Below are 57671 nucleotides of genomic sequence, written 5' to 3'. Positions count from 1 at the left end.
CGGCACGCCCGCGCCCACGGTGGAAAACTGGCAGGGTGTCTACCTGCCGTCGCCCAGTCCCATGGCCAGCATGGCCTGGGTCGATGCCGTCTTCGGCTTTACGCGCCTCAAATGGGATGGCGAATCGCTGTTCCTGATCCCGTTCCAGGGCGAGCCGAAGGAGCTGGAACCGGTGGGCGGCTTGCTGTTCCGCGCCAGCGACCGCAGCACGCCGTCGCATGTGCTGATGCAGGAGGATGGCAAGCATGTGCTCAGCGACGGCTTGCGCAGCTATGAGCGCGCGTCGATGCTGCGCATGCTGGTGCTGTGGGGCAGCCTGGCCCTGGGCGCGGCGGGCTTGCTGTATGTGCTGGTGGTGGGCGTCTGGCGCGCCGCGCTGCGCAGCCTGGGGCGGGGCGACCACCTGTTCGCGCCCTTGCTGTCGCTGCTGGCGCTGCTCCTGCCGCTGCCGTTCTTTTATTTCCAGTCCTACCTGCGCCTGGGCGACGTCACCATCGCCAGCGTGCTGCTGGCGCTGACGACGGGCGCGCTGCCGCTGGCGACGGCGTTCGGCCTGGCGCGCTGCTGGCGCAGCCGCGGCACGGCGGCCGAGGCGGGTTCGTGGGCAAAATGGGATTGGGTGGCCTTGCTGGCGGCCTTGCAACTGCTGCTGGTGCTGGCCTGGTGGGGATTGCTGCCGCTGCGCCTGTGGCACCTGTAGCCGGCGCTCAGCGCCAGGCGTGCAGCAGCCGGCGCCACCAGCGTTGCGCTGGCCTGGGCTGGCTGCCATGCCCGGCGCGCCCGGCCCGCTTGGCGCGATAGCTGGCGGCCGCCATCTGCAGGCCGATGCGGTCCATCGCCGCCATCGCGTCCGCCTCCTGCGGCGACAAGCCATGCCGCAACGCTTGCGCACGGGGTTCGCGCAGGAAGGCGGCACGCAGGGCGTCATCCGTGTACAGCCTCGCCAGATAGGTTTCCAGTGCGGGGGAACTCATGCGTTTCGCCCCGCGCGCAAGGCCGTGCGCGCCAGCTCCAGCTGGTCCAGCACGTGCTCGAACGACGGGTAATTGCCGTCGCGTTCGACGATCACCGTCAACGGTTGCGGCGCCTGGCGCGCCAGCACGGTCAACAGGGCGAAGACGGCGGGCGGCACGTCGTGCAGATGGTCGTCCAACAGGCGCTGGCCGCCGCCAGGCGCGTCGATCCAGTGGCCGCCGCTCAGGTGCACGGCGCCGACCCGGGCCAGGGGCAGGCGCAGCAGCAGTTGCTCCGGGTCATGCCCGAAATTGACGGCGTTCGCATACAGATTATGCAGGTCCAGCAGCAGCGGCACTTGCGCGCCGTCAAGGATGTGCGTCAGCCACCCGGCTTCGTCCAGCGTGCTGGCGGGCGGCTGGACCAGGGTGGCGATGTTTTCCATCAGCGGCGCGCTGCCGACGATGCGCGTGGCCAGCGCGATATTGGCGATGGCGCCGGCGGCGCTGTGCGGCGTGCGCGGCGGCGCCGCCAGGTGGCCGATTTCCACGCCGCCGGCGCGCACGAAACTCAGGTGCTCGGACCACGATTCCGCTTGCACCTCCTTCATCAGGCGCGCCATCGCATGCAGGCGGCGCGGGTCGGCGGGTATCGTCGACGCCAAGCCCATGCCCACGCCGTGCAGGCTGACGGGCACCTGGCGCGCCAGGCTGCGCAAGGCGGCGATGCCGGCGCGCGCGGCGTGGTAATAGTCGTCGGCGATCACTTCCAGCACGTCGATGTGCGCCAGGTTGGACAGGATGCCGGCTGCCAGTTCGCCGCGCCAGCCCAGGCCGACGCGGTCGCGCGCGCTCCCCTGGCTAGCTGCCACAGCCGCCGCCACCGCCGCAACCGCCACAGCCGCTGCCGCAGGAAGAACCGTCGCCGCCGCCCGACGAGCCGCCGCCGGAGTCGCCCGAGCTGCCGGACGAGGAGTCGCCGCCGCCGTTTTGCCGCGGCACCGGGTACAGCTGGGCGAGATACGCGTACACCGACGGCGGCAGGGCGCCGAGGCCGAAGATGGCCGCCAGCAGGGCCATGTCGGCGCTGCTGCTGCCCGCCTGCAGGCGCGATGAACGCATGTTCAGCCGGCCAAACAGCATGCGCAGGTCGGTCAGCAGCCGCTGCGCGCTCCAGCTGGTCGCCTGGGTGCGCAAGCCGCGCAGCATGAGCAGGAAGATCGCCAGCAGCAGCGCCAGGAACAGCAGGTTGTAGTGCTGGCGGCTGATGGCGATGACGGCCTTGACGGCGGCCACCGTCAGCAGCAGCCAGTGCGCCGTCCAGGTGATGCGTTCGCGCCGGCGCAGCAGCGGCGGGCCGACCAGCAATTGCTGCTGCGTCAAGGTTTCCAGGTAGGCGCGGCACGAGGGCAGCATCTCGGCTTGCACGGCCAGTTCCTTGCTGTGGCCCTGACGGCCCAGGTACAGCTGCAGCACGTCGCGTTCGATGTCATGGCTGGCGAAGCGCAGGCTGTCGGCGCTGGCCGTTTCCAGCAGCGGGCCGTCGGCGCGCAGCAAGCCGCGGTCGACCAGCACGACGGCGGCGACTTTCACGGCTTCGAGGGCGCCGCCGCGCAGGAAGGCGATGCGGTAGGGGTCATCGGCCAGCGACAGCTGGGCGTGCGGATTGCGCAATTCCATGCGTATCAGCAGCTCGCGCGCGAGGTAGTACACGAGCATGCCAAAGACCAGGTAGGCGAGCAGGAACCAGGGGCCGCTCCAGTCGAACGGATTGGCGCCGTTCACCGCATCTGCTCCGCGTGTTCGCGCAAGTGTCCGGTAATCGTCATCAAGCCCGCAAAGGCGGGCAAGGCCTGCCCCGGCGCCAGGCGCGCCGTTTCGCGCGCCGCCGACATGGCTTGCAGGGCCGCGTGCAGGGCAGGCTCGCCCAGCTGGTCGACAAATGCTTCGAGCGCCTGCTTGCCGGACAGCCCGGACTTGCCCTCCAGCTGCGCCAGCGACGCCGCGGACGAGCGCAGGGGGCCGGCTGCGTCGGCGATGGCGCCGGCCAGCTGTTCTTCATTCAGGCTCAATAGCAGATACCGTTCGCGCATGCGCACCTGCTGGTTCAGCAGCACTTGCCGCAAGCGCCGCAGCACGGCGTCGCGGTTCGTGCGCAGGCTGGCGAAAGGGTCGGCGCCATGCAGCACCTGGTGGCGCGCGATGATGTCGGCGAACTTGACGGCGAAGGCGTCGGCGGCCTGCGTCAATTCGCCCTCGAGCAGGAACATCACCTGCAAATCGATGGCGGCGTGCGCCAGGCGCAAGGGCCCGCGCAGCGCATCGGCCGCCTGCGGCGCAAAGCGCTTGAGCAGCAACAGCAGGTTGACGTCGGAGGTGGCGCGCACCTGGCCATCGGCGGCCGAGCCAAACAGCACGGCGGCGGCAAGGTCGTCACCAAAGGTGTTTTGCGCGGCGGCGACAAACACATCCAGGTGGCGTTGTATCTCTTCTGGCAGCGGTGGCGGCATGCGGTGTTCTTTCACGATGGGTTGGCAGGATGCGCATAAGTTTGCAATATAGCAAACTTATGCCATCGTGCGCGCACCGTCCGCCAGATGGCGCCGACTCAGGTCAATACGTTGAGCAAGCCATCGAGTCCCACGAAGTTCAGCGCCACGTCCGCCTGCGAGCGCACCACGGGCTTGGCGCGGAAGGCCACGGACAGGCCGGCGATGCCCATCATTTTCAAGTCGTTGGCGCCGTCGCCCATGACGATGGCCTCGGACGGGGAAATGCCCAGCTCCGCGCAGACTCTTTCCACCGTGCGCTGCTTTTCCTCGGCGTCGACGATGCCCCCTAACACCTTGCCCGTCAGCTTGCCGTCGACGATTTCCAGTTCGTTCGCATGCGTGTAATCGAGGCCCAGGCGTTCCTTCAGGCGTTCGGTGAAGAAGGTGAAGCCGCCCGACACCAGCAGGGTTTTCAGGCCCGCCTTCTGCACGGCCGCCAGCATGGCTTCCGCTCCCGGCGACAGTTTTAAGCGTTCATCGTAGACGCGCTGCAGGGCCGACGCGTCGAGGCCTTCGAGCAGGGCCACGCGCTGTTTCAGGCTGGAGCTGAAATCGAGTTCGCCCCGCATGGCCGCTTCCGTGATGGCCGCCACCTGCGGTTTCAAGCCCTGCATGTCGGCGATTTCATCGATGCACTCGATGGTGATCAGGGTCGAATCCATGTCCATCGCCACCAGCTTGAATTCGCCGAGCTCGCGCTGGCCCATCATGTAGGTGGCGTCCAGTTGCGCCGCCTGGGCCGCCACTTCGATGGTGGGGCGCAGCGCGGGCGAGTAGGCGATCTGCTCGCAGCGCACGGCGTTCGGTCCCAGGCGCGTGATGGACGTGGGCGCCGCCAGCGCGGCGATGCGCTCGAGGCGGGCGCTATCGCCGTCCAGGCCCTGCAGGATCAGATTCATGGTGATGGTCTTGGTATTGGTCATGGGTCAGCCCTGCATAAATGATAGGAATAGTCTAAACCGTCAATTGCTTGATGGTGGTCTTGATCTGCGTCACGCGCGCGGCCAGGTCCGGCATGGCGGCCGTGATTTTCAGCTTGTCCTGGCCATGCAGCTTGATATGGCGGTTCTTCTGGATCAAGTCGATGATGCGCATCGGGTCGATGGGCGGCTTGGCCATGAATTGCAGGGTGGCCGCTTCGCCATGCACGTCGATCTTGACGATGCCCACGGTTTTCGCGGCGATGCGCAGGCGGTGCGTCTCGACCAGGGCCTTGACGGCGTCGGGCAGCTTGCCGAAGCGGTCGATCAGCTCTTCCTGGATATCGTCGATCTTCTCCTGCGTGGCGCAGTTGGCCAGGCGCTTGTAGATCGACAGGCGCTCGTGCACGTCGCCGCAGAAGTCGGCCGGCAGCAGGGCCGGCACGTGCAGGTTGATTTCCGTCGTTGACGCCAGCGGCGCGGCCAGGTCCGGCTCCTTGCCGGCTTTCAGCGAGCGCACAGCTTCGTTGAGCATGTCCGAATACAGCTGGAAGCCGATTTCCGTCATCTCGCCGGACTGGCTCTCGCCCAGCACCTCGCCGGCGCCGCGGATTTCCAGGTCGTGCATGGCCAGGTAAAAGCCGCTGCCCAGTTCTTCCATCTGCTGGATGGCGTCCAGGCGGCGCTGCGCCAGTTTGGTGAGTCCCTGCACGTCGTGCACCAGCAGGTAGGCGTAGGCCTGGTGGTGCGAGCGTCCGACCCGGCCGCGCAGCTGGTGCAGCTGCGCCAGGCCGAACTTGTCGGCGCGGTGCATGATGATGGTGTTCGCCGTCGGCACGTCGATGCCCGTTTCGATGATCGTCGTGCACAGCAGGATGTTGAAACGCTGGGCGACGAAGTCGCGCATGACTTTTTCCAGGTCGCGCTCGTGCATCTGGCCGTGCGCCACGGCGATGCGCGCCTCGGGCAGCAATTCCGTCAGCATGGCCAGGCGGTTCTGGATGGTTTCCACCTCGTTGTGCAGGAAGTAGATCTGGCCGCCCCGTTTGAGTTCGCGCAAACACGCTTCGCGGATGATGGCTTCGCCTTCGCTGCGCACGAACGTCTTGATGGCCAGGCGCTTTTGCGGCGCCGTGGCGATGATGGAAAAGTCGCGCAAGCCTTCCAGCGCCATGCCCAAGGTGCGCGGGATCGGCGTGGCCGTCAGGGTCAGCACGTCCACTTCCGCGCGCAGGGCTTTCAAGGCTTCCTTCTGGCGCACGCCGAACCTGTGTTCTTCGTCAATGATGACCAGGCCCAAACGGGTAAACTTCACGTCGTCGGACAGCAGTTTGTGCGTGCCGATGACGATGTCGATGGTGCCGTCGGCCATGCCCTTGAACGCTTGCGTGATCTCCTTGCCGCTGCGGAAGCGCGACAATTCCGCGATGCGCACGGGCCAGTCGGCGAAGCGGTCGGCGAAGGTTTGCGCATGCTGCTCCGCCAGCAGGGTGGTGGGCGCCAGGATGGCCACCTGCTTGCCGCCCATGACGGCGATGAAGGCGGCGCGCAGCGCCACTTCCGTCTTGCCGAAGCCGACGTCGCCGCACACGAGGCGGTCCATCGGTTTGCCGGAAGTCATGTCCTTGATGACGTTGTGGATGGCTTCGGCCTGGTCCGGCGTTTCGTCGAAGCCGAAGCTGTCGGCGAAGCGCTGGTAGTCGTGCGACGAGAATTCGAACGAGTGGCCCTGGCGCAGCGCGCGCCGGGCGTACAGGTTGAGCAGCTCGGCGGCCGTGTCGCGCACCTGTTCGGCCGCGCGCTTTTTCGCCTTTTCCCACTGGCCCGAACCGAGCGAGTGCAAGGGCGCGTCTTCCGGCGACGCGCCCGAATAGCGGGAAATGACGTGCAGCTGCGATACGGGCACGTACAGCTTGGTGTCCTTCGCGTATTCGAGGTGCAGAAATTCCGTCTCGCCTTCGCCCAGGTCCATGCTGGTCAGGCCCATGTAGCGCCCGATGCCGTGGTTGATGTGCACGACGGGGTCGCCGATCTTCAGCTCCGACAGGTCGCGCACCATCGATTCGACCTGCGTCACGCCTTCCTGCTTCTTGGTGCCGACGCGGCGGCCGGAACCGGCGTACAGTTCCGTCTCCGTGATGAAGGATAAATGACCTTCCGGCGTAAACAGTTCGAAGCCCGCATGCAGCGGCGCCACGCCCAGCATCAGCTTGGCGTCGGATTGCAGAAAACCGTCGCTGCCTTCCACGGGCGTCAGGTGCAGGTCGTATTCGGTGAAGTACTGCTGCAGGGTTTCTCGGCGGCCGTTCGATTCGGCGCAGATCATCACGCGGCGGCCCGCTTGCAGCAAATAGCTGCGCAGGTTGGCCAGCGGATCGTCGGCGCGGCGGTTGACGGCGATGTTCGGCACGGGGGCCGACAGTTCGGACGCCAGCGCATCGTTCGATTTGGCGATCGCCAGGCGCGGATACGGCTTGGCCAGGCCGAAGAACTGTTCGTCCGACAGGAACAGCGATTCGGGCGGCAGGATCGGCCGCTCGCGGTCGGCTTTTAAGAAGCGGTAGCGCGACTGCGTATCGGTCCAGAAGCGGCCGATGGCAGAGTCGATTTCGCCCACCAGGGCCAGCGAGGCGTCGGGCGGCAGGTAGTCGAACAGGGTGGCCGTCTGTTCGAAGAACAGGGGCAGATAATATTCGATGCCGGCCGAGGCGATGCCGCTGCTGATGTCCTTGTAGACGACCGAGCGCGATGGGTCGCCCTCGAACTGTTCGCGCCAGCGGTTGCGGAAGGTGGTGCGCGCCGCTTCATCCATGGGAAATTCGCGCCCCGGCAGCAGCCGCACTTCATGCACGGGGTACAGCGAGCGCTGGGTGTCGGCGTCAAACGTGCGGATGGTCTCGATGGTGTCGCCGAACAGGTCCAGCCGGTAGGGCAGGGCGGAACCCATGGGGAACAGGTCGAGCAGGCCGCCGCGCACCGAGTATTCGCCGGGCGACATCACTTGCGAGACATGGCTGTAGCCGGCCAGGGTCAGCTGCGACTTCAATCGCGCTTCGTCGAGCTTTTCGCCCTTCTTGAAGAAGAAGGTGTAGGCGGCTAGGAAGGACGGCGGCGCCAGGCGCACCAGCGCCGTGGTGGCCGGCACGATCAGCACGTCGCACTGGCGCGTCTGGATTTCGTGCAGGGTGGCCAGGCGCTCGGAGACCAGGTCCTGGTGCGGCGAAAAGGCGTCGTAGGGCAGGGTTTCCCAGTCCGGCAGCAGGTGGCAGCGCAGTTCCTTGCCGCCAAACCACGGGATTTCATCGAGCAGGCGCTGGCCGTCGCTGGCCTGCGCCACCACCACGGCCAGCATCTGGCCCCGCGCTTTTAATTCCAGCGCGGCGAGCGCCAGGGCATAGGCGTCGGATGAACCATACAGGGCGGGCAGCGCGTAGCGGTTGCCGGGCTTGGGGAGGGCTTTTGTTAAGTCTAAGGACATGCAGGCGATGACACTAGTGGCAGAGGCAGTTGAGTGGGACAGCTGTGGTGCGCGCAGCGCCGCCAGTGACGGCGCTGACAGGCGAGATTATAGACCATCACTTATATCTCCGCGCTTGAGAAAACCGTCGCGAGCGGCAGTGATTTGTGGCTAAGAAGCGCAACCGTACTTTAGTACGGTGAGCATCGCAGGCCGCAAAGCACGACGCGCAGCAGGTTTTATCCTGCGCGGACATTCGCGATGCCGAACGGGACATGCACCATCGGGATGGTGCCGCCCGCCGATTTGAGGTGGCTCAATTGATCGTCGAAGAAGATATGCGGCTTGAACACGGCCAGCACGCGCGATTTGTCCATGCCGCCGAGGAAAAATGTCTCGTCGGCCGCCACGCCCCAGCTTTTCAGGGTCGTCACGACGCGCTCGTGCGAGGGCGCGTTGCGCGCCGTGATGATGGCGATGCGCAGGATCTTTTTATAGCCGGGGTCGCGCCGCTGGGCCCTTTCTTCCAGGCGCTGCATGGTGGCCAGCTTCTGGAACAGGCCGGCCAGCGGTCCGGGGCGGTGCGGCGTGCCCACGTTCAGGGTTTCATGGGCGTGGAATTCGTCGACGTCATTGTTGCGCTTGAAGACGGTTTCCGCTTCGTCGTCGGCGATCACGCCGTCGAAATCGAAGGCCACGCGCAATTCTTCGTCGTTTTCGTCGTCTTCCGTGCGCGACGGCAGCACCAGGCCGGCCGGATAGTCGCAGGCCAGAGCGCTGCGCACGTCGCCTTCATTCGCGCTGAGGAACAGCGAGGCATTGAAGGCGGGCAGGTAGGGATACGGCGACTTGCCCGTCATGAAGGCGGCACGCGAAATGTCCAGGCCGTAGTGGGCGATCGAATGCATCACGCGCAAGCCCGTTTCCGGCGAATTGCGCGAAAACAGCACCACTTCCACGGGCGACTGGCGCGGGTAGTGCTTGTTGATGTTCAGGAAGCGGCGGATGAAGGGGAAGGCCACGCCGCGCGGCAGGACCGTGTCGATATGCGTCTCCTGGTACTTGCGGTATTCCTCGGGGCCGTTGTCGAGGTAGATCTGGTGCGATTCGGCCAGGTCGAACAGGGCGCTGGAAGCGACCCCGATCACCAGTTTGTGTTCGATAGGATAAGCCATGCTGTGCCTGTGGTGTGCGTGTTGACCATCTTATACGACTATTAACTGCGTAGCCAATAGCGGCGCGCGGGGATTTTTTGCACCAAAGCAGGGCATCGGATGGCTTTTCGATGCCACTGTGCAAGGCGCGCCACAGTCAGGAAATAAATATTGATTTGTATCAAGTATGTAGCAGTCAGCGTCCCCGTTTTCCACTATGCTCCTATTATCAAATCTCGCCAATTGTAACGAAGCGTACGCCCCATCCCCGCCACCTTTATACAAGTGTCAGCTGTTTTACTCGAACATGCCAGCCTCAACCTCGCCAGCAAAAATCGTGATTATATAAAGGGCCTAGCCATGTTTAAGAATTTACTGATCAAATGGAAGTTGGCGACGCTCGTCGCCGTGATGATGGCGGCCTTGCTGGTGGTGGGCATCAGCGGTTACACGGGCATCGCCACCGTCGGCCGCGCCGTCAATGAAATCGGCGTCGTGCGCCTGCCGTCGATTCAGGGTTTGATGATGATCAGCGAAGGCCAGACGGCCGTCGCCGCCGCCACCCTGACGGCCGCCATCTATGAAAACAATTATCAGGCACAGGACAAGTTCGCGGAAGCGCTGCAGCTGCGCACGCGCGCCTGGAACAACATCGAGGCCGGCCGCAAGCTGTACGAACCGCTGCCGCAAACGCCAGAGGAAGCCGTGCTGTGGCAGCGCTTCCAGGGCGAATGGACGGCCTGGAAGGCGGACGACGACAAGGTGCGCGCCATCCTGCGCCAGCTGGCCGACAACCGCGACGAAGCGCGCCAGAAAGAGCTGTTCGTGGGCTTTTACAAGCAGTACCAGGATTCGCGCGCGCTGTTCGGCAAGGCCGAAGGCACGCTCAACGACATCATCAAGCTCAATAACGGCGTGGCCGATGCCAGCGTCAAGGACGGCAGCGCGGCCGTGATCCGCTCGGAAAGCCTGATGGTCATCCTCGGCTTGCTGGCCTCCGCACTGGGCATCGGCTGCGCCGCCTACATCACGCGCGCCATCACGCAGCCGATCAATTCGGCCGTGAAAGTGGCGCAGACGGTGGCCTCGGGCGACCTGACGAGCCAGATCGAGGTGCACACGACGGAAGAAACGGGCCAGCTGCTGCAGGCGCTGAAGGACATGAATTCCAGCCTGGTCAGCATCGTCGGCCAGGTGCGCAGCGGCACGGAGACCATCGCCACGGCGTCGTCGCAGATTGCCAGCGGCAACCTGGACCTGTCTTCGCGCACGGAAGAGCAAGCCAGCTCGCTGGAAGAGACGGCGTCGTCGATGGAAGAGCTGACGTCCACCGTGCGGCAGAACGCCGACAATGCCCAGCAAGCCAACCAGCTGGCGCTGAGCGCCTCGGGCGTGGCCGTGAAGGGCGGCGCCGTGGTGGGCAAGGTGGTCGAGACCATGGACGCCATCAATGATTCGTCGCGCAAGATCGTCGACATCATTTCCGTCATCGACGGCATCGCCTTCCAGACGAATATCCTAGCGCTGAACGCGGCCGTGGAGGCGGCGCGCGCGGGCGAGCAGGGACGCGGTTTCGCCGTGGTGGCGACGGAAGTGCGTAATCTGGCCCAACGATCGGCTGGCGCAGCGAAAGAAATCAAGACCCTGATCGGCGACTCCGTGGTGGCCGTCGACGCGGGCAGCAAGCTGGTGGCCGAGGCGGGCAGCACGATGGCCGAAATCGTCTCCAGCGTGCAGCGCGTGACGGACATCATGGCGGAAATCAGCCTGGCCACGCAGGAGCAAAGCTCGGGCATCGACCAGATCAACCAGGCCATCGGCCAGATGGACCAGGTGACGCAGCAAAACGCGGCCCTGGTGGAAGAGGCGGCCGCCGCGGCCGAATCGCTGCAGGAGCAATCGGGCCAGCTGGCCGAGGTGGTCAGCGTCTTCAAGCTCGATGGCGCCCAGGCGCCTGCCGCGCGCGCAAACGCGAACGCAAAGCCTGCCGCCCCGCGCGCCGCGGTGGCCAGCGCGGCGCCGAAGCGTCCCGCATCGCGTCCGGCTTCCCGTCCCGCCGCGGGCCGTCCGGCCTTGCACGCCGTGCCGTCCCAGCGCCAGAGCGCGCCGCGCGACGACGAGTGGGAAGTGTTCTGATGGCTTGACGGCGCCAGCATGCGCTAACGGACGGCCGCCTTGCGCGGCCGTTTCTACATGCGCGCACAGGTTCGCACTGCGGTTACTACTTACTAAAAAAACAGCGTTATAAAAATAGCTGTTTTGCCATCTAAGCAAATCTTTTCAAAACTTAACGCGACATTGCTTGTGAGATAACTCACACTGCCTGCCGTACCACCCTTGTTCCCGCCTCGGCCACATCCCGGCTGACCCCTCCGCCTGCTGCGTCCAGCCATTCGTGGCAGGCGGCAGCCATTGCCGTCAGCCTTGCATGCGAGCCCGGCGCAATGACCGATGCACCACACTGAAGGATGCGAATGAAGATGGCAAATATGAAAATCGGCACGCGCCTGCGCTGCTCCTTTGCGTTGTTGACCTTGCTGCTGCTGGCGACCGCCGTGCTGGGCATGCTGCGCCTGTCCAGCCTGGAACTGCGCATGCGCGATGTGATCGACGACAAATATCCGAAAACCGTGCTGGCCAACGACATCATCAAGAATGTCAACATCATCGCGCGCTCCTCGCGCAACCTGCTGCTGATGACGGAGCCGCAGCAGCTGGCGCAGGAACGGGCCACCATCGCCAGGGCGGGCGGCGAAACGGAAAAGGGCCTGGCGCAGCTGGACAAGGTGGTGCTGTCGCCGCAGGGACGCCAGCAGATGGCGGCCGTGACGCAGGCGCGCGCCACCTTCAACGGCGGGCGCGACAAGGTGCTGGCCCTGCTGGAACAGGGGGCGCGCGAGGAAGCGACGAGTTTGCTGCTCGGCACGGTGCGCGGCGACCAGCTGCGCTACATGGCGGCGCTGGAAAGCCTGATCGCGCTCCAGCATGACCTGATGGAGGAGGCGGGCGCCCAGGTCAGCCACGAATACGCGACGGCGCGCAACATGATGCTGGCGCTGAGCGCGCTGGCCGTGCTGTTTTCGCTCGTCACCGCCTGGCTGGTCACGCGCAGCATCGTCAACCCGCTGCGCCATGCCTTGACGGTGGCGCAGACCGTGGCCGCCGGCGACCTGACGTCGACCTTCGGCCGCCACGCGGGCGATGAAACGGGCAAGCTGCTCGATGCGCTGTGCATCATGAACGGCAACCTGCTCGACATCGTGCAGCGGGTGCGCAGCGGCACCGACACCATCGCCACGGCGTCGTCGCAGATCGCGGCCGGCAATATCGATCTGTCGTCGCGCACCGAGGAGCAGGCCAGCTCGCTCGAACAGACTGCGTCGGCCATGGAGGAACTCAGCTCCACCGTGCAGCAGAACGCGGACAATGCCCGCCATGCCAGCGTGCTGGCCGTCGAGGCGGCGAACATCGCCGGCGCCGGCGGGCAAGCCGTGGGACAGGTGATCCATACGATGGACGCCATCAGCGCGTCGTCGGCGCAGATCGCCGACATCATCGGCGTGATCGACATGCTGGCGTTCCAGACGAATATCCTGGCCCTGAACGCGGCCGTGGAAGCGGCGCGCGCGGGCGAGCAGGGGCGCGGCTTTGCCGTCGTGGCGACGGAAGTGCGCAACCTGGCGCAGCGCAGCGCGGCGGCGGCGCGCGATATCCGCGCCCTGATCGCCAATTCCACGCAGCAGGTGGACGCGGGCGCGGCCCTCGTCGCGCAGGCTGGCGCCACGATGCGGGACGTGGTGGCGGCCGTGGGACGCGTGAGCCAGATGGTGGCCGACATCACGGCCGCCAGCGCCGAGCAAAGCACGGGCATCGGCCAGGTCAGCCAGGCCGTCGTGCAGATGGATGAAGTGACGCAGCAGAACGCCGCCCTGGTGGAAGAGGCGGCGGCCGCGTCGCAATCGCTGGAAGGCGAGGCGGCGAAGCTGCTGCAGGTGGTCAGCGTGTTCCGCCTGCAGCAGGGGCCGGCGCACACCTTGCCGCGCCGCAGCGCGCCGGCCGTGCCGCGCCTGCTGGCCTAGTGGCGCGCCTGGCAAGGTTCTGGCGCGGCTGCGTCGTGCTGTGGCGGGCGCGGCGCCAGGCGCGGGAGGGGCAGGGCGGCAAGCCGAGGGCGTCGGCGCGCAGCCGGGAGTTGCTGGCGCGCCTGGACGGCGCCATCGGCGCCGGCGAATTCCGCTTTCACTACCAGGGCAAGTTCGACACGGCGCAGCTGCGCCTGGTCGGCCTGGAAGCGTTGCTGCGCTGGGACCATCCGCGCCACGGCCTGGTCTACCCGAACGAATTCATCGGCCTGGCCGAGCAGACGCACGCCATCGCAGCGCTGGGCAACTGGGGCATCGATGCGGCTTGCCGCCAGCTGGCGCAGTGGCGCGCGGCGGGCCTGCCTCTGGTGCCGGTCGCGGTGAATGTCTCGGCGCGCCAGCTGTGCCAGCCGCAGTTGCCCGACTTCGTGCTGGATTGCCTGCGGCGCCATGCGATTCCTCCCGGTCTGCTGGAGCTGGAAGTGACGGAAAGCTGCCGCATCGACGACATGGCGCAGGCGGCGCAGGGCTTGCGCCGCCTGCGCGCGTTGGGGCTGGCCCTTTCGCTCGACGATTACGGCACCGGTTATTCAGGCTTGAGCCATGTCCGGATGCTGCCGATTCACACCATCAAGATCGACCGCTCCTTCATCCGCGACGTGGATAGCTGCGGCAGCGACGCCGTGATCGTCGCCTCGACCCTTGCGCTGGCGCGCGGCCTGGGCTTGCTGGCGCTGGCCGAGGGCGTGGAAAACGGTGCACAGCTGGCGCAGCTGCGGCGGCTGGGCTGCCCGCAGGTACAGGGCTTCTATCTGCACCGCCCGGCGCCCGCGGCCGAGGTGGCCGCGCTGCTGTCCGCCGGCCTTGTAACGGTGCCGCAAGATGGCGCCATGCGGCATGGCGCGGATGCTCAGTAGAATATGGCCACTGCAAGCCGCGTGCTTTAACACCTACACCCCCACGCAAGAATGATAAACAGTCCCGTCCCGGCCTATGTCTTCGGCCCGTTTCGCCTTTTGCCGCTAGAACGCCTGTTGTTCGAGGGCGACCGCGCGCTGCGCCTGGGCAGCAGGGCCATGGACTTGCTGCTGGCACTGCTGGAGCGCGCCGGCGACATCGTCGACAAGCATGAACTGGTGGCCATCGTCTGGCCCAATGCCGTGGTCGACGACGCGACCTTGCGCGTGCACCTGGCGGCGTTGCGCAAGGCGCTCGGCGATGGCCGCGACGGCCAGCGCTACATCACCACCATTCCCGGGCGCGGCTACGGCTTCCTGGCGCCGCTGGCGCACACGGGCCGGCCGGCGTCCGGTGCGGCGGGCGCCGAGCCGCGGCATAACCTGCCCGTCATGCTGACGCGCATGCTGGGCCGCGCCGAGGTGCTGCAAACGATGGCCAACCAGCTGCTGCAATTGCGCCTGCTGTGCATTGCAGGCCCGGGCGGCATCGGCAAGACCACCCTGGCCGTCGGCCTGGCCACGCGCGTGCTGCGCCGCTATGCCGACGGCGTGTGTTTCGTCGACCTGTCGCCGCTGGACGAGGGCCGCCTGGTGCCGCTGGCGCTGGCCACGGCGCTGGGGGTGGCTGTGCCGGCCGGCGACGCCATGCCGGTCCTGCTGGCCTACCTGCGCCCGCGCCACATGCTGCTCGTGCTCGATAACTGCGAGCACGTGATCGGCGCGGCCGCCACGCTGGCCGACGCCTTGCTCAAGGGCGCGCCGCTGCTGCACGTGCTGGCCACCAGCCGCGAGCCGCTGCGCCTCACCAGCGAACAGCTGCAGCGCCTGCCCGCGCTGGAATTGCCGCCTGCCGATGCCGTGCCCGATGCGGCGGCGGCCCGGCATTTCTCCGCGGTGCAGCTGTTTTGCGAACGCTGCGCGGCCGTCGACGATGCCTTCGTGCTGGCCGACGCCGACGTGCCCGTGGTGGTGGACATCTGCCGGCGCCTCGACGGCATCCCGCTGGCGCTGGAGCTGGCGGCCGGACGCATCGGCCATTTCGGTCTGCACGAATTGCGCCGCCAGCTCGACGACCGCTTTCGCCTGCTCACGCGCGGCGCGCGCAACATGCCCTTGCGCCACCAGACCCTGCGCGCCACGCTGGACTGGAGCTACGGCTTGCTCGACGCGCGCGAGCGCCAGGCGCTGCAGGCGCTGAGCGTGTTCAGGAGCCGCTTCCGCCTGGAGTCGGCCAGCGCCGTGGCGGGATGCGACGTGTTCGACACGCTGGCCGACCTGGCGGCCAAGTCCCTCGTCAGCATCGAGTTTTGCCGCCAGCACGTGTATTACCGGCTGCTCGACACCACGCGCGCCTATGCTGGCACGCAGCTGTCGGCGGGCGGTGGCGCGGGCGCCGTGCTGCTGCGCCATGCGCGCCATTGCCTGGGACTGGCCGCATGCATCGCCGCCGACTGGGGCAGCATGCCGCCGGCCCAATGGAGCGCGCGCTACGGCCGCCATGTCGACGACTTGCGGGCCGCCATCGACTGGGCTTTCGGCGAGGAGGGCGACGTGGCGCTGGGCGTGGCGCTGACCCTGGCCGCGCAAACCCTGTTCTATCAGCTGTCGCTGATGGATGAATACCGCGTGCGCGTCGGGCGGGCGCTCGAGCGCATGGCCACGCATGCGGTGGACGACCCCGACAGCGAAATGCAGCTGCATGCCTCGCAGGCGCACCTGCTGCTGCATACGCAGGGCATCACCGGCACCATGCTGCGTTCGTTCCAGCGCGGCTATGCGCTGGCCATGCGCACGGACGATGGCAGCCGCCGGGCCGAAGCGATTTGCGGCATGTGGATCTGCTGCCTGAAGCTGGCCGATTTCCAGCGCGCCGACAGTTACGTCATAGAGCTTGCCGTCCTGTGCGCAACGCGCGACGACACGGCGATGCACCTGGTGCTGGCGCGCATGCGTTCAGTGGGCGAGTATGTGCAGGGACGCTACGCGCAGTCGGCGGCGCTGGCGCGCATGGTGCTCGCGCACCCCGGGGGGGCGGCGCAGCTGGGCTTCAACAATGCCTTGCTGGCCGATCACCAGGTGTGCCTGCGCGGCACGCTGGCGCGCTGCCTGTGGATGCAGGGCCGCCCCGACGACGCCCTGGCGCTGGCGCGCGAGGCGGTGACGGTGGGCTTCGAGCACAATGGCGTCACGCTGTGCGTGGCGCTGGCCATCCATGCCATTCCCGTCGCCCTGTGGTGCGGGCGGCGGGAACTGGCGCAGGCGTGGACTTGCCTGCTGTGCGAGCACGCGGCCCGCTATGGCTTGCTGTACTGGAGCGCCTGGGGCGCCGCCTACCAGCGCCTGCTCGACGGGGGCGAGGCGATGACGCCATTTCCCTGGCCTTCGGTGTGCAGCTGGCCGATACAGGTCGATTTGATGGCCACCCTGCACGACGCGGCCGCCGATAGCCAGGCGCTGCGGCGCGCACGCACGGGCCTGGCGCCGTGGAGCGCGCCGGAAGTGTTGCGCCGCGACGCGCACCACCGCTGGCGGGCGCTGGCGCACGACGATGCGGCCGGCCTGGACGCGGTGCGGGCGCAGCTGGAAGAAGCGCTGCAGCTGGCCAGGGGCCAGCAGGCGCCGGGCTGGGAACTGCGCTGCGCCACCAGCCTGGCGGCCGTGCTGCTGGCGCAAGGCCGCGGCGCCGCCGCGCACGCCGTGCTGGCCCCTGTGCATGCGCTCTATAGCCAGGGGCGCGACACGACGGACGTGATGGCGGCGGCAGCGTTGCTGGCGCAGCTGTGCTGAAGGCTATTCGTAGGCGCCCAGCCGGCGCTGCTCGTCCGGCGTGAAACTGGCGTCGCGCAGCTGCTGCAGGGCCGCCGCATCCTGCGCGCCGCCGGGCAGGCTGTGTTTTTGCGCCTGGTAGGCGATGATGCGTTGCTGCCACTGCGATTCCTCGCGGTCCAGTTCCGCCAGACGGGCCGCCGCCGCTGGCGTGAAGGTGCTGGCGCGCAGGCGGTAGACTTCATTCTCGCCGCCGCCCTGTGCCCGCAAGGCCTTGACCGATTCATCCAGCCTGGCCACCTGCAGCGGCGCATCGCGCGCGGCGCGCTGGGCGGGCGACATCTTCTGGTCCAGCGCCGTCAGCTGCGCCTGGCGCTGGGCTTCATCGAGCGTCGTGTTGCCGAGGATATCCATGCGCGCCACGGCGTCGTCGTCATACGCGTCGCTGGCGCCGAACAGGCCCGCGCTTTCCTCCGGCGTAAAATAATTGCCGCGCAGGGCGCGCATGGCTTGCAGGCGCGCGCGCGACGCCACGGCGGGATCGGCTTGCGCCGGCAAGGCCTGTTCCGCGCCGGCCAGCGCCTGCTTGTAGGCCAGATACGCGCCCAGCAGGCGCTTCGCTTCGCGCGCGGGCACGGGCGCCAGGCGCTTGTCCAGCTCCGCCTCGATCTGGCTGCGGATGGCGGCCAGCGGCTTTTCGCCGAGGCCCGCCAGGTAGTAGTCGAACAGGTGGCCCAGTTCCGCGTCGACCACCAGCTTGTCGCCGGCGGCCACCGTCACGTCGCCGTCGGGCCGCGTGCCTTGCATCGAGCGCACGAACGCGAACAGGTCCGGTTCCGCCTTTTCCTGCGGCGGGGCGGGCGGCTCGCCCGGGCGCAGCACCAGGTACAGGGCCAGGGCTGCCAGGCTGCCGCCGATGATCCATTTCGCGTGCATGCGCTTCTCCTTACAGTCCCAGGCCTTGCAGGCGGTTGGCTTGCTGGCGGAAGACGGTGACGGGGTTCGTCTCGAACAGGTTGACGATGCCGACGAACTGGTTGACTTCATCGAGGTGGTTCATGGCGTAGTCGTCGCGGATCACCTTGCCCAGGTGGCTGGAGCAGCTGCTCACCAGGCCATCGTTCTTGACGCCGCCGAAGGCCAGGCTGATGGCCGCCAGGGCAGGGTCGCCCACGTCGAGCACGTTCGTGTACGGTTGCGCGCCGCTCCACGAAAAGTAGTACACGCCTTGCACCTGGTAGGCGCCTTCGCCGCAGGCGCTGGTCGGGATGCCTTGCGGGTGGCGGCTGTTGAAGGCCAGCGACCCGGCCGTGGACAGCGACGCGAGCGAGGCGCCCGCGTTTTGCGGCAAGCCCTTGTTGCCCGACAAAATGCCGATCAGGGAGGCGAGCGCGTTGCCCAGCGCGCCGCTGGTGTTGGGAATGGCGCCGCTGAGGATATCGGCCACCTTCGAGCCCTTGTTGACGCCGGCCACGCTGGTGACGGACGCCACCAGGTCGGGGCGCACGGAAGCGACATAGCGGGCCGTCGGGCCGCCATGGCTATGGCCGATCAAATTGACCTTGGCGGCCCCCGTGGCGGCGAGGATTTGCCGCACCTGCGACAGCAGCTGCTCGCCGCGCACTTCCGTGCTGTTGGCGGCCGACACGGTGGTCACATACACTTGCGCGCCGCCGCTGCGCAGGGCGGCGGGGACGCCATAAAAATATTCGACGGGACCGAGCTTGTCGAAGCCGAACAGGCCGTGCACGAGCACGATCGGGTACTTGGTTTGCGTGTAGCCGGCGGCGCTGGCGCTGCCGGGCAGGATGGCGAGGGAAAACAGCAGGGTGGAAAGCAGTTGCCAGAAGCGAGTCTTCATTTTGTCTCCGTTATGTATTATTAATAGTGGAAATGAGTGGAAATGTCGATGCTGTAGCGATGAACCGTGCACTCCTGTACATTCTCGATGCATTAAAAATAGCGAGCGCTCGGTTTTTTGAATGTAGCACCGCTGGATTTAAATTGCATTTGAATTGCATGATGCAGCGCAATAACTGTGGGAATTTGGCGTTGCTTATGTGCCCATTGCATAGTTGAAAAGTCAAATAGTTGTTTTCCTGAGCTATAATCGGCCCGGCATCAGCCGTCCCGCCATCTTGCAATGCCGCGTACCGGCATGGCATGGATATCGCTCCTACACCGTTACTTGGGAATGCACTTGTCGACCCATTTTAATTTTGAACAGTTTCAGCAGATGACGCCTTTAAATGGCGAAAACATCTGGGAATATATTCTTGACCGCCACGCGGAGCGCATCGGCGTCAAACGCCGCAAGCCGGCGCTGGAAAATCTTGAACGCATCTTCGTCGCCACCTTCCGCCTGGCCAATGACGTGGGTTTCCGCGCCATGAGCTTGCGCGATTTATGCCGCGAGACCGGCTTGTCGATGGGCGGCCTGTATGGCTACATCACCAGCAAGGATCAACTGGCCGAAATGATCGAGGACGTGGTGCGCCACGCCACGCAAGCTTTGCCCTTGCTGTTTGCCGACGTGAAGTCGCCGCTGGACCGCCTGGAGGCGATGATACGCTCGTCGATCTACCTGTCCGAAGTGCTGCAGCCGTGGTTTTATTTCGTCTTCATGGATTCGCGCGTGCTGCAGGTGGAGCAGCGCAGCATGGCGAAGAATTCGGAACTGTACGTGCAGACCCTGATCGCCGCCACCATCGGGGAAATCGAACCGAAGCCGCAGGGCGATCCCACCTTGCTGGCCGCGCACTGCCTGGCCCTGTTCCAGGACTGGTACGTGAAACGCTGGAAGTACCGCGCCGCGAAGGTCAATGTCGACGATTTTGCCGATAGCGTCGTCAGTACGGTGCGCGGCTACCTGAGCATGGTCAAGGCGCCGTAAGAAGGCCGCCGAAAAAAAAAGCCAGGATCGCTCCTGGCTTTTTCACTAGTTCGTTTCCACCGGCACCGTCTCCGGCACTGCCGCCGGATCCGTCGGCGTCTCCGCCTCCATATCCAGCGTCCTGATCCCGTTCATGTCGATGAATTCGTCGTACAGCCACTCGCCGTCGACCTGGCTCAGGCCCGCCGGCACGGCGCGCGTGACTTGCGGGCGCGTCGACAGGGCAGTGCGCATGTAGTCGATCCAGATCGGCATGGCCAGCGAGGAACCGAATTCGCGTCCGCCCAGGGACTTGGGCTCGTCATAACCCATCCACGCCACGGCCACGATGCCGCCGCCATAACCGGCGAACCAGCCGTCGACGGCGTCGCTGGTGGTGCCCGTCTTGCCGGCGATATCGCTGCGGCCCAGTTTTTTCGTCGCCGTCGCGCCCGTGCCGGTGCGCGTGACTTCGCGCAGCATGCTGTCCATCACGAAGGCGTTGCGCGGGTCCAGCGCCAGGGTCTTCTCGTCGTTCGGCGCGGGCGGCTTGGTCTGCATCAGCACCGCGCCCTTGGCGTCGACGATGCGGTCGATCAAATACGGTTCCACCTGGTGGCCGCCATTGGCGAACAGGGCGTAGGCGCCCGCCATCTGCACGGGCGTGACGGAACCCGTGCCCAGCGCCATCGTCAGGTTGCTGGGCTGGCGGGCCGGGTCGAAGCCGAATTTTTCCATGAAGTCGTGCGTGTACGACACGCCCAGCGCGCGCAGGATGCGCACGGAGGCCACGTTCTTCGATTGCGCCAGCGCATAGCGCATGGTGATCGGGCCGTCGAACTTGAAGTCGTCATTCTGCGGCGCCCATACCTTGCCGCCCGCCTGCATTTCCAGGGGCACGTCGTTGATCAGGGTGGCCGGCGAAAAGCCTTTTTCCAGCGCCGCCGAATACACGAAGGGCTTCATGGCCGAACCGGGCTGGCGCCAGGCTTGCGTCACGTGGTTGAACTTTTGCAGGTTGTAGTCGAAGCCGCCCACCATGGCGTGGTAGGCGCCCGTTTCCGCGTCCAGCGAGACGAAGGCGGCGGCCACCAGCGGCACTTGCGTGATGGCCCAGTTGCCCTTGGCGTCCTGGGTGATGCGGATCACGGCGCCCGGACGCAGCTTGATGCCGGCGCCCGCCTTGGCGGACAAGGCGGGGGCGGCAAAGCGCAAGCCTTCGCCCGTGATGGCCTTGGCGTCGCCGTCGCCGATGTCGGCCACCACCTTGCCGCTAGAGACCTCCGTGACGACGGCGGCGATCAGGCCGTCGCTGTCCGGGCGTTTTTGCAGTGCAGCATCGATGGCGTCGTCGCGCTGCTCGGGGTCGACCGGCATGTCGATGAAGGTTTCCGGGCCGCGGTAGCCGTGGCGCTGGTCGTAGGCGATGACGTTGCGGCGCGTCGAGGCGTAGGCCGCATCCTGGTCCGCTTTCAAGATCGTCGTGTAGACGCTGATGCCCCGGGTGTAGCTGTCTTCCTTGTACTGCGCATACACGGCCTGGCGCGCCAGTTCGGCCACGTATTCGGCGTGCGTGTCGAAACCCTGCTTGCCGCGGCTGTTGATATGCAGCGGCTGCGCCAGCGCCTGCCGGTACTGGCCTTCGCTGATGTAATCGAGGTCGCGCATGCGCTTCAACACCAGTTGCTGGCGCGCGTGCGCCTTTTTCGGATTGCTGATCGGGTTGTGGCGCGAGGGGTTTTGCGGCAGGCCCGCCAGCATGGCCATTTCCGCGATCGACAGTTCGGACAAGGGCTTGCCGAAATACGTCTGCGCCGCGCTGCCGAAGCCGAACGAGCGCTGGCCCAGGTACATCTGGTTCATGTACAGCTCGAGAATCTGGTCTTTCGACAGGGCCGACTCGATCTTCAGGGCCAGCATGATTTCATTGAGCTTGCGCGAAGCGACTTTTTCGCGCGTCAGGAAGAAGTTGCGCGCCACCTGCATCGTGATGGTGGAGCCGCCGCCGTGGCCGAAGCCGTGGCGCAGGTTCGACAGCACGGCGCCGCCGGCGCGCACGAAGTCGATGCCGTGGTGTTCGTAGAAGCGGCCATCCTCGATGGCCAGCAGGGCCTTCTTCATCATTTCCGGCACTTGCGCAATCGGCACGAAGTCGCGGTGCTCTTCGCCGAATTCGCCGATCAGCACATTGTCGGCCGTGTAGACGCGCAGCGGGATCTTCGGCTGGTAGTCCGTAATGACGTCCAGTTCGGGCAGGCGCGGGCGCACATACAGGAACAGGTAGGCGGCCAGCAGCAGGGCGGCGGCCAGCGCGGCGCAGCCGGCGATGATGAAACCGCGCACGGTGGCGCGGCGGGAAGGCCAGGGGAATCCGGTTCGTTTGGCAGTCAAGGCAGTCTCACGTGAGCGTGCAAGGCACGGTGGCAGCGATTATAGACCAATGCGCCGGCGCTTCCCGCGCGGGCAGGGCGGCGGGCTGGCCTCGGGGACCGGGAGCAAAAAACCTTTTCATCGAAACGCGGCTGTGCGATAGTCTCGGCTTCAAGAAAATAGCCCGGGCGTCAATCCGGGCTGTTTATTTTTAAAAATTAAGGAAATATCCATGGCAAAAGATGCAACACCGAGCGTCGTGAGGCCCTACATCCCGGCCGATGCGAAGCTGCCCGAGATGACCTTCCGCGCCCTGTTCATGGGCGTCATCCTGGGGATGGTCTTCGGCGCTTCCTCGCTCTACCTGGTGCTGAAAGTGGGCCTGACCGTCAGCGCCTCGATTCCCGTCGCCGTGATCGCCATCACCCTGTTCGGCCTGGCCAAGAAGGTGGGCGGCAAGGATTCGTCGATCCTGGAAAACAGCATCACGCAAACGGCCGGTTCGGCCGGCGAATCGCTGGCCTTCGGCCTGGGCGTGACCATGCCCGCCATCCTGATCCTCGGCTTCGACCTGGAAATCTCGCGTGTCATGCTGGTCGGCGTCCTCGGCGGCCTGCTGGGCATCCTGATGATGATCCCCATGCGCCGCACCATGATCGTCGACCAGCACAAGGAACTCAAATTCCCCGAAGGCACGGCGTGCGCCGAAGTGCTCAAGGCGGCCGCCACGGAAGAATCGCGCATCGCTGCGGGCGAAAGCATCGAGAAGGATTCGGCTGCCGCGCTGGACGCCAAGCGCCGCGCGAAGATCATCTTCGGCGGTTTTGCCGTCGGCTTGCTGTATAAAGTGTTCAATATCTCGTTCAAGGGCTGGAAGGATACGCCGGGCGTGGAATTTGCCGCGCCGCTCAAGGGCGGCTCCATCGGCGCCGAAATCTCGCCTGAATTGCTGGGCGTGGGCTACATCATCGGCCCGCGCATCGCCGCCACCATGGCGGCCGGCGGCGTGCTGTCGTACCTGCTCTTGATCCCGATGATCAAGTTCTTCGGCGACAGCCTGACCACCGTGCTTTCGCCGGGCACCAAGTTGATCAGCGAAATGGGCGCCGACGACGTGCGCAGCGCCTACGTGCTGTACATCGGCGCGGGCGCCGTGGCCGCCGGCGGCCTGATTTCCCTGGTGCGCGCCATGCCCATGATCTGGCGCAGCCTGTCGGCCGGCCTGAAAGGCATCGGCAAGGGCGTCAAGAGCGACTCCACCCTGCGCACGGACCAGGACATCCCCCTGAAATGGGTCGTCATCGGTTGCCTGTCCATCATCGCCGTGATCACCTTTGCCACGCCGCTGCACATGAATTTCCTCGGCGCGCTGCTGATCCTCGTCTTCGGCTTCCTGTTCGCCACCGTGTCGTCGCGCCTGACGGGCGAAATCGGCTCGTCGTCGAACCCGATCTCCGGCATGGCCGTGGCCACCTTGCTGTTCACTTGCCTGATCTTCCTCATCATGGGCTGGACGGGCGGACGTTACTATGTGACGGCCCTGTCGGTGGGCGCTATCGTCTGCATCGCCGCCAGCAATGCGGGCACCACGTCGCAAGACTTGAAAACGGGCTACCTGGTGGGCGCCACGCCGCGCCTGCAGCAGTATGCGATCCTGGCGGGCGCCTTGTCGTCCGCCCTGATCCTCGGTCCGATTCTGCTGAAACTGAACGAGGCGAGCACCGTCTACGTGCCGGCCGCGCAAGTGGCGCCCGGCCTGACGGTCGATGCGTCGAAGCTGACGGTGACGGGCGAACTGCATGGCCCGCAAGCCGAGACGGACCACAACACGTATAAAGTCTGGCAAAAGACGGATACCGTGGGCGGCCCGGCCGGCAAGTATTTTGTGAAGGAAGATGGCCAGCTGGCTTACCTGGTCGATCCGGGCATCAATGGCCATTACAGCAAGCGTCCCGACGGTTCGGAAGTGAAGAAATACGATGCGCCGAAGGCCGTGCTGATGTCCTACATCATCAAGGGCATCCTCGACCAGCAGCTGCCGTGGACCCTGGTGCTGTTCGGCGTGATGATCGCCGTGGTGCTGGAAATGGCTGGCATCCCGTCGCTGGCGTTCTCCGTGGGCGTGTATTTGCCCCTGTCGTCCACCTTGCCGATCTTCGTCGGCGGCCTGGTGCGCTGGCTGGCGGACCGCCGCAACAACAAGCTGGAACACAACGCCAAGCTCAATGAAGAAGAGCGCCAGCTGGCGGGCGACCGCAGCTCGGGCGTGCTGCTGGCGTCCGGCTACATCGCCGGCGGTGCGCTGGCCGGCATCATCATCGCGATCACGGCCGGCGTGCTGACGCACTTCGACCAGATGATGGCCGACTGGGCCGAGCACGGCAACCCGTTCTACGCGGGCCTGCATTCGGATGCGCTGTCCCTGCTGCCGTATGCGCTCATCATCGTGCTGCTGTATATCGTGGCGCGCGAGAAGAAAGCGGGCAGTTCGCAGGCTTGATGTCATAGCCAGTCCAAGGAAAACCGCCCGGATCGCACCGGGCGTTTTTTTTATGCGCGCGCATGAAACGATGGCTGCGATACGGGCCGCGCCGCCAGTTGCGCCGCGCTCGCGTAGATCGTTACGTGCTCGGACGCCAGTTGGCGCAGGTGGTCATAAAACGCCTGCGCGGGTATGCACCACGACGCCGCGTCGCCCACTTGCCCGTTGACGCGCAGGCCGGCGGCATCGAATTCCCGCTGAAAGTACGCGCGCAGATCCTCCCGGCCGGGATGGTCGATGCGGCGCCGTGCGACTGCCGGATCGAAAGGGCGCACGGGCACGTCCCAGCGTCGGCCGGCATGGTCCAGGCAAGCCAGCAGCCTTGCCTCGTTTTCCCACACGGGTACGGGAAAGGCCTCGCCCATGGCGTCTTCCAGCGCGTGATAGAACGTGACCGGTCCCATGGAAATGCCCAGGCCCAGCACTTTCGCGTGATCGCAGCCGATGAAGCGCTGCCAGGGCGAATCCACGCCGAAGATCGAGGGCGCGCGGTGATGCGCTTCGGTGAGGTCGGCGGCATGGCGGCCCCACGCGGACACGGAGTGCGTCGGGTGGATGCTGCGCCGGACACCGGGGCTGGCAAGGAAGGCTTCCGGCAGGCGTCCCATGTGCGTGCCGTGGCGGCGCGGGTCGAATACATAGTCCGGCATGGCGCAGGCGGCGCGCACGGTGCCTCCCGGCAGATAGTAGGCTGGCAGCAGCAGGGCGCCTTGCGGGCCGACGGCGTCCTGCAGGGCGCCTATCACGGCTGGCGCGCCGCCTTCCACATAGCCCAGGCTTTTCAGCGAGGAATGCACGAACAGCGTATCGCCTGGCGCCACGCCCAGCCGTGCCAGACCGGCGGCCAACTCCGGGCGCGTCACGTGGGGGGCATTCTGGCGCACATGCCGGGCGCCGGCGGCGCGGCGCCATGCTTCCAGCGCGCCCCTGGCGGCGCGTTTCGCCTGTTCAAGCATCGCCTGTTTCCCGCTCTATTTCCACTTCCAGCAGGTTGGCATCGATGCAGAACTTGGCGGCCCAGTTCAGGTAAGCCCAGGTGCCGTAGTCGCCATCGACGGGAAACGAGCCCTTGACGCCGCCGCGCGCGTGCGCGGGACCGTCGATGCTGACCGCGCGCCGCACGTAGCGGTTCAGGCGGCGCCCCGCGTCGAGGTAGGGCCGCTCACCCGTGAGCCGATACAGCAGGAACAGACAATGCGCGTTTTGCGCCGAACCCGTGAGGCAGGCGTAGTTCGCTCCCGGCTGGAAGTCCGGACCGAGGCGGCCGGGCAGGTAGCCGTCGGCCGCCACGGCCCTGGCGACGCTCGCTCCCGTGCGCGCGGCGGCGTCCAGCAGGTCGGCGCGGGCCGAAAAGCGGTGCGCTTCGAGCAGGCCGCGCAAGGCGTAGCCGATGGTATGGGTCAGGGGCAGGAGCGGGTTGTCCAGGCAGTTCGCCGCGAACCAGCCATTGGGACGCTGTTTTGTCAGCGCCCAGTCGACCTGGCGCAAGCCGGCCGCGCCATAGCCGTGGCCTGGCGCGACGCGGTCCGCTTCGAACAGGCCCCACGCCACATGCGTTTCGTAAGCCTTGTCGCCGGCGCTGGCGAACGGCGTCGGATGGCGGCGCCAGCAGCCGTCCGCATCCTGGCTGTCGCGCAGCCAGCTTGCCGCGCGATGCATGGCGTCTGCGTAGGCCGCGCCGTACGCCGCCACGCCGGCGGCCAGGCCGAGCAGGATCTGGCCCGTATTGAAAGTGACGGGCACGCGCGGCGTCGAATCGATCTTCCCGCCCTGGTAACCGCCTTGCGGGAACTGGATGGCCAGGCACCAGTCGAGCATGCGCCGCGCGCGCCGGTGCAGCGCCTCATCCCCACCCTCGTCGCCCGTGCGCTGCGCCAGGACGATGAGGGTGGGGATGATGTAGCCGGTGGTCTCCGGGTAGGAGCTCGACCACCCTGTGACCAGGCTGTAGTCGCGCGCGACGCCGCCGTCGTTTGAGCTGGAATGGTCCTGCGCCGCGCATAGCCAGGCCGTGCAGGCCTTGACGACGGCTTGCGGGCCGGGGTCGAAGGCGGGCAGGCCGCGCCGGTCCGACAGCCGCTCCATGCGCGCCGCCGCCGGCAGGCTCGCCTGCGGCGACAGCGTGTTCCTGATCTTCGTGAGCAAGGTGCGCATGGCAGTAATGGCAGTAATGGTCGTAATGGCAGCGATGGCGTGCTGGTTGGCACAGGCTACTGTAGCGCCGGCAGGCGGCAGGGTTATTGACTTGCCGCAAGGATTGGCCGTCGCATCGCTGCCGCCGGAATTGACGCATAATAGACACTTCACCGTTGTCGACGAGGCCCGCCATGAACAGCGTCACGCTTGAATACACAGTCGTCACCAATCCCGACGCGTTCGTCGGCTTCAAGTATTACGTGAAGGCGGGGCAGGCATTCGATGCCGATGATTTCGCCTATTCCTACAAGCTGAAACGCTCCGATCTGGACCCGGACAGCGTGCTGGCCACGCGCGAGGCGGCGGCGAATTTGCAGCCGGGCGAGTGGCTGAGCGTGTCGCATTCGATTGCGGCGTAGCGCAAGTTGCGGGCTTCCTCCCGTCGTACTTTGGCGGCCCGGCAAGCGAGAGATATCGGTGCTGCGGACCGCAAGACCGGAACCGGCTGTTACGTCGGAAGCCAGTGTCAGGGCCGGGTATCGTCGGCACGGATCTTGTCGAGATGCCCACTTCTGCCTATAATTGAGAATAATTCTCATTAAGTTTGTGCTGCCCGCCAGACCCGCCGCTCCATGTCCGCCGACCACGTCTCCCTGCATGATTTCGATGACATCGCCATTCTGTATCGCCAGCACCATGGCTGGCTGCGCGGCTGGCTGCAGCGCAAGGTGGGCAACGCCTTCGACGCGGCCGACCTGGCGCAGGCCACCTTCCTGCGCGTGCTCGCGCCACAGGGCATGCAGGGCGTGCAGGAGCCGCGCGCCTACCTGACGACGATCGCCCGCAACCTGCTGATCAACCATGTGCGCCGGCGCGCCATCGAGCAAGCCTACCTCGACGCCCTTGCCCTGATGCCGGAGCCGGTGGCGCCGCCGCCCGAAGTGCGCCTGATGTTCCTCGAACGGCTGGTGGAGCTGGACCGGCGCCTGGCCGGGCTGCCGGCGCAGGCCCGGCAAGCCTTTTTGCTGGTGCAGCTCGACGGCCTGGGGCAGCAGGAGGTCGCCGCCGAACTGGGCATTTCCCTGTCCACCGTCAAGCGCCATCTGGCCAGGGCGGCCCTGCGCTGCTTTTTCCCGGAGCAGCACGATGGATGAAGAGGCAAGCCTCGCCCTGGACGGAACGGCTGTCGCCGGAAGCGTGGCGCCCGCCGTGGCGCGGCGGGCCGTGCAGTGGTGGCTGGCGCTGCAGGGCGGCGACGCCACTGCCGCACAGCTGCAGGCATGGCAGCGCTGGCGCGCCGAGGAAGCCGAACATGAGCGGGCCTGGCAGCGCATCGAAGCGGTCAGCGGCCAGCTGGCCGGCATTCCGCCGCCGCTGGCCAGCGCCGCCCTGGCCGCGCCCGCAGGCGCCCAGCGGCGCCGCGCGGTGCGCCTGCTCACGGCGCTGGTGGTCGCGGGCGGCAGCGCCGCCATGCTGCGCCAGACACCGGCGTGGCAGTCGTGGAACGCCGATGCCAGCACGGCCACGGGCGAGCGGCGCACGGTGCGCCTGCCGGACGGCGGCACGCTGGTGCTCAATACCGATAGCGCCATCCAGCTGCGCTATGACGCCAGCGAGCGCGCGGTGCAGCTGCTGCGCGGCGAGGTGCTGCTGCAGACGGCGCCCGATGCGCAGCAGCGGCCCTTCCGCGTGCATACGGCCGACGGCACGGCGCGCGCGCTGGGCACGCGATTCATCGTGCGCCAGCACGCGGGCTTCGTGCAGGTGGGCGTGCTGGAGGGGGCCGTCGAGCTGCGGCCTGCGGCAGCCGACGGCCAGCCACGCGTGCTGCGGGCGGGCGAGGAGGCCAGTTTTACGCGCGACGGCGTGGGCGCGGCGCATGCGCTCGATGCCGGCGCCGGCGCCTGGGTCGACGGCATGCTGGTCGCCGCGCACATGCGCCTGGACGATTTCCTGCTGGAGTTGTCGCGCCACCGGCGCGGCCACCTGGGATGCGATCCTGCGCTCGCGCACATGCTGGTGTCGGGCGCCTATCCGCTGGCCGATACCGACAGGGTGCTATTGGCGCTGGTGGAAGCCTTGCCCGTCGAGCTGCATTACCTGACGCGCTACTGGGTCACCGTGCGGCCGCGCGCGGCGAAAAAATAAACTGAAAATACATGGACTGTTTTTGCACGCTGCCTTGTCAAGGGAAGTGAGGGCGCAGGTATTGGCCCGTTCCACCCATCCCATGATACGAAGGCATGCCATGAACAACCGCAGCACATTCCCCCCATCCACGCGCTTGCTGGCCATGACACCGCTGGCCCGCCTGGTGCACGCCCTGTGCCTGGGCGCACTGGCCAGCCTGGCCGGCGCGCCGGCGCAGGCGCAAACGGCCGGACAGCCCGAGTCCTTGCGCCATTACGCCATCCCGGCCGGGCCGCTGGAAGCGACATTGAACCGCCTGGGACGTGAAGCGGGCTTGCTGATCGCCTTTGGCTCGGCCGCGACGGAAGGGCTGCGCAGCGGCGGCGTCACTGGCAGCTACACGGTGGACGACGCGCTGGCGCGGGCGCTGGCCGGCACCGGGCTCGCTGCCGTGCGCACGGCCGGCGGCGGCTATGCGCTGCGTGCCGCCACCACGTCCGCTGCCGGCGCGGCGGCGGATGGCGTGCAGATGATGGCGCCCGTGACCGTCAGCGCGCAGGCGGAAGAGGAAAACCCGTGGGGCAAGGCCAGCGGCTATGTGGCGCGGCGGGCCAGCACGGCCACCAAGACCGATGCTTCCCTGCTGGAAGTGCCGCAATCGGTCTCCGTCATCACGCGCGACCGCATGGATGACCAGGGCGTGCGCACCCTGAACGACGCCATCCAGTACACGGCCGGCTTGCGCAGCAACACGGCAGGCGCCAATCCTGCCGACGACAGCCTGTCGGTGCGGGGCTTCAGCCAGTTTTCGGGCGCGTTCTACCTGGACGGCATGCGCCTGATGCCGATGGGGACGCTGGGCTTTTTCGGCGTGGAGCCGTACGGCGCCGAGCGCGTGGAAGTGCTGAAGGGGCCTTCGTCCGTGTTGTACGGCCAGAATGCGCCGGGCGGCATCGTCAATTTCGTCGCCAAGCGCCCCGCGGCGGACCAGGTGAACCAGGTCGAACTGTCGCTCGGCAGCTATGCGCGCAAGCAGTTGGCCCTCGACGTGGGCGGTAAGCTGGCCGACGACGGCAGCCTGCAATACCGGCTGGTGGGGCTGGCGCGCCAGGCGGACCAACAGATCGACTACATGCAGGACGATCGCTACTATCTGGCGCCCAGCCTGACGTGGGCGCCGAGCGCCCGCACCAGCATCACCTTATTGGGCTTTTTCCAGCAGAATCGCGCCATGCAATCGTCGAACGTGCAGTGGGAAGCCTTGAACGGCAGCAATCCCAACGGCCGCCTGCCGCTGACGCGATTCCTGGGCGAGCCCGGCTTCGACCACGAGGAAACGCGCGTCGCGTCGGCGGGCTACGCGGCGCGCCACACGTTCGACAGCGGGTGGACGCTCCGGCAGAACTTCCGCTTCCTGCACGCGAATAACCATGAACAGTATATGTTTCGTTACGGCAACTTAATCGACCATGCGGTCACCAACCGCGAGATCGATACGCGCGACGGCAAGGGCAGCGTGTACTCGCTCGACACCAGCGTGACGGGTCAGGTGGCGACGGGCGCGCTGCGCCATGAGGTGGTTGCCGGCATCGATTACAGCCGCAGCAGTACTTCGTTCAGCTCGTATATCGCCGACGGTCCGCAGATCGATATCTACCGCCCCGTCTACGGCGGCGCGCTGGACCTGGCGGCGCTGGCGCCCGATGCCCTGCGCCGCGAGCATAACCGGCAGCTGGGTGCGTACCTGCAAGACCGCATGCAGTATCGTCAATGGGTCTTCACCGTGGGCGGGCGCCAGGACTGGACGCGCCAGGAACAGCGCAATCTGCTGGTATCGCCGTCGGCCACGACGGTGCGCAAACCCACGGCATTCACGGGCCGCGCCGGCATCACTTACCTGGCGGCGAACGGCCTGGCGCCTTACGCCAGCTACAGCGAATCGTTCTCGCCCGTCTCCGGCGCCGACCGCCTTGAGCGTCCGTTCGAGCCGGAAACGGCCCGGCAAGTGGAAGTCGGCGTGAAATATGCGCCTGGCGCGCATCTGTCCGTGACGGCCGCCGCATTCGAACTGCGCCGCCAGAACGTGCTGACGACGGACCCGGACGACCCGAATTTCTCCATCCAGCAGGGGGAGGTGCGCTCGCGCGGCATCGAACTGGAAGTGGCGGCGCAGCCGGGCAGCCAGCTGAAACTGCTGGCGTCCCTCACCTACAATCCCCTGAAGGTGACGAGGGCGAATCCGGACATGTGGGGCACGAACGTGCAGGGCAAGTCGCCGTATGAAGTGCCCCGGCAGATGGCTTCCGCGTGGGCCGACTACGCCTTCGTTGGCGGCTTGCGCGGCCTGTCGGCCGGCGCCGGCGTGCGCCACGTGGGCGCCAGCTGGGGCGATGCGGAGAACACCTTCCAGGTGCCGGCGTTCACCCTGGCCGACCTGTCGCTGCGCTATGACTTGGGGCAGGCGCGCAGCGACTGGCGCGGCTTGAGCGTGAGCATGACGGTGAAGAACCTGTTCGACAAATACCATGTCGCCTCGTGTTTCTCGGCGCGGGCCTGCAATTACGGCGAACAGCGCAATGTCGGCGTGCGCGTGGCCTACCTCTGGTAGCGCGCAGCCTTACGCAGGCGCGAACCAGGCGCGCAATTCCGCCTCGGCCCTCTGCGCCGTCTCCTGCGTCAGGGTCAGCACGATGATTTTTTCCCGTGCCGGGCGGTGCCCGTCGTCGCCGGCCAGCTCGATGGCCTGTTCGAAACTCGTGTAGCCGTGGCCGCATTCACGCGGGCATTGCTGCACGATGCGGGCCGCCTTGCCCGCGTGCCGGTCCGCCATGTTGACGATGGGATTGCCGTCATAAAACGGCTGGCCATTGGCGAACGCGGTGCGCAGATACGGCGTGCATTGGCCGTCGAGGAAGGCCAGGCGCGCCTGCCAGTACGCTTGCAGCGCCGCATACGTGGCCTGGTCCTCGAGAAAATCGGCAAACAGGAAGTCGTTCATTTTGCTTTCCTCGGCTAGATGCCGAACACTTTCAATATGGCGTCCGTGAAACCCTCGAACCAGCTGCCCGCCTTGCCCGGCTGCTTGCCGTGGCGCGGGGTTTCTTCGTACAGGTAGACGCCGTTGTCGCCGTCGAAGCGGTCGTTGAGCAAGGCTTGCTGGCCGCGCAGATACGGGACGAAGGTTTCGCTGCGCAGGGTCGAGTACAGCACGTCGGTGGTGAAACCCAGGGTGGCGGACTGGCTGATGGAGCGCCCCTGGCCGGCCCGCTCCAGGCGCACGCCGCGGCAGCCGCGCACGAGCAGGGTGACGGGGCCGCGAAGGACGATGAAGCGCAGCTGCAGGGTGAGCCAGGCATGCAGGCTGCCCAGGCGCCAGTGGCTCGATATCGCCAGCGGCTGATTCGAGTCGCAGACCAGGCCCACGAGTCCCCGTGGCTGGAAGACCAATGCGCTGCCGGCCGGCAGGTGGACGACGGCCACTTCCAGCAGCGGGTCGTCGCTGGCGGATATCGTCACGCACGCTTCCTCGTCGCTGTGCAAGCGGGTCAGCGCCACCATGCCGGCGGCCAGGCTGGTGAACGGGAAGCGCCAGTCCAGCAGCCATTGCGTGCGCTTGTGCGTGCTGACGGGCGACGATTGCAGGTATTCGGGATGGATCAGCATCTGCTGGCGGGGCTGCAGCAGCAAGCCCTGCGAGACGGCGGAGATGCGCGACTCTCCATGCGGCGGCAGTGGCAGTGAACTGCCCGCGACTTGCAGTTCGCGCGCGATCGACAGCGGCGGCAAACGGGAAGCGACGGGCGCCAGCACGAAGTAAAAGAAGGCCTTGATGGCGGCGGGTAGCAGGATGGCCGACAGCACCAGCAGGGCGGCCGTGGGCGCCACGTCCATCACGGGCGCGCGCCAGCGGGCTATCCAGTTGCGCGCCAGTTGTCCTTCACCGGCCGCGATGGCCTTTTGCACGGGCGCCAGGGCGCCGCTCAAGGCTTGCTTGTCGATGGCAAATGGCGCCGGGCGGGCAGCGTTGCCGGTGCGGGCGCGCTGCGCCGCCCAGGCCTGATACGCTTGCAGGTTGATCTCGCGCAAACGCTGACCTTGCGCTTCCAGCTGCGACAGCTGTGCGTAGGCGTCGCTGCCGGGCAGGCGCGCCGCCAGCGGGTGCTGTGCTTCCAGCTGCCGGCGCTGCTGCAGATTATTTTGCAGTGCAGCATATGCGCCCACGTGTTCCGCGTGCAGGCGCGCCAGCGTGTGCCGCGCATCTTCGCCGCTGATCGCCGCCTGCAGGGCGGTCAGATAGCGGGCTTCCTGCGCCAGCACTTCGATCTCCACGCGGCGCGCCGCTTCCTCCTGCGCGTGCCGGGCCAGGGTGTTCGCGTCGGGCAGGGGAATAGTGAATAGCGACGCTTGCTGCCGCGCGCGCAAGGCCGTCAATTGCGCCTGCACTTGCGCCAGGCGCGCGGCGATGGCCGTGTGCGAGGCCGTTTGCAGGGCGTCGACCCGCGCCGTGGCGGCAGCGGCCAGGCCGGCGCCATGGCTGTCGGCGCCGTCGGCGGCCAGCTTGAGCACGGCCACGGCCTCGCTGCCGGCGCTGTAGGCGCGCCATTCGGCCAGCAGCAGGCGTCCGGCCAGCAGGATGACGATGAACAGGACGAACTGCAGCGCGTGGCGCAGCAGGAAGCGCAGGATGGCCGTCAGCAGCTGGCGCAAGGAGGAATCGCCTTAGGTGGCCGCGCTATCGGCGTCGGCGCAGCATTTTTTGTATTTCTTGCCGCTGCCGCAGTGGCACGGGTCGTTGCGGCCCGTCTTCGGCACTTCGCGCAACACGGTGGCGCCGGGCTGGCTTTGGGCCTGGCTTTTCAGGTGGCGCTGGCGCGCCCAGGCCGCGTTGATGGCGATCACGGACGGAATCACGCCATCCATGGCCGTTTCGGCCGCATCGTCATCGAGCTCGCCGGCCGTGGCCAGGTACTGGAACGGCGCCAGGTACTCAGGGTGGCTGACGGCCAGGGCCGCCCACTGGGGCTTGTCCAGGCTCGTGCCAAGGACAAAACCGGCGCACCAGGCGGGCACGCTCCATTCGGGGCCGCAGACGTAGATGGGCTCGAAGCTGTCCGGGTCCTTCGCCAGCCATTCGACCATGTAGGCGTGGTGGCGTTGCGCCAGGCTGGCCGCCCGTTCGCTGGCCTCGTCCTGTGCCGGCAAGGCGTTGCCGGCCGCCTTGTCCCAGACCCAGGGCAGCCATTGTTCCGGCGCGATCTGTTTCGGGCTCAGGGCGACGGCCGTGAGAAAACCTTCCAGCATCGACACATCCATGGCACGGCCGGCCAGGGCGGGCGCGGCCAGCAGGGTGTCGAGTTCGGCGTATTCGTCGTCGGAGAGGGGCGTGGTGGTGGAGATGCTGGACATGGAATTTTTCAGTAATGTGGGTGGATGGCCGCTGGCCCTGGCGGTATTGTACCGTCCGGCACGGGGGAAACGGCTGCCGAATGAAAAACGGCGGCCCGCAGGCCGCCGTTTTGATCTACAACAAGACGCTTACTTCACGCCGTGCATCAGTTTGTTGATCAGCGGTGCGATCAGGAACAGGATCACGCCGGCGCCCAGCAGGGACCAGAAGCCGAAGGTGTAGCCGGACAGGGCCGACTGCACCGACATGCCGCTTTCGCCGCTGACGTGGCTGGCGAAGATGCCGGACAGATTGTTGCCGATACCGGTCGACAGGAACCAGCCGCCCATGCCCAGGCCGACCAGGCGTACTGGCGCCAGCTTGGTGACCATCGACAGGCCGATAGGCGACAGGCACAGCTCGCCGATCGATTGCAGCATGTACACGGTCGCCAGGGTCCAGAACGGGATCTTGTTGTCGGCGCCAACCAGGCTCGACAGTGCGAAGATCAGCAGGCCGAAGGCCAGCGCATTGCCCAGCAAGCCCAGGCCGAATTTGCGCGGGATCGATGGATTGACGTTGTGGCGCGCCAGGAAGACCCAGACGGCGGCGATGATCGGCGCAAAGACGATGATGGCGACCGAATTGACGGTCTGGAAGTAGGCGGTCGGGAAGATGGCGAAGCCCAGGTCGCGGTTGACGATCTTGTCGGCCAGGAAGGTAAACGAGCTGCCTGCCTGTTCGAAGAACATCCAGAACAGGATGTTGAAGACGAAGATCAGCAGCATGGCGATGACGCGGTCGCGCGCCACTTTACCGTTGCGTATGCCTTCGATCATCAGCATCACGGCCAGGCCGACGAACAGCACGGTCAGGACGATTTGCAGCTTTTCAGCGCCGACGGTCAACAGGAAGTACATCAGCGGGATCACGCACAGGGAGCCGACGGCCACCCAGACGACGCGCATCGGGCTGCCGGCACCGGCTTCCGGTGCGCCGATGCCCTTCAGGGCGCGGCGGCCGATGGCGAACCATACCAGGCTGATCAGCATGCCGAAACCGGACGCCATGAAGACCATCTTGTACGCAGGCATGTCGCTGGTGCCGAAGATCGACCCGGCCAGCCATTGCGTAAAGACAGGGGCGACCATGGCGCCCATGTTGATACCCATGTAGAAGATCGTGAAACCGCTGTCGCGGCGCGGATCGGCCGTCGTGTACAGCTTGCCGACCATGGTCGAGATGTTCGGCTTGAACATGCCGTTACCGACGATCATGGTGGCCAGGCCCAGGTTGAAGATGTCTTGGTTCGGTACCGAGATGCAGAACAGGCCGGCAGCCATGAAGACGGCGCCCAGCAGGATGGAGCGCTGGTAACCGATGACCCGGTCGGCGATGTAACCGCCGAACAGGGCGCCGGCGTACACCAGCGCGAGGAAGGAACCGTAGGTAAGGTTGGCCGCTGCCTGTCCCGAACCGTCGCCGCCGTGGAACTGGGCCACGATGTACAGTACCAGCGCCCAGCGAACTCCGTAGAACGCGAAGCGTTCCCAGAATTCAGTCATGAACAACATCCACAATGGGCTTGGATGGCCCATAATCTGCTTGAACTCGGGAATAACGGCTTCCTTGTTGGGCGTAGTCGCACCGCTCATGCGGTTCCTCCTGAAAAATTATTATAGTCAATCGATACAACGAACTTATGGAAGCCTGCGGGCGGCGGGGACTCTCATGAAGAACCTCACGCACGGGAATTCCAATAGGCTGGCATTCTAATCTACAAATTGCGCTGAGCGAAGATTTCGATTCGCATTAGCAAGAATGACTGTTTCATATTGGTCAAACCGGTTTGCAGGCAAGGGCGGCCCCGGCGATTTTGCGGCGGCACAGCACAACTTGCCTGACTTGTCGTATATTGAGGCTGCAAGACCTTCGAGCATCGATTTTTAAAGGGATTTTTCGCATTATGGAACACGACGTTATCGATACTCTGGTTTCACCGGAAGGCCGCCTGGACGTGCTCTCCAAGACTGAAGTCAACAAACTGCTCGACACCAGCCAGGGCGGCCTGTACAACACTTTCCGCCGCTGCGCGCTGGCGGTCCTGAATTGCGGCAGCACCATCGACGATGGCCGCGCCCTGCTGGAGCGCTACCAGTCGTTTGAAATCTCCATCATCCAGCGCGAGCGCGGCATCAAGCTCGACATCAAGGGCGCGCCGGCCATCGCCTTTGTCGACGGCAAGATGATCAAGGGCATCCACGAGCACCTGTTTGCCGTGCTGCGCGACATCATCTTCGTCAGCGATGAAGTGACGGGCAACCCGAAATTCGACTTGCAGAGCACGGAAGGCGTGACGGACGCCGTCTTCCACATCCTGCGCAACGCCAACGTGCTGCAAACCCAGCTCAACCCGAACCTGGTCGTGTGCTGGGGCGGCCACTCGATCAACCGCGCCGAATACAATTATTCGAAGGAAGTGGGCTACCAGCTGGGCTTGCGCGGCCTCGACATCTGCACCGGTTGCGGCCCCGGCGCCATGAAGGGCCCCATGAAGGGCGCCACCATCGGCCACGCCAAGCAGCGCCTGCACAATGGACGGTATCTCGGCATCACCGAGCCGGGCATCATCGCGGCCGAGTCGCCGAACCCCATCGTCAATGACCTCGTCATCATGCCGGACATCGAAAAACGCCTGGAAGCGTTCGTGCGCGCGGGCCACGGCATCGTCGTGTTCCCGGGCGGCGCCGGCACGGCCGAAGAGATTCTGTACATCCTCGGCATTTTGTTGCACCCAGACAATGCCGAGATTCCGTTCCCGCTGATCTTCACGGGACCGGAAACGTCGCGCGAGTATTTCGTGCAGATCAACCAGTTCATCAGCGATACCCTGGGCCCGGAAGCGCAGCAGCGCTACAAGATCATCATCGACGACCCGGAACTGGTGGCGCGCGAAATGCTCGAGGGCATCCGCCAGGTGCGCGAATTCCGCAAAGCGCACAGCGACGCATATTACTTCAATTGGCTGCTGAAGATCGACCACGAATTCCAGAAGCCGTTCCAGCCCACGCATGAAAACATGCGCAACCTGAGCCTGCACAAGAACCAGCCCACGCACTTGCTGGCGGCCCAGCTGCGCCGCGCGTTTTCGGGCGTGGTGGCGGGCAACGTCAAGGACGACGGCATCCGCTCGATCGAAAAGCACGGCAACTTCGAAATCCACGGCGACAAATCCATCGCCGGCCCCATGGATGCGCTGCTGGCCTCGTTTGTTGCGCAGCACCGCATGAAATTGGCGGGCACGGCGTACGTGCCTTGCTATACCGTGGTCCAGTAACTCGTTTTTCAAGCAGCGTCGCCCGCCCCCTGCGTGTGCAAGGGGAGGGCGGCGCCTTTTCATCCGCGTTCCCAGCCATGCCCCCATCGTGTTCCTTCGCCGCCACAGGCAATCAAATCGCTTGCGTCATCGATTCGTGGGTGCTATCTTTGGAACCGGTTCCAAAATAAAAATATGCATATCAACAGGTAGTGGAGAGCAACCTTGGATTCAGTACGCGGCAATAAAAAGACAGTCTCCGGCGAGCCGGCACGGCCCGTGACCATCGCGCAGGTGGCGCGCGAGGCGGGCGTGTCGAAGACGAGCGTGTCGCGCTTTCTCGGCGGCGAACTGGACGCCCTGTCCGAAAACATCCGCCAGCAGATCACCAGCACCATCGCGCGCCTCGGCTACCAGCCGAACCAGATGGCGCGCGGCCTCAAGCGCGGCCGCACGCGCCTGATCGGCATGGTCGTGGCCGACATGCTGAACCCCTACACGGTGGCCGTGCTGCAAGGCGTGGAAGCGGCTTGCCAGCAACATGGCTATACCTTGATCTTGTGTAATACAGGCAATGACGAACAGCGCGAACGCCAGTCGCTTGCCGCGCTGCGCTCGTACAGCGTGGAAGGGCTGATCGTCAACACGCAGGGGCGCAACATCGAGTCGTCCGACTTGCAGCAGGCGGGCATGCCCATCGTGCTGGTCGACCGCCGCATCGAGGGTAGCGATTTCGACCTGGTGGGCCTGGACAATGTGCAGGCGGGCCGGCTGGCCACCGCGCATCTGATCGAACAGGGTTTCGACGCCATCGCCTTCGTCGCGCCGCCCTTGACGGGCGTCAGTTCGCGCCTGATGCGCGCCGAGGGTTTCCAGGCCGTGATGGCCGAGCATCCCGGTTGCGTGGGCGAAGTGCTGGCGGTGGACCTGGACGACCGGCCCTCCATCGACGCGCAGGTGCGTCTATGCCTGGCGCAGTGGCGCGGCCGCCGCGTGGCGCTGCTGGCGTCGAACGGCATGGTGGCGCTGGAACTGGCGCTGATGCTGCAGCGCCTGGCCTTGCGCATGCCGCAGGACGTGGGCTTGCTGGGCTTTGACGAATTGCCGTGGTCGCCGCTGGCGGGCCTGAGCACGATCGAGCAGCAGACGTACGAGATCGGCTTTTCGGCGATGACGTGCATGCTGTCTCGCCTGCAGGGCGATCAGTGCCCGCCGCGCGAGGTGCTGTTGCCAGGCAAGTTGATTGTGCGCAATTCCACCCGGAGCGGGGAAGTGCGCAAGGACGGCGATTGACGGAAGAGGGCGTACGCCCTTTTTTTTTGGAAAGGTAATGGAACCGGTTTCATGAATTGTATTCACACTGGAAAGGGGCGTGGATAGTCAGGCAGGGCAATGGCAGGAGGTTGGTACGACACGGCAAGAGACGATCTGAATCGTCCATTTGACAATATTCCCGGAAGCGCCTCGACGAGGCCGGTACCGGGATCACAGGAGACGGAAACATGAAGATGACCACACTGTTCTATTCGAAAATACTGGCTTGCGCACTGGCAGCCACGTGCGCCCTCGGCGCGGCGGCCGACGCCGGCGCCCAGACGCTTGGCGACCTGATCAAGAAAGGCAAGCTGACCATCGGCGTGGTCAGCGGCACGCCGCCGTTTGGCAGCATCGACGCCAAGGGCGCGCCCGTCGGCTATGACGTCGACGTCGCCAACCTGATCGGCAAATACCTGAACCTGCCCGTGGAAGTGGTGCCCCTGACGGCGCCGTCGCGCGTGCCGTCGCTGGAATCGGGCAAGGTCGACTTCCTCGTGGCAACTTTGGCACCCACGCCGGAACGGGCCAAGACCCTGATGTTCACCATGCCCTACAGCGCGTTCGAACTGGCCATCGTCGCGCCGGTCGGCGGCAAGCTCAAGGCCCTGGCCGACTTGAAGGGCAAGAAGGTGGGCGTGACGCGCGGCACCACGAATGACACGGCGCTGAGCCGCATGGCGCCGGCCGGCACCAGCATCGTGCGTTTCGAGGATGACGCCACCGTCACCCAGGCCTTGCTCAGCAAGCAGGTCGACGCCGTCTCGATCCCCAGCACGATGGCGCTCGACATCATCAAGACGCGCGGCGCGGGCAAGATCGAGGTCCGCTTCGCCTACTCACTGCAGCCCAATTCGATGGCCGTGCGCCGCGGCGACTTCGAGCTGCACCAGTGGCTCAACAACTTCATCTACTACGTCAAGCTGAATGGCGAACTCGACGCCATCGCGCGCAAGTGGAGCGGCGCGCCGCTGCCGGCGCTGCCGACCTTCTGATACCGCGACCCGCACAGGGAGAGTGTTCGTCCGCACGGCGCGCCGCCACGGTGGCGCGGCCGGGGATGCGCACGTAGACAAGGAGTTGAGTATGCCGTATGAATTTCATTTCGAACTCGTCATGCAATCGCTGGACCGCCTGCTGTGGGGCGCGGCGCTGACGATACGCCTGAGCGCCCTGTCCATGGTGCTGGGGCTGGCGGTGGGCGTGTGCGCCGCCGTCATCCTGAAGAACGGTCCCGCCTATGCCCGCGCGGCGGTGCGCGCCTATGTAGAGGTGATTCGCAGCACGCCGTTCCTGGTGCAGCTGTTCATCATCTACTTCGGCTTGCCGTCGCTGGGCCTGCAGCTCGACGCCAACGGCGCCGCCCTGGTCGCCATGACGGTCAACCTGGGCGCCTACGCGGCGGAAATCGTGCGCGCCGGCATCGGCGCCGTGCATCCGTCGCAGCTGGAAGCGGCGCAGGCGCTGGGCATGACGCGCTGGCAGGTGATGCGCCACGTGGTGCTGCTGCCGGCGCTGGAAAAAGTGTATCCGGCGCTGGCCAGCCAGTTCACGCTGATGATGCTCGCCTCGAGCGTCGTGTCGGCCATTTCCGCCGAAGAGCTGACCGCCGCCGCCCACCTGCTCGACGCGGAAACCTTCCGCAGCTTCGAGATCTACATCGTCGTGATGGTGCTGTACATCCTGCTGGCCCTGCTGTTCCGCTTCGGCTTCTGGGTGCTGGGCCAGATCGTCTTCAAACGCCGCCGCCGTCTGGGCGCGGTGCGCATGGGAGCATGACATGATCAGTGACTTTTCCTGGGATAACCTGCAATTCCTGCTCGAGGCCACGCGCTGGACCATCGGCCTGTCGCTGATCGTCTTTATCACGGGCGGCATCGCCGGCTTCGCGGTGGCGCTGCTGCGCACGGCGCGCAGCCGATTCCTGCGCTGCATCAGCGCCCTGTACATCCAGCTGATCCAGGGCACGCCCGTGCTGACCGTGCTGTTTTTGACCTATTACGGGCTGGCTCTGTTCGGCTACAAGCTGTCGCCGGTCATCGCGGCCGGCGCGGCGATGACGATCTTTGCCAGCGCCTACCTGGGCGAGATCTGGCGCGGCTGCATCGAAGGCGTGCAGCGGCAGCAGTGGGAGGCGTCCGCCGCGCTGGCGCTGAACCGCTACCAGCAGCTGCGCTACGTCATCCTGCCGCAGGCGCTGCGCCATTCGCTGCCGCCGACGGTGGGCTTCATGGTGCAGATCATCAAGAACACCTCGATCACCTCGATCATCGGCGTGGTGGAACTGACGCGGGCAGGGCAACTGGTCAGCAATGCGACCTTCCTGCCTTTCATCGTCTTCCCCATCGTCGCCCTGATCTACTTCGCGCTGTGCTATCCGCTGTCGCGCTACAGCCATTCACTGGAAAGGAAATTCCATGCCCATCGTTGAAATCGACCATATCAGCAAGAGCTTCGGCGCCAACCACGTGCTCAAGGGCGTGTCGTTCGCCGTCGAGCGGGGCCAGGTGATCGCCGTGATCGGCCGCAGCGGCTCCGGCAAGAGCACCATGTTGCGCTGTATCAATGGCCTGGAAACCATCGACAGCGGCAGCATCGTCGTGGCCGGCCACACGCTGACGGCGCGCCAGGAACATCTGCTCGACTTGCGCAAGGATGTCGGCATGGTCTTCCAGAGCTACAACCTGTTCCCCCACCTGACCGTGGAAGAAAACGTCATGCTGGCGCCGCGCATCGTCAAGAAGGTGCCCGACGCCCAGGGCCGCGCCACGGCGCTGCGCGTGCTCAAGCAGGTGGGCCTGGACCACAAGCGCGAGGCCTATCCCGAGCAGCTGTCGGGCGGCCAGCAGCAGCGCGTGGCGATCGCCCGCTCGCTGGCGATGGAGCCGCAGGTGATGCTGTTCGACGAAGTGACGTCGGCGCTCGATCCGGAACTGACGCAGGAAGTGCTGAAGGTGATGGAAGAGCTGGCGCAGGCGGGCATGACGATGCTGCTGGTGACGCACGAGATGGAGTTCGCGCGGCGCATGGCCGACGTCACCGTCTTCATGCACCAGGGATTGGTGTGGGAGAGCGGGCCGTCGGAAGCCTTTTTCAGCAATCCGCAAACGCCCGAAGCGCGCCAGTTCGTCGGCGCGGGAGCGATCAAGTGAGCCCCGTCCTGGTGGCGGCGTCGGCCTACGGCGCAAGCAGGGTAAGGCAGCTGGGGCAAAGCCAGTTCATCGACGTGGTGGCCGATGCGGGCGGCGCCGGCATCGAGATCCGCCGCGAACTGTTTACTTCCGACTTGCCGGACCTGGCGCGCATGGGCGCGGCGGTGGCCGCGCGCGGCCTGTACTGCGTGTATTCCACGCCCATCGAATTGTGGGGCGCGGACGGATTGCCGCAGCACGCGCTGCTGCAGCAGATGCTGGACGAGGCGGCGCGGCTGGGCGCGCGCTACCTGAAGGTGTCGCTCGGTCATTACCCGGCCACGCCGGAGCTGGCGGCCTTGCACGCCCAACTGGCGGCGGCGCCCGTGGCGCTGCTGGTGGAAAACGACCAGACGGCCCACGGCGGCAAGCTGGCGCCGATGGCGCGCTTCCTGGCGGCGGCGGACGAAGCGGGGCTGCCGGTGGGGCTGACCTTCGACATCGGCAACTGGCGCTGGGTGGGCGAGGATGCGCAGCAGGCGGCGCGCCTGCTGGCGCCGTACGTGCGCTATGTGCATTGCAAGGCTGTCCTTGACGACGGCGGAAGGCTGTCCGCCTGCGCCGTTTCCGACGCCGATCCGGCCTGGCGCGCCGTCTTCGCGCATTTTGCGCCGGGCGTGCCGCGGGCCATCGAATTCCCGCTCGAGGGCGCCGACCTGGTGGCCGAAACGGGCCGCTACATTCAGATGCTGGAGGCCGCATGATGGCGCAGGAATCGAATCGAGGGGCGCACGCCCTCGACGTTGTCACCTATGGCGAGGCGATGGCGATGTTCGTTGCCGAGCAAACGGGCGACCTGGCGGCCGTGGCGCATTTCACGCGCCGCCTGGCCGGCGCCGAGACGAATGTCGCCATCGGCCTGGCGCGCCTGGGCTTGCGGGTCGGCTGGCTGAGCCGGGTGGGCGACGATTCCTTCGGCCGCTTCATCCGCGCCAGCGTGCAGGCCGAGGGTGTCGATTGCAGCCGGGTCGTCACCGTCGCCGGCCAGTCCAGCGCCTTCCTGCTCAAGGAAAAGGCCGAGAATGGCGCCGATCCGCTGGTCGAATACTTCCGCAAGGGGTCCGCCGCCAGCCGGCTGGCGCCCGAGCACTTCGACCCCGCTTATTTCCTGTCCGCGCGCCACCTGCACGCCACGGGCGTGGCCGCGGCGCTGTCCGAGACCAGCCTGGCGTTCGCCGGCCAGGCGCTCGATTTCATGCGCGCCAACGGCCGGAGCGTGTCGTTCGACCCGAATCTGCGGCCCTCGCTGTGGCCGTCGCAAGCCGTCATGGTCGAACAGATCAACCGCCTCGCCGCCAAGGCGGACTGGGTGCTGCCCGGCCTGGGGGAGGGAAAAATCCTCACCGGCCACGACCTGCCGCACGACGTCGCCGGCTTTTACCTGCGGCGCGGCGCGCGGCTGGTGGTCGTCAAGCTGGGCGCCGACGGCGCCTATTACCGGACGGCCGAGGGCGACAGCGGCATGGTGCCGGGCGAGCGCGTGGCCAACGTGGTCGACACGGTGGGCGCCGGCGACGGCTTCGCGGCCGGCCTGGTCAGCGCCTTGCTGGAAGGCTTGCCGCTGGCGCAGGCGGTGGGGCGCGGCAACCGGGTCGGCGCCTTCGCCATCCAGGTGGCCGGCGACATGGAAGGCTTGCCGACCCGCGCCCAGCTCGACGCGCTGGTCCCATCTTGAACCGTACAGGGGAAATACTCGTGAAAAAACATGTGGTTGTGTACAAAAAACTGGCCGAGCCGCTGCTGGCGCGCCTGCGCGCCGAATGCGAGGTGACGTATTTCGAGGCGATCGATGCGGGCAACCGCGCCGCCTTCGCCGCCGCCATCCGCGGCGCGCACGGCTTGCTGGGCGCCAGCGTGCGCCTGGACCGCGAACTGCTGGACCCGGCGGAAGAGCTGCGCATCATTTCCACCATTTCGGTGGGCGTCGACCAGTTCGACGTCGATTATTTGCGGGAACGGGACATCTTGCTGGCCAATACGCCGGACGTGCTGACGGAAACGACGGCCGACACGATCTTCGCGCTGATCCTCGCCAGCGCGCGGCGCGTCGTCGAACTGGCCGAATTCGTCAAGGCGGGACGCTGGACGCGCAGCGTGGGCGAAAGCCAGTACGGCGTCAACGTGCACGGCAAGACCATCGGCATGCTGGGCATGGGCCGCATCGGCCGCGCCGTCGCCCGCCGCGCCGCGCTGGGTTTCGGCATGCAGGTGCTGTACGTGAACGGCGAAGCCGTGCCTGAGGTGGAGGCGGCGCTGGGCGCGCGCCAGGTGGCGCTCGACGACTTGCTGGCCGGCTCCGATTTCGTCTGCGTGGTGCTGCCGCTGACGGCGCAGACGGAACGCATGATGGGCCGGCGCGAGTTCGCGCTGATGCGCCCCGGCGCCATCTTCATCAATGGTTCGCGCGGGCGCATCGTCGACGAGGCGGCGCTGATCGAGGCGCTGCAGCAGGGCACCATCCACGGCGCCGGTCTCGACGTGTTCGAGCGCGAACCGCTGGCGCCGGACAATCCGCTGCCCGGCATGGCCAATGTGGTGGCGCTGCCGCACATCGGCTCGGCCACGCACGAAACGCGCTACGCCATGGCGCAGCAGGCCGTGGACAACCTGCTGGCCGGTTTGCGCGGCGAGCGTCCGCGCCACCTGGTGAGCCAGGGACAGTTTTCACAAGAAGATAGACAGGGCAAGACATGAAGAAGAAGGTAGTAGGGGCAATGATCATCGGCGCCGGCAGCGGCTTGTGTTGCGCGCAGTCGAACGTGGCCATGTACGGCATCATGGACCTGGGCGTGGTGTCCGAGAGCGGCGGCGCCGGCGGCAGGGTGCTCAAGCTGACGAGCGGCATCGCCAACGGTTCGCGGCTCGGTTTCAAGGGCAGCGAAGACCTGGGCGGCGGCATGACGGCGCTGTTTACGATGGATGCGGGCATCCTGGCCGACACGGGCGCTTCGGCCCAGGGCGGCCTGCTGTTCGGGCGCCAGGCCTTCGTCGGCCTCGCCGGCGCGGCGGGCACCTTGCGGTTGGGCCGCCAGTACACGTTCATCGACAGCAGCCTGGGGGCGCTGGACCCGTTCTACCTGGGTTTTGCGGGCAGGATGAGCAACGTCTTCACGGCCGGCTACATCAGCCGTGTCGACAACAGCATCACCTACAGCTCGCCCGTGCACGGCGGCCTTTCCGGCGAACTGGCGTACGGTTTCGGCGAAGTGCCCGGTGATGCATCGGCCAGGCGCTACACGGGCGCGGCGGCCACTTATGCCAGCGGGCCGCTGTATGTGCGCCTGGCGCACCAGGACGCCAACACCCTGTCAAGCGCGCTGGTGGCGGGCAGGGCGCGCAACACGGTGCTGGGCGCCACCTGGGACTTCGGCGTGGTCAAGGCGCATGGCGCCGTCGCCGTCAGCAGGAGCACTGCGGGTGCGGCCACCACGGTCGACAGCGCGGACCTGATGCTGGGCGCCACCGTGCCTTTTGGCCCGCACCGCGTCCTGTTCTCGTACGTGCGGCGCGACGACCGGCGCGCCGCCAACGGCGACGCTTCCCAGGTCGGCATCGGCTACACCTATGCGCTGTCGAAGCGCAGCACCTTGTACGCGGCTTACGCGCATATCGACAACCGCAACGGCGCCGCCTACGTGGTGGGCAACGCCACCGACAACGGCACCGGCAACCAGGCCTGGAACCTCGGCCTGCGCCACACTTTTTAACGGGAGAATCGAATGAAGAAAATCGGATGGATACTGGCCGGCGCCAGCACCGTGGCGCGCGAATGGATGGTCGACGCGATCCGCCAGCAGGGCGACGCGGAAGTGCTGGCCGTGGTCAGCAAGGACGCCGCGCGCGGCGCCGCTTTTGCCGCGCAGTTCGGCATCGCCGCCAGCTATACGGACCTCGAAGCGGCGCTGGCGCATCCGGGCGCGGACGCCGTGTACATCAGCACCACCAACGAATGGCATATGGCGCAGACCTTGCAGGCGGCGCGCGCCGGCAAGCACGTGCTATGTGAAAAACCGCTGGCGCTGAACCTGGACGACGCCCGCCGCATGGTCGACGGCTGCGCCGAAGCGGGCGTGGTGCTGGGGATTAACCACCACCTGCGCAACGCCGCCAGCCACGGCAAGGTGCGCGAGCTGATACGCGCCGGCGAGATCGGCCAGCCCCTGTATTGCCGCGTACTGCACGCGAACAACCTGCCGCAGCACCTGCGCGGCTGGCGCCTGGATGCGCCGGAGTCGGGCGGCGTCACGCTCGACATGTTCGTGCACGACGTCGACACCCTGCGCTTCCTGCTGGATGCGGAGCCGCGCCACGTCACTGCCTGCGCCACCAGCGGCGGCATGACGGTGGCCGGGCTGGAAGAGGGCCTGATGGCCGTCATCGAGTTCGACAACGGCACCCTGGTGCAGGTGCACGATGCGTTCAATGCGCCGCATTCGCTGTCCGGCGTGGAAATCATCGGCACCAAGGGCACCATCTTCGCCACCGGCGTGATGACGCAGCGCCCTGTCGGCAGCATTACCCTGACGCGCGACGGCGGCAAGGTCGACATCCCCGTCGAGCATGAAAACCTGTACGTGCGCTCGGTGCGCGCCTTCCAGCGCGCCATGCGCGGCGAAGGACAGCCTGCCGCCACCGGCGACGACGGCATGCGCGCGCTCGCCACCGCATTGGCGGCGCAGCAGGCCAGCCGCAGCCACCAGCGCGTGACCCTGGACGCCTGACGGCCGGCCGTAGAAGTAAAAAAGCCGCCTGATCGCGAGACCAGGCGGCTTTTTATCGGCTTGCGTCCGTGATTACTCTTCGCGGCGCAGATGCGGGAACAGGAGGACGTCGCGGATGTTCGGCGAATCCGTGATGATCATCATCAGGCGGTCGATGCCGATGCCGCAGCCGCCGGCTGGCGGCATGCCGTATTCCAGCGCGCGGATGTAGTCGGCGTCGTAGAACATCGCCTCTTCATCGCCGGCGTCCTTGGCGGCGACTTGCGCCAGGAAGCGGGCCGACTGGTCTTCCGCGTCGTTCAACTCGGAGAAGCCGTTGGCGATTTCGCGGCCTACCATGAACAGCTCGAAGCGTTCCGTGATGCCGGCCACCGTGTCGGAAGCGCGCGCCAGTGGCGACACTTCGACCGGGTAGTCGATGATGTAGGTCGGTTCCCACAGCTGCGCTTCAGCCGTCTCTTCGAACAGCGCCAGTTGCAACGCGCCCAGGCCGGCCGTGGCGAACGGCTTGACGCCGAATTTTTTCAGCTCTTCCTTGATGAATTCGGCATCGTTCAACTGCTCGGCGGTGTAGCCTGGAGCATACTTGTTGATCGCTTCGACGATGGTCAGGCGGTGGAACGGTTTTGCCAGATCCAGTTCGCGGCCGCCGTAGGTCAGGGTGGCGGTACCGTGCGCGTCGATGGCGGCCTGGCGGATGACGGCTTCCGTGAAGTCCATCAGCCATTTGTAGTCGGTGTAGGCCGCGTAGAATTCCATCATCGTGAATTCAGGGTTGTGACGGATCGACACGCCTTCGTTGCGGAAGTTGCGGTTGATCTCGAACACGCGGTCGAAGCCGCCCACGACCAGGCGTTTCAGGTACAGCTCGGGCGCGATGCGCAGGAACATCTGCATGTCCAGCGCATTGTGGTGCGTGATGAACGGTTTTGCCGCGGCGCCGCCCGGGATCGTGTGCAGCATCGGCGTTTCCACTTCCATGAACTCGTTCTTTTCCATGAAGCGGCGGATCGACGAGATGGCGGCGGTACGCGCCTTGAAGGTGCGGCGCGTCTCTTCGTTCATGATCAGGTCGACGTAGCGCTGGCGGTACTTCGTTTCCTGGTCGGCCAGGCCGTGGAATTTGTCCGGCAGCGGGCGCAGCGACTTGGTGATCAGGCGCAGTTCCGTGACCTTGATGGTCAGTTCGTCCGTCTTGGTCTTGAACAGGGTGCCCGTCACGCCCAGGATATCGCCCAGGTCATAGTGGTGCAGGGCGGCCATGGCCGCTTCGCCGGTCAGGTCCAAGGTGGCGTAGATCTGGATGCGGCCGTCGGCCTTCGGGCCGGAGGCGTCTTGCAGGGTGGCGAAAGCGGCTTTCTTGCCGGCTTCGCGCTTGAGCATCATGCGGCCGGCCAGCACCACGGTGACAGGTTCGGCTTCCAGCTCTTCGCGCGTCTTGCCGCCGTATTGCGCGTGCAGGTCGGCCGCCTTGTGCTCGGGGCGGAAATCGTTCGGGAAGGCGACGCCTTGTTCGCGCAGTGCTGCCAGCTTGACGCGGCGCTCGGCGATGATCTTGTTTTCATCGGGGGCGGCGGCTTGTTCTTGGATATCCGTAGTCATGGTGTTCTTCGTTGGTGATTATTGATGATGTGGCGCCAGCGCTGGCGCCACGCTGGCAAACAGTGCGTCGACGTCGAGTGTGGAGAAATCCGGCACGATGGCAATGACGTTGTCGAAGGCGGCAAACGCCTCGGCCGGCAGGGTGGTGGTGAGCACCACGACGCGCATGCCGGCGCGGCGCGCCGCTTCCACGCCCAGGGGCGCGTCTTCGAAGACGATGCAGTCTTGCGGCAGCGCGCCGGCCAGCAGCGCGCCTTTCAGGAAAACGTCCGGGTGCGGCTTGCCCCGTTCCACGTCGGCGGCGCCGACGATGGCGTCGAAGCGGTGGCGCAGGTCCAGGCCATCGAGCGTGAACGCGATGTTCTCGTCCGGCGCGGCCGTGCCCACCACCAGCCCGACGCCAGCCTGGCGCGCGCTGGCGATCAGCCGGTCGAAGCCAGGCACCGTGGCCAGGTGCGGGCCATACAGTTCGCGGTAGACGACTTCCTTTTCCGCCAGCAGGGTGGCGTGGTCGGCATCCGCGCCCAGGTACTTGGCGATGATTTCGTGCCCCTGCCGTCCCGCCGTGTCGCGGAAAAAGGCGTCCGCGTCCAGCGCATGGCCGTGGCGTTCAAAGAACGCCAGCCACGACGTCGTGTGGAAGGCCATGTTGTCGACGATCGTGCCATCCATGTCGAACAGGAAGGCGCGCTGCGCCGGAGCGGATGCGTTCATCCTTACACGCCTTGCTTGAGCGAGGCGGAGATGAAGTCGTCGATGTCGCCATCGAGCACGCCCTTGGTATTGCCCGTCTCGAAACCGGTGCGCAAGTCCTTGATGCGGGACTGGTCCAGCACGTAGGAGCGGATCTGGTGACCCCAGCCCACGTCCGTCTTTGAGTCTTCCAGCTTCTGCTGCTCGCTCATGCGCTTGCGCAGTTCATGCTCGTACAGCTTCGCTTTCAGCATTTCCATCGCTTCGGCGCGGTTGCGGTGCTGCGAACGGTCGTTCTGGCACTGCACCACGATGCCGGTCGGCGCGTGGGTCATGCGGACGGCGGAGTCGGTCTTGTTGATGTGCTGACCGCCGGCGCCCGACGCGCGGTAGGTATCGACGCGGATATCGGCCGGGTTGACGTCGATCTCGATCGAATCGTCGACTTCCGGATACACGAACAGCGACGTAAACGAGGTGTGGCGGCCGTTGGCCGAGTCGAATGGCGACTTGCGCACCAGGCGGTGCACGCCCGTTTCCGTGCGCAGGAAGCCGTAGGCGTGATCGCCCTCGACCTTCAGGGTGGCCGTCTTGATGCCGGCGACCTCGCCGTCGGACTGCTCCAGGATTTCGACCTTGAAGCCCTTGCGTTCGCAATAGCGCAGGTACTGGCGCAGCAGCATCGAGGCCCAGTCCTGGGCTTCCGTACCGCCGGCGCCGGCCTGGATGTCGATGAAGCAGTTGTTCGGGTCCATCGGATTGTTGAACATCCGGCGGAATTCCATGCTTTCGATGACCTTGCGGATTTCCTGCACGTCCTGCTCGATCGCTTCCAGGGTCTCGTCGTCGCCTTCTTCGCGGGCCATGTCGAACAGGTCGCGGGTGTCGCGCAGGTCGGCATCGGCCTTGGCGAGCGTGAAGACGATGGCTTCCAGCGCCTTCTTCTCTTTACCGAGGTCCTGGGCGCGCTTCGGATCGTTCCAGACGGTCGGATCTTCCAGCTCTTCGTTGACTTGCTCTAGTTTCTCCGACTTGACAGTGAAGTCAAAGATACCTCCGAAGTTCGGCTTCGCGGACCGTCAGGTCGTTGAGCAGGGCGGAGATGATATTGATGCGTTCGGCTTCCATAATGTTCTGGTCTTCTATGGTGAAATCAAACCCTGAATTATACGCGAGCGCGGCGCGTTTCCGCTGCCGCCGCGGCGCAATTGCTGCCGCACGGGGCAATAAAATGACGATTTTGCTGTATTTACGACAATATTTTTGCCTTGATAGGGGCTGCCGTGCTGCGTATGATGCTGGCGATATTGTCTTTCCACAGGAATACATCATGCTTCAACTTCCCCGTCTCGCCCTGTTACCGCTGCTGCTGGCCGGCTGCGGCGCCTTGCCGCCCGCCGCCACGGGACCCGCCCGGTCGCCATCGGCCGCGCCGGCCGGCAGCAGCGCCACCCTGGCCCTGCTGGAGACGACCGACTTGCACGCGAATGTGCTCAGTTATGATTACTACAAGCTGCAGGCGGAACCCTCGATCGGCCTGGAACGCACGGCGGCCTTGATCGCCCAGGCGCGCGCGCAGTTCCCGAACAATCTCTTGCTCGACAACGGCGACACCATCCAGGGCACGGCCCTGGCCGACTACCAGGCCCTCGTGAAACCGCTGGCTTGCGACCAGACCCTGGCCATCTACAAGGCCATGAATTTGCTGAAAGTGGACGGCGGCGGCATCGGCAACCACGAATTCAACTACGGCCTGGCCTTTTTGAGCCAGGTGACGGGCAACCGCTTCGACGTCGACAGCGTCGACGCCAGCAAGCCGCGCTGCGCCGGCCCCGCATTCCCGCAAGTGCTGGCCAACGTCTACAGCGTCAAGACGGGCCAGCCCCTGTTTGCGCCATATCACATCATCGACAAGCAGATCACGGCCACCGGCCCCGATGGCAAGGCCATTACCGCCACCGTGAAGGTGGGCATCATCAGCTTTGCGCCGCCCACCATCATGGCCTGGGACAAGCGCTGGCTGGAAGGCCGCGTCTACACGCAGGGCGTGCGCGAGACGGCGGAAAAATTCATCCCCGAGATGCGCGCCAGGGGCGCCGAGCTGGTGGTGGCCATTTCGCACGGCGGGCTCGATGACAGCCCGTACTCGCCGACCATGGAAAACGGCAATTACTACCTGTCGCAAGTGCCGGGCGTGGACGCCATGCTGATCGGCCACTCGCACCAGCTGTTCCCGAACGCCGCCAGCACGGTGCCGCAGTTTAATTTGCCCGGCGTCGACAAGGTCAAAGGGCTGGTCAATGACGTGCCGACCGTGATGGCCAATTTGTGGGGCAAGCACCTGGGCGTGATCGGTTTGCGCCTGCGCCACGACGGCAAGCAGTGGGTGGTCGACAAGAGCGCCACGACGGTGGAAGCGCGCGGCATCCAGAACGCGGATAAGAGTTACGTCCAGCCCGATGCAGCCATCGCCACGCTGGTGGCCGAGGAGCACGCGGCGACGATCGCCTACGTGCAGACACCGGTCGGCGCCACGGACTTCCGCATGTCGACGTATTTTGCCGATGTGGGCGACGTCAGCGCCATCGAAGTGGTGAACCAGGCGCAATCGGGCTACCTGGCCGCCTACGTCAAGGCGAACCTGCCGCAATATGCCAGTCTGCCCGTGCTGTCGATGTCGTCCCCGTTCAAGAGCGGCTCGGCGGGCGTGTCCGACTACACGGACGTCAAGGCGGGCAATGTGGCGCTGAACAACGCGGCCGATTTGTATCTGTATCCGAACGCGCTGTACGGCGTGAAGATGAACGGCATCGAATTGAAGGCCTGGCTGGAGCAGTCGGCGCGGCGCTTCAATACCATCGATCCGCACAAGGCGGAGCCGCAGGAACTGGTCAACACGGCCCATCCGAGCTACAACTTCGACACGCTCACCAGCGCCGACGTGCGCTACCAGATCGACGTCACGCAGCCGCCGGGCCGTCGCATCCAGGGCCTGACGTTCAAGGGCAAGCCGGTGGACGCCAGCCAGGAATTCCTCATCGCGACAAATAACTACCGCGCCAGCGGCGGCGGCAATTTCCCTGGCCTCGACGGCAGCAAGACGGTGGTGGCCTCGCCCGACAACAACCGCGAACTGCTGATCGCCTACGTCACGCAGCAGAAACACCTGACGCGCGCGAAAAACGGTTCCGCGCGCAGCTGGCGCTTCGCCAGGGTTGCCACGAAAGGCCCCGTGGTCTTCCATTCCGCGCCGAACGTGATCGAGCTGGCGAAAGCGGCCGGCATCGACAACGTCACGCAGTTGAAGCTTGATGACGGTGCCGGCAAGGGCTTTGCGCTGTATCAGCTCGACCTGTCGAAATGAAGGCATGGGTGTTTGCCATCGCCCTGGCCGTATCGCCGCTGGCATCGGCAGGGCCGGACCTCACGGCCCAGGCCAAGGTCTTGATGCGCGCGGGCGAGGCGACCCAGCCGCAGGCGCGCGCCCTGTTCGAGCACGCGGCGGGGCAGGGCGGCGGTCCTGCCGCGTACTACCTGGGCTTGATGCACAAGAACGGCATGGGTGGGCCGCAGGACAGCGCCGCCGCGTTGCGCTGGCTGGAACTGGCCGCGCAACGCGGCGTGGCGCCAGCCATGTTCATCGTGGCAAACATGCTGCAGGAGACTGATCAGGAACAGGCACGTCACTGGCTGGATGCCGCCTGCGACCTGGATTACCCGGAAGCGCTGCAGCAGAAATCCGTCGCCCTGGCCGAAGGGCGCATGGGCTATGCGCACAGCGAGGAACAGGCAAACCTGTACCTGAAAATGGCCACGCATGCGATGGGGCACAGGGCCGAAGAGCCGTGATTGTCCGCCAGGTCAGGTTCGCAGGCTATTTGCAGCCTCGGCAATGGCCAGCGGGTTGCGCGACAGCAGGGCGGCGGCCAGGTCCAGCAGGCCGGCCGCTGCCTTGATGGCCGCGTGCGTGTGCCCGATGTCGGCCACGGTTTTCCTGCCTTGGTCGATGGCCGTGTTCACATTGGCCAATGCCTGCTGCGCACTCTGGTTGATCAGGTAGATGCCGTGGGCGCGGAAAAAGGACACCATCTGATCCAGGTGGCTTTCATATTGCTTGAGATCATGCAGCACGGCTGACGGCGTCGGCGGCGTGCGGTCGGTCAGCGCGATGCGCAGCTCCAGTACCTGGTTCGAGGCCTGTGCCAGCTTGTCGGCGATTTCCGTGGTTTGTTTTTCATCGAGTGCGATAACGTTGCCCATGTCCGACTCCTACCAGGGGGATGGTGAATAATTGGCGGCCTGTTTTTGCAGGGTATCGACTTGCTTGGCAAAAGTGTCCAGTTGACGCTCTAATGCCGGGTCTTGCATGGACTTGGCGCGCAAGGTGCTGAGACTGTTTTGCAATTCCGTCATGGCGGCAAGATAGGCGTCGATGACCTTGCCACGCTCCTGCAGTTGCCGCCCGTCAAGGTAGAGCTTGGCCTTCAGATAGTTGCTGGTCACGGGTTCCCTGGCGGCAGCGTTGTCGAGCGAGCGATTCAGGGATGCCAGCGTCAGGCTCTCGTCGTGCAGATTGGCCTGGTAGTTTTGCTGCGCATATTTTTTCAGTGCATTGCTGATGATATAAATATCGTCTTCGCGCGCCAGCAATTCGTTGATTCCCGACTGCTGTCTTTGCTGCGTGACAATCTGGCTGATCAGCGCGCTCAGGCGCGTGACTTTGTCCAGCTGGTCGGCGTCGAGCACCGGCGCCATGCCGCCGGACTGCTGCAAGGCGCCCAGCGAACCGCCAAGGGCGCCGATCTCCTCCTTGTAGTTCGCCAGCTTGTCGTTGGCCAGCGCGGCAAGTACTTCCGCGTAGCGTTTCAATACATCGTTCAGTTCGGCTGTGCCCGCCAATTGCGCCGCATAGTCCTTGCAGCGCCGGAGCAGGTCCTGTTCCGTTTCCTGCGCAACGTAGGGGCGGTCGGTGATGATGCTGTTGCGCCGTACATTATTGGTGCAACTGCTCATGGAGTGGGTCAGCATGGGTTTGAATACTTCCGTTATCGCCACCGTCTGTCCCGCGAACTTGTCGACCGGCGTGAAGTTCTTGCAGGCGCTACTCATGCCGGCGATCAGCAGGCAGGCGCAGATGCTTGTCATGGGCTGGCGCATAGGGTCTCCATGGTAGGGAAGGGATTGCCGCCATGGCCGGTTGACCCTGGTTCAATGACCATATCACCATTGCATCGCCATACTTTTGACGCAGATCAGACATATGCATCGTGTGTCATGGTGTCGCACCTGTGTCAATTTGCGCCATATTTTCCTTACAAAAGACTGACAACAGGCCTGCAATTGCGGCTTTTCCGCATGTTGCGACGCGTCATATGTAGTTGTTGCTGGTGCATGTTTACTCACCTACAATGATTTATCGATGGGGCGGTTATCCAGCGTACGACTATAAAAATAAGTGGCATTAAAAACGTTGTATCAGAGGAGATGACAATGAATTTGAAACAGAAATTGCTCGTGGCAAGTTTGGTTTTGGGTTTCTCGCAGGCGGCAGTCGCAGCCGACCCCATCAAGATCGGCGTGTCCGGACCGTTTACGGGCGGTTCCGCGCCGATGGGCGTGTCGATGCGCGACGGCGTCAAGCTGGCCGTCGCTGAAATCAATGCTAAGGGCGGCGTGCTGGGCCGTTCCCTGCTGCTCATCGAGCGCGATGACGAAGCGAAGAACGAACGCGGCGTGCAGATCGCCCAAGAACTGATCAACAAGGAAAAGGTCGCCGCCACCGTCGGCTACATCAACACGGGCGTGGCCCTCGCTTCGCAGCGCTTTTACCAGGAAGCGAAGATTCCCGTCATGAATAATGTGGCGACGGGTTCCATCGTCACCAAGCAATTCGCCGACCAGCCGGAAAACTACATCTTCCGCAATGCGGCCAATGACACCATCCAGTCCGGCATGATCGTGCACGAGGCGATCGAAAACCGCAAGTTCAAGAAAGTGGCGATCCTGGCCGACTCCACCAACTATGGCCAGCTGGGCCGCGAAGATCTGGAAAAGGCGCTCGACAAGAAGGGCATCAAGCCCGTCGTCGTGGAAAAATACAACATCAAGGACGTCGACATGACGGCCCAGTTGCTGAAAGCCAAGCAGGCGGGCGCGGAAGTCGTGCTGACCTACGGCATCGGCCCGGAACTGGCGCAGATCGCCAACGGCATGGAAAAACTGGGCTGGAAAGTGCCGCTGATCGGCAGCTGGACCCTGGCCATGGGTAACTTCATCGACAACGCGGGCAAGAACGGCAATGGCACGCGCATGCCGCAAACCTTCATCCAGGACGCCAGCACGCCGAAGCGCAAGGCCTTCATCGACGCCTACGTGGCCGCCTACAAGCCATCGGGCGGACGCATGCCGTCGGCCGTCTCGGCCGCGCAAGGCTACGATTCCATCTACCTGCTGGCCGCGGCCATCACGCAGGCGGGCGGCACGGACGGCCCGAAAGTGCGCGCCGCGCTGGAAAACCTGAACGAAAAGGTGGAAGGCGCCGTCACCACCTACAACAAACCGTTCAGCAAGACCAACCATGAAGCGATCACGGCCGACCTGACCGTGTTTGGCGAAGTCAAGGACGGCAAGGTCGTCCTCGCGAAATAAGCCTGGCGGACAGTCGCCGCGCAGTGGCCAGCCTTGAGGAATCAGGACTGGCCATTTTTTCATCTTTCGTCTTCCGGGGAATACCATGGAAATCTTCCTGCAGCTCGTCTTCAGCGGCATCGCGCTGGGCATGATCTATGCCGTCATCGCCTTCGGTTACCAGCTGACCTTTGCCACTTCCGGCACCCTCAATTTCGGCCAGGGCGAATCCCTGATGCTGGGCGCGCTCGTGGGCCTCTCCCTGGTGGGCACCATCCATGGCGGGCCGTACATGAGCTACCTGCTGATGATCCCCATCGTCATCGTCTTCGGCGCCTTGCAGGGCGTGTTCGTCGAATGGATAGGCGTGCGGCCCGCCATCAAGATCAAGTCCGAATTCGGCTGGATCATGTCGACCATCGCGCTGGCCATCATTTTCAAGAACGTGGCGGAAAACATCTGGGGCAAGGATGACCTGATGTTCCCGTCGCCGCTGTCGGCCGCGCCGTTCCAGGTATTCGGCGCCAATGTGCAGCAGATGCAGGTGGCCGTCATCGTCGGCGCGCTGGCCATCATGCTGGCCGTGGAAGTATTCAACCGCAAGTCGATCTATGGCAAGGCCGTCGTGGCGACGGCCAACGACCGCGACGCGGCCGGTTTGATGGGCATCAACACGGGCATGGTCATCACGTTTTCCTATGCGCTGTCGTCGGCCACGGCGGCGTTCGCGGGCGTGCTGGTGGCGCCGCTGACCCTGACGGGTGCGACCATGGGCGCTTCGCTGGGCTTGAAAGCGTTTGCCGTGGCCATCATCGGCGGCCTGACGTCGGGCGTGGGCGCCATCGTCGGCGGGCTGATCCTGGGCATCGCCGAGACGACCACCGGCTACTACATCTCCACCGGCTACAAGGAAGTGCCAGGTCTGCTGCTCCTGCTGCTGGTGCTGGCCATCAAGCCGTCCGGCCTGTTCGGCAAAGCCGCGATCAAGAAAGTCTGAGGACGACATGAACAAGAAAATCACCATGCTGGCGTTGAGCGCGGCGGGACTGGCCGTGCTCGCGCTGTTCCCCATCGTCATTCCGAACCCATATTACATCCACCTGGCCGAGACCATATTGATCTATGCCATCCTGCTGTTCGGTCTCGATATCGTCGTCGGCTACACGGGCCAGGTGTCGCTGGGCCACGCGGGCCTGTTCGGCATCGGTTCCTACGCCACGGGCGTGCTGGTGTTCAAGCTGGGCGCGCCGTTCTGGCTGGCCATCCCCGCCAGCATCCTGGGCGCGGCCGTCTTCGGCGCCATCCTGGCCTTGCCGGCCCTGCGCGTGACGGGGCCCTACCTGGCGATGGTGACCCTGGCCTTCGGCACCATCGTGCAAATCCTGATCAATGAGATGAGCTTCCTGACGGAAGGGCCGATGGGCATCAAGATCCACAAGCCCGTCCTGTTCGGCCACAAGCTTTCCGAGGTCGAGTATTACTACATGGTCGCCGCGCTGCTGGTGATCTCGCTGGTGGTGGTGCACCGCATTCTGAAATCGAACCTGGGCCGGGCGTTCGAAGCCTTGCGCGACAGCCCCATCGCCTCGGATTGCATGGGCGTGTCCGTGTACCGCTACAAGGTCTACGCCTTCGTCATCAGCGCCGGTTTCGCGGGCCTGGCCGGCAGCCTGTATGCGTATTCGGAAGAATACATTTCGCCCAATACCTACAACTTCGAGCTGACGATATTGTTTCTGCTGGCCGTCATCATGGGCGGGCGTAAGACGCGTTCCGGCGCCCTGATCGGCGCCCTGATCGTCGTCATGCTGCCCAGCCTGCTGTCGGATATCGAATTGTTCCGCAAGATCGCCGTCGGCGCCGCCGTGCTGGGCGTGATCGGATCCATCATCATGCTGGCGAAGAAGCGTTCCACCGTGCGCGGCGTGCTC

At 65.5% G+C, this 57671-nt stretch carries 49 protein-coding genes (2 of these 49 only partly in view); 27 read left to right on the top strand and 22 right to left on the bottom strand.

Going from position 1 to position 57671, the window contains the following annotated elements:
• A protein-coding gene (locus tag O3299_RS09525; protein WP_305062161.1) for a serine hydrolase crosses the window boundary here: on the top strand, nt 1-700 show its 3' portion. The gene continues 1202 nt to the left of window position 1, outside the view; 700 of the gene's 1902 nt are visible here — the last part of the coding sequence; its start codon lies beyond the left edge, outside the window; the stop codon is at nt 698-700.
• Nucleotides 701-707: 7 nt separating this feature from the next.
• On the opposite strand, the gene O3299_RS09520 is transcribed toward O3299_RS09525, so the two are convergent.
• The 7 genes from O3299_RS09520 to O3299_RS09490 all read right to left on the bottom strand — a co-directional run bounded on the left by O3299_RS09520 (nt 708) and on the right by O3299_RS09490 (nt 9057).
• Nucleotides 708-974 carry a hypothetical protein gene (locus O3299_RS09520; RefSeq protein WP_305062160.1) on the bottom strand — a complete coding sequence of 89 codons (267 nt, stop codon included), beginning with the start codon at nt 972-974 and terminating at the stop codon, nt 708-710.
• A complete protein-coding gene (locus O3299_RS09515) occupies nt 971-1825 on the bottom strand; it encodes a DUF692 family multinuclear iron-containing protein (protein ID WP_305062159.1) in 855 nt (284 codons plus the stop codon). The genes O3299_RS09520 and O3299_RS09515 overlap by 4 nt, the downstream gene beginning before the upstream one ends.
• Nucleotides 1815-2738: a TIGR04222 domain-containing membrane protein gene (locus O3299_RS09510; protein WP_305062158.1), complete on the bottom strand. Its 924-nt coding sequence runs from the start codon at nt 2736-2738 to the stop codon at nt 1815-1817. Before O3299_RS09510 ends, O3299_RS09515 begins: the two co-directional genes overlap by 11 nt.
• Nucleotides 2735-3463: a nucleotidyltransferase domain-containing protein gene (locus O3299_RS09505; protein ID WP_305062157.1), complete on the bottom strand. Its 729-nt coding sequence runs from the start codon at nt 3461-3463 to the stop codon at nt 2735-2737. The genes O3299_RS09510 and O3299_RS09505 overlap by 4 nt, the downstream gene beginning before the upstream one ends.
• Nucleotides 3464-3561: 98 nt before the next feature.
• Nucleotides 3562-4404, bottom strand: coding sequence for a phosphoserine phosphatase SerB (gene serB, locus O3299_RS09500; RefSeq protein WP_289911456.1), 843 nt, complete (start codon nt 4402-4404; stop codon nt 3562-3564).
• Nucleotides 4405-4459: 55 nt separating this feature from the next.
• Complete coding sequence (mfd, locus tag O3299_RS09495) at nt 4460-7903, bottom strand: transcription-repair coupling factor (protein WP_099667548.1); 3444 nt, start codon at nt 7901-7903, stop codon at nt 4460-4462.
• 218 nt (nt 7904-8121) lie between these two features.
• Nucleotides 8122-9057, bottom strand: a complete 936-nt coding sequence (locus O3299_RS09490; protein WP_077405756.1) for a 5'-nucleotidase — start codon at nt 9055-9057, stop codon at nt 8122-8124.
• 339 nt (nt 9058-9396) lie between these two features.
• Here O3299_RS09490 and O3299_RS09485 point away from each other — a divergent pair, with 339 nt between their 5' ends.
• The 4 genes from O3299_RS09485 to O3299_RS09470 all read left to right on the top strand — a co-directional run bounded on the left by O3299_RS09485 (nt 9397) and on the right by O3299_RS09470 (nt 16861).
• Nucleotides 9397-11172 (top strand): methyl-accepting chemotaxis protein, encoded by a 1776-nt coding sequence (locus O3299_RS09485; protein WP_305062156.1) that lies wholly within the window; start codon nt 9397-9399, stop codon nt 11170-11172.
• A 344-nt stretch (nt 11173-11516) separates the two neighbouring features.
• Nucleotides 11517-13115, top strand: a complete 1599-nt coding sequence (locus tag O3299_RS09480; protein ID WP_305062155.1) for a methyl-accepting chemotaxis protein — start codon at nt 11517-11519, stop codon at nt 13113-13115.
• Nucleotides 13115-14032 carry an EAL domain-containing protein gene (locus tag O3299_RS09475; protein ID WP_305062154.1) on the top strand — a complete coding sequence of 306 codons (918 nt, stop codon included), beginning with the start codon at nt 13115-13117 and terminating at the stop codon, nt 14030-14032. Before O3299_RS09480 ends, O3299_RS09475 begins: the two co-directional genes overlap by 1 nt.
• Nucleotides 14033-14083: 51 nt before the next feature.
• Nucleotides 14084-16861 (top strand): winged helix-turn-helix domain-containing protein, encoded by a 2778-nt coding sequence (locus tag O3299_RS09470; protein WP_305062153.1) that lies wholly within the window; start codon nt 14084-14086, stop codon nt 16859-16861.
• 3 nt (nt 16862-16864) lie between these two features.
• On the opposite strand, the gene O3299_RS09465 is transcribed toward O3299_RS09470, so the two are convergent.
• Nucleotides 16865-17776 (bottom strand): lipase secretion chaperone, encoded by a 912-nt coding sequence (locus O3299_RS09465; protein WP_305062152.1) that lies wholly within the window; start codon nt 17774-17776, stop codon nt 16865-16867.
• Between the two features lie 10 nt (nt 17777-17786).
• Nucleotides 17787-18701, bottom strand: a complete 915-nt coding sequence (locus tag O3299_RS09460; RefSeq protein ID WP_099667554.1) for a triacylglycerol lipase — start codon at nt 18699-18701, stop codon at nt 17787-17789.
• Nucleotides 18702-19076: 375 nt separating this feature from the next.
• Here O3299_RS09460 and O3299_RS09455 point away from each other — a divergent pair, with 375 nt between their 5' ends.
• A complete protein-coding gene (locus O3299_RS09455) occupies nt 19077-19733 on the top strand; it encodes a TetR/AcrR family transcriptional regulator (RefSeq protein WP_052140174.1) in 657 nt (218 codons plus the stop codon).
• A gap of 45 nt (nt 19734-19778) precedes the next feature.
• Here the strand turns inward: O3299_RS09455 and O3299_RS09450 are convergent, their stop codons facing one another.
• Entirely contained in the window at nt 19779-22103 is a 2325-nt protein-coding gene (locus O3299_RS09450; protein ID WP_305062151.1) for a penicillin-binding protein 1A, read from the bottom strand.
• Between the two features lie 211 nt (nt 22104-22314).
• Here O3299_RS09450 and O3299_RS09445 point away from each other — a divergent pair, with 211 nt between their 5' ends.
• A complete protein-coding gene (locus O3299_RS09445; RefSeq protein ID WP_251348345.1) occupies nt 22315-24582 on the top strand; it encodes an OPT family oligopeptide transporter in 2268 nt (755 codons plus the stop codon).
• Nucleotides 24583-24632: 50 nt separating this feature from the next.
• On the opposite strand, the gene O3299_RS09440 is transcribed toward O3299_RS09445, so the two are convergent.
• Entirely contained in the window at nt 24633-25580 is a 948-nt protein-coding gene (locus tag O3299_RS09440) for an AAC(3) family N-acetyltransferase (protein ID WP_305062150.1), read from the bottom strand.
• Nucleotides 25573-26778 carry a hypothetical protein gene (locus O3299_RS09435; RefSeq protein ID WP_305062149.1) on the bottom strand — a complete coding sequence of 402 codons (1206 nt, stop codon included), beginning with the start codon at nt 26776-26778 and terminating at the stop codon, nt 25573-25575. Before O3299_RS09435 ends, O3299_RS09440 begins: the two co-directional genes overlap by 8 nt.
• A gap of 173 nt (nt 26779-26951) precedes the next feature.
• Here O3299_RS09435 and O3299_RS09430 point away from each other — a divergent pair, with 173 nt between their 5' ends.
• The 4 genes from O3299_RS09430 to O3299_RS09415 all read left to right on the top strand — a co-directional run bounded on the left by O3299_RS09430 (nt 26952) and on the right by O3299_RS09415 (nt 31498).
• Nucleotides 26952-27179 carry a hypothetical protein gene (locus O3299_RS09430; RefSeq protein ID WP_077405728.1) on the top strand — a complete coding sequence of 76 codons (228 nt, stop codon included), beginning with the start codon at nt 26952-26954 and terminating at the stop codon, nt 27177-27179.
• Between the two features lie 213 nt (nt 27180-27392).
• Nucleotides 27393-27914, top strand: coding sequence for a sigma-70 family RNA polymerase sigma factor (locus tag O3299_RS09425; RefSeq protein WP_099667559.1), 522 nt, complete (start codon nt 27393-27395; stop codon nt 27912-27914).
• On the top strand, nt 27907-28908 hold the full coding sequence (locus O3299_RS09420) for a FecR domain-containing protein (protein ID WP_305062148.1): 1002 nt from the start codon (nt 27907-27909) through the stop codon (nt 28906-28908). Before O3299_RS09425 ends, O3299_RS09420 begins: the two co-directional genes overlap by 8 nt.
• Nucleotides 28909-29008: 100 nt before the next feature.
• A complete protein-coding gene (locus O3299_RS09415; RefSeq protein ID WP_305062147.1) occupies nt 29009-31498 on the top strand; it encodes a TonB-dependent siderophore receptor in 2490 nt (829 codons plus the stop codon).
• A 9-nt stretch (nt 31499-31507) separates the two neighbouring features.
• On the opposite strand, the gene O3299_RS09410 is transcribed toward O3299_RS09415, so the two are convergent.
• The 4 genes from O3299_RS09410 to O3299_RS09395 form a co-directional block, all read right to left on the bottom strand.
• Nucleotides 31508-31888 carry a hypothetical protein gene (locus tag O3299_RS09410; RefSeq protein WP_305062146.1) on the bottom strand — a complete coding sequence of 127 codons (381 nt, stop codon included), beginning with the start codon at nt 31886-31888 and terminating at the stop codon, nt 31508-31510.
• Between the two features lie 14 nt (nt 31889-31902).
• The gene (locus O3299_RS09405) at nt 31903-33597 is read right to left on the bottom strand and encodes a hypothetical protein (RefSeq protein WP_305062145.1); all 1695 of its coding nucleotides are present in this window, start codon (nt 33595-33597) and stop codon (nt 31903-31905) included.
• A 12-nt stretch (nt 33598-33609) separates the two neighbouring features.
• Nucleotides 33610-34296, bottom strand: a complete 687-nt coding sequence (locus O3299_RS09400) for a UPF0149 family protein (RefSeq protein ID WP_305062144.1) — start codon at nt 34294-34296, stop codon at nt 33610-33612.
• Between the two features lie 129 nt (nt 34297-34425).
• On the bottom strand, nt 34426-35931 hold the full coding sequence (locus O3299_RS09395; protein WP_099667564.1) for a peptide MFS transporter: 1506 nt from the start codon (nt 35929-35931) through the stop codon (nt 34426-34428).
• Nucleotides 35932-36242: 311 nt separating this feature from the next.
• Between O3299_RS09395 and ppnN the strand changes: the two genes are divergently transcribed.
• The 11 genes from ppnN to O3299_RS09340 all read left to right on the top strand — a co-directional run bounded on the left by ppnN (nt 36243) and on the right by O3299_RS09340 (nt 46818).
• Nucleotides 36243-37613, top strand: a complete 1371-nt coding sequence (ppnN, locus tag O3299_RS09390) for a nucleotide 5'-monophosphate nucleosidase PpnN (protein WP_070254173.1) — start codon at nt 36243-36245, stop codon at nt 37611-37613.
• 204 nt (nt 37614-37817) lie between these two features.
• A complete protein-coding gene (locus O3299_RS09385) occupies nt 37818-38885 on the top strand; it encodes a LacI family DNA-binding transcriptional regulator (RefSeq protein ID WP_305062143.1) in 1068 nt (355 codons plus the stop codon).
• 209 nt (nt 38886-39094) lie between these two features.
• Complete coding sequence (locus tag O3299_RS09380) at nt 39095-39901, top strand: transporter substrate-binding domain-containing protein (protein ID WP_289897570.1); 807 nt, start codon at nt 39095-39097, stop codon at nt 39899-39901.
• A gap of 91 nt (nt 39902-39992) precedes the next feature.
• A complete protein-coding gene (locus tag O3299_RS09375; protein ID WP_099667567.1) occupies nt 39993-40685 on the top strand; it encodes an amino acid ABC transporter permease in 693 nt (230 codons plus the stop codon).
• Nucleotide 40686: 1 nt separating this feature from the next.
• On the top strand, nt 40687-41337 hold the full coding sequence (locus tag O3299_RS09370; RefSeq protein ID WP_305062142.1) for an amino acid ABC transporter permease: 651 nt from the start codon (nt 40687-40689) through the stop codon (nt 41335-41337).
• Nucleotides 41324-42058 carry an amino acid ABC transporter ATP-binding protein gene (locus O3299_RS09365; RefSeq protein WP_099667569.1) on the top strand — a complete coding sequence of 245 codons (735 nt, stop codon included), beginning with the start codon at nt 41324-41326 and terminating at the stop codon, nt 42056-42058. The genes O3299_RS09370 and O3299_RS09365 overlap by 14 nt, the downstream gene beginning before the upstream one ends.
• Nucleotides 42055-42801, top strand: coding sequence for a sugar phosphate isomerase/epimerase (locus O3299_RS09360; protein ID WP_099667570.1), 747 nt, complete (start codon nt 42055-42057; stop codon nt 42799-42801). Before O3299_RS09365 ends, O3299_RS09360 begins: the two co-directional genes overlap by 4 nt.
• Complete coding sequence (locus tag O3299_RS09355) at nt 42798-43772, top strand: sugar kinase (RefSeq protein WP_305062141.1); 975 nt, start codon at nt 42798-42800, stop codon at nt 43770-43772. The genes O3299_RS09360 and O3299_RS09355 overlap by 4 nt, the downstream gene beginning before the upstream one ends.
• A gap of 20 nt (nt 43773-43792) precedes the next feature.
• Nucleotides 43793-44791, top strand: a complete 999-nt coding sequence (locus O3299_RS09350) for a D-glycerate dehydrogenase (protein ID WP_305062140.1) — start codon at nt 43793-43795, stop codon at nt 44789-44791.
• Nucleotides 44788-45804: a porin gene (locus O3299_RS09345; RefSeq protein WP_305062139.1), complete on the top strand. Its 1017-nt coding sequence runs from the start codon at nt 44788-44790 to the stop codon at nt 45802-45804. The genes O3299_RS09350 and O3299_RS09345 overlap by 4 nt, the downstream gene beginning before the upstream one ends.
• 12 nt (nt 45805-45816) lie before the next feature.
• Entirely contained in the window at nt 45817-46818 is a 1002-nt protein-coding gene (locus O3299_RS09340; protein WP_305062138.1) for a Gfo/Idh/MocA family protein, read from the top strand.
• A gap of 72 nt (nt 46819-46890) precedes the next feature.
• Here the strand turns inward: O3299_RS09340 and lysS are convergent, their stop codons facing one another.
• From lysS to O3299_RS09320, 4 genes are all read right to left on the bottom strand, one after another.
• Nucleotides 46891-48420, bottom strand: a complete 1530-nt coding sequence (lysS, locus tag O3299_RS09335) for a lysine--tRNA ligase (protein WP_099667574.1) — start codon at nt 48418-48420, stop codon at nt 46891-46893.
• Nucleotides 48421-48438: 18 nt separating this feature from the next.
• A complete protein-coding gene (locus O3299_RS09330; RefSeq protein ID WP_305062137.1) occupies nt 48439-49134 on the bottom strand; it encodes an HAD family phosphatase in 696 nt (231 codons plus the stop codon).
• Nucleotides 49135-49136: 2 nt separating this feature from the next.
• A protein-coding gene (gene prfB / locus O3299_RS09325; RefSeq protein ID WP_139143151.1) for a peptide chain release factor 2 occupies nt 49137-50241 on the bottom strand; the annotation gives its coding sequence in 2 pieces (ribosomal slippage) (nt 49137-50159 and nt 50161-50241; 1104 coding nt in all).
• Nucleotides 50158-50445 (bottom strand): hypothetical protein, encoded by a 288-nt coding sequence (locus O3299_RS09320; RefSeq protein ID WP_171984906.1) that lies wholly within the window; start codon nt 50443-50445, stop codon nt 50158-50160. The genes prfB and O3299_RS09320 overlap by 84 nt, the downstream gene beginning before the upstream one ends.
• Between O3299_RS09320 and O3299_RS09315 the strand changes: the two genes are divergently transcribed.
• Together O3299_RS09315 and O3299_RS09310 are read left to right on the top strand one after the other, a co-directional pair.
• The gene (locus O3299_RS09315) at nt 50444-52477 is read left to right on the top strand and encodes a bifunctional 2',3'-cyclic-nucleotide 2'-phosphodiesterase/3'-nucleotidase (RefSeq protein ID WP_305062136.1); all 2034 of its coding nucleotides are present in this window, start codon (nt 50444-50446) and stop codon (nt 52475-52477) included. The genes O3299_RS09320 and O3299_RS09315 overlap by 2 nt on opposite strands.
• Nucleotides 52478-52485: 8 nt before the next feature.
• The gene (locus O3299_RS09310; protein WP_305062135.1) at nt 52486-52962 is read left to right on the top strand and encodes a tetratricopeptide repeat protein; all 477 of its coding nucleotides are present in this window, start codon (nt 52486-52488) and stop codon (nt 52960-52962) included.
• Nucleotides 52963-52974: 12 nt separating this feature from the next.
• Here the strand turns inward: O3299_RS09310 and O3299_RS09305 are convergent, their stop codons facing one another.
• Entirely contained in the window at nt 52975-53373 is a 399-nt protein-coding gene (locus O3299_RS09305) for a hypothetical protein (protein WP_251348366.1), read from the bottom strand.
• A 9-nt stretch (nt 53374-53382) separates the two neighbouring features.
• Entirely contained in the window at nt 53383-54258 is an 876-nt protein-coding gene (locus O3299_RS09300; protein ID WP_305062134.1) for a hypothetical protein, read from the bottom strand.
• 345 nt (nt 54259-54603) lie between these two features.
• Between O3299_RS09300 and O3299_RS09295 the strand changes: the two genes are divergently transcribed.
• The 3 genes from O3299_RS09295 to O3299_RS09285 form a co-directional block, all read left to right on the top strand.
• Entirely contained in the window at nt 54604-55761 is a 1158-nt protein-coding gene (locus O3299_RS09295; protein WP_046682990.1) for an ABC transporter substrate-binding protein, read from the top strand.
• Between the two features lie 85 nt (nt 55762-55846).
• Nucleotides 55847-56737 (top strand): branched-chain amino acid ABC transporter permease, encoded by an 891-nt coding sequence (locus O3299_RS09290; protein ID WP_034782923.1) that lies wholly within the window; start codon nt 55847-55849, stop codon nt 56735-56737.
• A gap of 7 nt (nt 56738-56744) precedes the next feature.
• Nucleotides 56745-57671, top strand: the 5' end (the start) of a protein-coding gene (locus tag O3299_RS09285) for an ATP-binding cassette domain-containing protein (RefSeq protein WP_305062133.1). 1017 nt of this gene lie beyond the right edge of the window; the window shows 927 of its 1944 coding nt (coding positions 1-927); its start codon is at nt 56745-56747; its stop codon lies off the right edge, out of view.

Source organism: Janthinobacterium sp. SUN176, from assembly GCF_030587335.1.
Classification (GTDB): Bacteria; Pseudomonadota; Gammaproteobacteria; order Burkholderiales; family Burkholderiaceae_D; genus Janthinobacterium; species Janthinobacterium kumbetense.
Note: the sequence above shows the minus strand (reverse complement) of the source record. Positions and strands in the feature narration are given on the sequence as shown.

Bases quoted from the DNA above. Each gene is read 5' to 3' on its own strand.
- O3299_RS09520 (WP_305062160.1), bottom strand. From the start codon at position 974: ATGAGTTCCCCCGCACTGGAAACCTATCTGGCGAGGCTGTACACGGAT.
- O3299_RS09505 (WP_305062157.1), bottom strand. From the start codon at position 3,463: ATGCCGCCACCGCTGCCAGAAGAGATACAACGCCACCTGGATGTGTTT.
- serB (WP_289911456.1), bottom strand. From the start codon at position 4,404: ATGAATCTGATCCTGCAGGGCCTGGACGGCGATAGCGCCCGCCTCGAG.
- mfd (WP_099667548.1), bottom strand. From the start codon at position 7,903: ATGTCCTTAGACTTAACAAAAGCCCTCCCCAAGCCCGGCAACCGCTAC.
- O3299_RS09490 (WP_077405756.1), bottom strand. From the start codon at position 9,057: ATGGCTTATCCTATCGAACACAAACTGGTGATCGGGGTCGCTTCCAGC.
- O3299_RS09485 (WP_305062156.1), top strand. From the start codon at position 9,397: ATGTTTAAGAATTTACTGATCAAATGGAAGTTGGCGACGCTCGTCGCC.
- O3299_RS09480 (WP_305062155.1), top strand. From the start codon at position 11,517: ATGGCAAATATGAAAATCGGCACGCGCCTGCGCTGCTCCTTTGCGTTG.
- O3299_RS09470 (WP_305062153.1), top strand. From the start codon at position 14,084: ATGATAAACAGTCCCGTCCCGGCCTATGTCTTCGGCCCGTTTCGCCTT.
- O3299_RS09465 (WP_305062152.1), bottom strand. From the start codon at position 17,776: ATGCACGCGAAATGGATCATCGGCGGCAGCCTGGCAGCCCTGGCCCTG.
- O3299_RS09460 (WP_099667554.1), bottom strand. From the start codon at position 18,701: ATGAAGACTCGCTTCTGGCAACTGCTTTCCACCCTGCTGTTTTCCCTC.
- O3299_RS09455 (WP_052140174.1), top strand. From the start codon at position 19,077: ATGACGCCTTTAAATGGCGAAAACATCTGGGAATATATTCTTGACCGC.
- O3299_RS09445 (WP_251348345.1), top strand. From the start codon at position 22,315: ATGGCAAAAGATGCAACACCGAGCGTCGTGAGGCCCTACATCCCGGCC.
- O3299_RS09440 (WP_305062150.1), bottom strand. From the start codon at position 25,580: ATGCTTGAACAGGCGAAACGCGCCGCCAGGGGCGCGCTGGAAGCATGG.
- O3299_RS09435 (WP_305062149.1), bottom strand. From the start codon at position 26,778: ATGCGCACCTTGCTCACGAAGATCAGGAACACGCTGTCGCCGCAGGCG.
- O3299_RS09430 (WP_077405728.1), top strand. From the start codon at position 26,952: ATGAACAGCGTCACGCTTGAATACACAGTCGTCACCAATCCCGACGCG.
- O3299_RS09425 (WP_099667559.1), top strand. From the start codon at position 27,393: ATGTCCGCCGACCACGTCTCCCTGCATGATTTCGATGACATCGCCATT.
- O3299_RS09420 (WP_305062148.1), top strand. From the start codon at position 27,907: ATGGATGAAGAGGCAAGCCTCGCCCTGGACGGAACGGCTGTCGCCGGA.
- O3299_RS09415 (WP_305062147.1), top strand. From the start codon at position 29,009: ATGAACAACCGCAGCACATTCCCCCCATCCACGCGCTTGCTGGCCATG.
- O3299_RS09410 (WP_305062146.1), bottom strand. From the start codon at position 31,888: ATGAACGACTTCCTGTTTGCCGATTTTCTCGAGGACCAGGCCACGTAT.
- O3299_RS09400 (WP_305062144.1), bottom strand. From the start codon at position 34,296: ATGTCCAGCATCTCCACCACCACGCCCCTCTCCGACGACGAATACGCC.
- O3299_RS09395 (WP_099667564.1), bottom strand. From the start codon at position 35,931: ATGAGCGGTGCGACTACGCCCAACAAGGAAGCCGTTATTCCCGAGTTC.
- ppnN (WP_070254173.1), top strand. From the start codon at position 36,243: ATGGAACACGACGTTATCGATACTCTGGTTTCACCGGAAGGCCGCCTG.
- O3299_RS09380 (WP_289897570.1), top strand. From the start codon at position 39,095: ATGAAGATGACCACACTGTTCTATTCGAAAATACTGGCTTGCGCACTG.
- O3299_RS09375 (WP_099667567.1), top strand. From the start codon at position 39,993: ATGCCGTATGAATTTCATTTCGAACTCGTCATGCAATCGCTGGACCGC.
- O3299_RS09370 (WP_305062142.1), top strand. From the start codon at position 40,687: ATGATCAGTGACTTTTCCTGGGATAACCTGCAATTCCTGCTCGAGGCC.
- O3299_RS09365 (WP_099667569.1), top strand. From the start codon at position 41,324: ATGCCCATCGTTGAAATCGACCATATCAGCAAGAGCTTCGGCGCCAAC.
- O3299_RS09355 (WP_305062141.1), top strand. From the start codon at position 42,798: ATGATGGCGCAGGAATCGAATCGAGGGGCGCACGCCCTCGACGTTGTC.
- O3299_RS09345 (WP_305062139.1), top strand. From the start codon at position 44,788: ATGAAGAAGAAGGTAGTAGGGGCAATGATCATCGGCGCCGGCAGCGGC.
- O3299_RS09340 (WP_305062138.1), top strand. From the start codon at position 45,817: ATGAAGAAAATCGGATGGATACTGGCCGGCGCCAGCACCGTGGCGCGC.
- lysS (WP_099667574.1), bottom strand. From the start codon at position 48,420: ATGACTACGGATATCCAAGAACAAGCCGCCGCCCCCGATGAAAACAAG.
- O3299_RS09330 (WP_305062137.1), bottom strand. From the start codon at position 49,134: ATGAACGCATCCGCTCCGGCGCAGCGCGCCTTCCTGTTCGACATGGAT.
- O3299_RS09315 (WP_305062136.1), top strand. From the start codon at position 50,444: ATGCTTCAACTTCCCCGTCTCGCCCTGTTACCGCTGCTGCTGGCCGGC.
- O3299_RS09320 (WP_171984906.1), bottom strand. From the start codon at position 50,445: ATGATGTATTCCTGTGGAAAGACAATATCGCCAGCATCATACGCAGCA.
- O3299_RS09305 (WP_251348366.1), bottom strand. From the start codon at position 53,373: ATGGGCAACGTTATCGCACTCGATGAAAAACAAACCACGGAAATCGCC.
- O3299_RS09300 (WP_305062134.1), bottom strand. From the start codon at position 54,258: ATGACAAGCATCTGCGCCTGCCTGCTGATCGCCGGCATGAGTAGCGCC.
- O3299_RS09295 (WP_046682990.1), top strand. From the start codon at position 54,604: ATGAATTTGAAACAGAAATTGCTCGTGGCAAGTTTGGTTTTGGGTTTC.
- O3299_RS09290 (WP_034782923.1), top strand. From the start codon at position 55,847: ATGGAAATCTTCCTGCAGCTCGTCTTCAGCGGCATCGCGCTGGGCATG.